The sequence below is a fragment of the Nocardioides ultimimeridianus genome (genome assembly GCF_054777895.1).
This window is the reverse complement of the sequence record NZ_BAAHAB010000021.1, coordinates 1-55116: the sequence shown is the minus strand read 5'-3', so window position 1 is coordinate 55116 and position 55116 is coordinate 1. Positions and strand designations below refer to the sequence as shown.

Sequence of the window (55116 nt, the reverse complement as noted above, 5' to 3'; positions counted from 1 at the left end):
GCACCCTGGGCATGGAGGAGTTCGTCAACAAGAAGCTGATCCGCGTCGTCAGCTGACGCGCTCCCGCTAGCCCGGGTCGGGCAGGTCCGCCTGCTGGACCAGCAGCGCGACCTGCACGCGGTTCGTCGCCTCCAGCTTCTCGAGGAGGCGCGACACGTAGGCCTTCACCGTGGCCGTGCTCATGTACGTCGCCGCGCCGATCTCGGTGTTGGTCATGCCCTGCCCGAGCGCCACGGCCACCTCGTGCTCCCGGGGCGTCAGCAGGGCGAGCCGGGCACGGGCGGAGTCGCGGGCGTTCCGCGACTCCGACCCGGCTCCGGCGAGGTCCATCAGCCGGCGCGTGACCGCTGGCGACAGGATCGGGTCCCCGGCAGCGACCCGTTCGACCGCGCGGACGATGTCCGCCGGCGGTGTGTCCTTGAGCAGGAACCCCGCCGCTCCGGCCCGCAGCGCCTCGAGCACCTCGTGATCGGCGTCGAAGGTGGTCAGCACGATCACCTCGGGTGAGCCCGGCACGGACCGGAGGGCGCGGGTCGCCGCGATGCCGTCCACCCGTCCCATCCGGATGTCCATCATCACGACGTCGGGGCGCAGCCGGGCCACGGCGGCCGGGACCTCGTCGCCGTCGCCGGCCTCCCCGAGGACCTCGATCCCGGGTGCGGCTCGCAGCATGAACCCGAGGCCCCGACGCACGAGCGGGTCGTCGTCGACGAGGAGGACGCCGATCGTCATGACGGCACCCAGTCGGGGGCGTCGTACGGGAGCCAGGCGCGGAGCGCGAAGCCCTCCTCGCCCGTCGGGCCGTGCTCGATGCGGCCTCCGAGGAGAGTGACCCGCTCCCGTAGCCCGAGCAGACCGGTGCCCGATCCGGGCGCGGCCGCCGCGCGCCGGCCCGTGGGCACCGGCAACGTGTTGTGCACCGAGACCTGCAGGCCCCCGCCGTCGTCGGCGACGTCGATCCGGACCCGCGCGTGCGGCGCGTGCTTGCGGACGTTGGTGAGCGCCTCCTGGACGATCCGGTACGCCGTCCGGCCGGTAGTCGCGGGGATGCGCTGGAGCCCCTCGGCCATGGACGGCAGCGAGCAGGTGATCTCCAGGCCCGCCGAGCGGGACTCCTCGACCAGCTCCGGGAGGTCGCTGAGCGAGGGGCTGGGCCGTCCGGCGTCAGGGTGCTCGCGCAGCAGGCTGATGACCTGGCGCAACTCCTCCAGCGCCTGGTGGGAGTTGTGGCGGATGATGCCGGCGATCTCGTCGACCTCGTCGGTGGAGGCGCCGCGGTGGTACTCCAAGGCGCCCGCGTGCACCGCCAGCAGCGAGAGGCGGTGCGCGAGCACGTCGTGCATCTCCCGCGCGATCCGGGTCCGCTCGGCGCGTTGCGCCGCCGCTGCCGAGGCCGCGGCCGCGCGGTCGGCGTCGGCGACCTGCTGCCGGAGCGACGCGAGCAGCTGTGCCCGCGTCCGCACGTACATGCCCCACCCTGTCGCGGCGAAGGTGGAGAGCACGCCGACGGCCAGCGCGCGCTCGGCGTGCGGCACCGGGTAGAGCGCCAGCGCCGGCACGATGCACGCCGCGGCGAGCAGGCTGACCGCGACCGACGTACGCCAGGGCCGGCGCTGGGCGACGGTGAAGACGCCGACCAGCCCGACACCGCCGGCGAGCGTCGACACGATGCCGATCACGATGGCGGCGACGGCGAACGTGACCGGCCGGCGTCGCCGCCAGAACCAGATGCTGGCGAAGCAGATCAGGCCCAGCGCGACATCCGCGACCCGGAGCGGCACGGACCTTTCCCCGGCGCCGAGGAGCACGTTCTGCTCGCTGGTCAGCCCGGCCGCCAGGGCGAACAGCGCCCATGCCGCGTCGACCGACGCGTCCCGGACCCATTGCCTGCTCACCCGGCCAATCTAGGTCCCCGCCCGCCGGGGGACGGGGGACCGGGCGCGATCCTCGACCAAAGTCGATGCCTGCCCTGCGGATCGTCGACCAAGGTCGGTACGCCGCATCCGTCCGGCCGCAGCGCCGGGCTCCCGGGCCCGGCGAGGCTCGTTCCATGGACACCACACAGGCCCTGGGCGCTCGGGCGGACAGCAGCGTCGACATCACCCTCAACAGCAGCAACGACCGTCGACTGACCGGTCTCTGCGGCATGCTCGTGGCCCTTCTCGCCATGGTCATGGTGCCGCTCTACTTCGTCTACTCGGGCCCTCCGCCGGCCGACAACGTGCTGAGCCGCAACCTGGTCACGGTCGTCACCTTCACGGTCTTCATCGTGTTCGCCGTCGGCCTGCGCCGCCTGCTCGGGAGGGGAGCGGGGCTGCCGGGCGACATCGCCCTCGCGGCCGCGCTCGTCTACGCGGCGATGACGCTCGTGGCCGCGTCACTCGAGACGGGGGTGGTGCTCGAGCACCCGGAGGGCTCGCTGGATCCGACCATCGACGGCCCTCTGGCCAACGGCATGGCGTTGCTGCACGGCCCGATCGCCCGCTGCCTGATCGCGCTGTTCCTGGTGGCCCTGGCAATCGGCGTACGACGGACCGGCGCGCTGCCGCGCTGGGTCAGCACCGGCTCCGCGGTGCTCGCCGCGGTGAACCTGGCGTTCCTGCCGTCGCTCTTCTTCGGGATGGACCCGGCGCACTTCTACGCGGCGAACGGGTGGGGCAGCACAGCGAGCATCGGAGCGGTGTTCATGCTGTGGATCGGGGCGGTCGGCGTGGCCGTCGTCCGCTCGAACGACCGACTGGGGGCAGGTCGATGAAGCGCCGTTGGGAGGGCACCGTGGTGAGGAAGAGCAGGGGCCTGCTCGACGGCTCGAACCTGTACCGCCGGCTCACGATCCGCCAGGCCGACGGCCGCCTCGTCAAGGTGCGGGTCAGCCGTGCGCGCTGGGACGCCGTACGGGTCGGCGACCACCTGACCGAGGAGGACTGAGCCGCAGTTGTCCACAGGTGCAGCCAAGAACCCTCGCCACGGCGGGGGTTCTTCGCTTAGGTTCAGGGGGCCATCCACTCATCTCGGGAGTCCTCGTGGCCGTGCAGCAGCAACCCGTCGTACCGGCGACCGCCGATGTGGTCGCCATGCTCGACGAGGCCCTGCGCGCGGCGGTACGACGGGACGGGCTGGACCCTCAGCATGAGGTCGGTGCCGTCCGGGCGCTCGCCCGGAGCCTGGTGCGGGCGCACGACGACCGCAGCCTCACCGGCGCGGTCGCGCCGGTGGCCGATCCGGAGGCGCTGGTCGCCGACCTCGTGGCACGGGTGGCGGGCTTCGGGCCGCTGCAGCCGTTCCTCGACGACCCGACCGTCGAGGAGCTGTGGATCAACTCCCCGGACCGGGTCTTCATCGCCCGCAACGGCCGCCACGAGCTGACCAACCTGATCCTCACCGAGGCGCAGGTGACCGAGCTGGTCGAGAGGATGCTCAAGACGACCGGCCGTCGGATCGACCTGAGCCGCCCGTTCGTCGACGCGATGCTGCCCGCGGGCCACCGGCTGCACGTGGTGCTCAAGGGCATCAGCCGGGGGTTCTCCGCGGTCAACATCCGCAAGTTCGTCGTACGCGCGTCCCGGCTCTCCGAGCTGGTGGAGCTGGGCAGCCTGACCCCGCAGGCCGCCCAGTTCCTGGAGGCCTCGGTCCGGGCCGGTCTGAACATCCTCGTCACCGGCGGCACCCAGGCCGGCAAGACGACGATGCTCAACTGCCTCGCGGCCGCAATCCCCGGCGGGGAGCGCGTGATCACCGCCGAGGAGGTCTTCGAGATCAAGTTCAACCACCCCGACTGGGTCGCGCTGCAGACCCGCCAGGAGGGCCTCGAGGGCACCGGCGAGATCCGGTTGCGCGAGCTGGTCAAGGAGGCGCTGCGGATGCGGCCCTCGCGCCTGATCGTCGGTGAGGTCCGCGCCGAGGAGTGCCTCGACCTGCTGCTCGCACTCAACTCGGGACTGCCGGGCATGTGCACCATTCACGCCAACAGCGCCCGCGAGGCGCTCACCAAGGCGTGCACGCTGCCGCTGCTCGCCGGCGAGAACATCAGCGCGCAGTTCGTCGTGCCGACGGTCGCCGGCTCGATCGACCTGGTCGTCCACCTCACCCTCGACCCGGCCGGCACCCGACGGGTCTCCGAGATCGTGGCCGTGCCCGGGCGCGCGGAGCACCACGTCATCGAGACCGAGCCGGTCTTCGAGCGCCGCGGCGGCGAGCTGGTCCGCGCGATCGGCATGCCGCCACGCCCGGAGCAGTTCGAGCGCGTCGGGATCGACGTACGACGCCTGCTCGGCGAGGCCAGGTAGGGCCGCGACGATGGGGGCACTGGTCGGACTGGGCTTCGGCCTCGGCGCGCTGCTGATCTGGTCGGCATTCGTCTGGCCGCCCTCCCCGCGCACGGCCCGGCCGGAGAGCCGCTGGACCCGGCTGCTGGCCGAGGCGGGCCTGGCCGAGGTCGCGCCGCGCTCGCTGCTCCTCACCTGCATCGCCTCCGCGGTCGCGGCGGCCTTCGTGGTGCTGGTGCTCACCCGGACCCCGCCGCTCGCGCTGGTGCTCGGCGCGCTCGCGGCCTACCTCCCGGTGGCCGTCCTGGGTGGGCGCGTACGCCGCCGTCGCAGGGAGTACGCCGAGGTCTGGCCCGAGGCGATCGACGACCTCGCGTCCGCCGTACGCGCGGGGATGTCGCTGCCGGATGCCGTCGCAGCGCTCGCCGATCGCGGCCCCACGCCGCTGCGTCCCGCCTTCGCGACGTTCGCGCTCGACTACCAGGTCTCCGGGCGCTTCGGCGACTGCCTGGACCGGCTCAAGGCGCGCCTCGCAGACCCCGTCGGCGACCGGGTGATCGAGGGCCTGCGCGTCGCGCGCGAGGTCGGCGGGGGCGAGCTCGGCCGGCTGCTGCGCAACCTGTCCGGCTACCTCCGCGACGACCTGCGCACCCGCTCCGAGCTCGAGGCCCGCCAATCCTGGGCCGTCAACGGAGCCCGCCTCGCGGTCGCCGCACCTTGGATCGTCCTGCTCGCGATGGCCACCCAGCCCGAGATCATCACCCGCTACCGCTCGGCCGCCGGCGCGCTCATCCTGGTCGTCGCGGCGATCCTCTGCGTCGTCGCCTACCGGCTGATGATGCGGCTCGGTCGGCTCCCCGTGGAGCGGAGGATCCTGTCGTGAGCCTCGCCGGTGGACTGCTCGGTGCGATGCTCGCCGGTGGCCTCCTGCTCGTCGCCGCGCACGTGCTGCACGCCCGCCGCCCGCGCCTCGAAGCCCGGGTGCTGCCCTACGTGCGCGACCTGCTCGCCGACCAACCGCGGGCGACGCAGGCGACGCCGCAGCACGCGTTCGCGGCCGTCTACGGGCCGTTCCTCCGGCACGCCGCCGACCTGGTCGAGCGGACGCTCGGCGGCTCGGAGTCGGTACGCCGCCGCCTGGCTCGCGCGCGCCTCGACCGCACCGTCCACGACTTCCGTGTGGAGCAGGTCCTGTGGGGTGTCGCCGGCTTCGGCCTGGTCGCGGCGGTGGCCCTGGCCCGCGCGTTGAGCGCCCCGACGGCCGCGCTGCCGCTGGTCCTGATGTGCTGCGGCGGCTTCGCGCTCGGCGTCCTGCTGCGCGACAACCGCCTGACCGCGCAGGTCAAGCAGCGCGAGGCGGCGATCGTGACGGAGTTCCCCACAGTCGCCGAGCTGCTCGCGCTGGCGGTCGCCGCCGGCGAGGGCCCGGTCGCGGCGCTGGACCGGGTCGTCGCGCGCAGTCGCGGCGAGCTGAGCCGCGACCTGGCCGATGTGCTGTCCGGCGTACGCACGGGGGAGCCGGTGGCCGATGCCTTCGACCGGCTGTCCGCGACGACCGGCGTACCCGTCGTCGCGCGCTTCGCCCGCGGCATCGCCGTCGCGCTCGAGCGCGGCACACCGCTCGCCGACGTCCTGCACGCGCAGGCCGCCGACGTCCGCGAGGCGGGGAGGCGCGACCTGATCGAGCGTGCCTCGCGCAAGGAGATCCTGATGATGCTGCCGGTGGTGTTCCTGGTGATGCCGCTGGTGGTGGTCGTCGCGTTCTGGCCGGGCTACGTGGGGCTCACGCTCACCGGGCACTGACCGGCCACTCGGGGAAGGGAATGAGGAGATGGATCCGATGACACTGTGGGTGCGGCTCACCGCCTGGCTGTACGCCGGCGGGGCACCGGCCCGCGAGAACGATGAGCGTGGCGACGTGCCCGGCTGGGTCCTGGTGAGCGTCATGACGATCACCGTCGGGATGGGCCTGTTCGCGGTCGCGCGGCCGATGCTCACCGACATGCTGCGCTCCGCCCTCAACTCGGTGAAGTGAGCTGACGGTGGGCCGCCGCAGCGAGCGGGGGAGTGCCGTCGTCGACTTCGTGCTCGTCGTGGTGCTGCTCGTCCCGCTGTTCCTCGGGCTGCTCCAGGTGGCCCTGGTCCTGCACGTGCGCAACTCGCTGGGCTCCGCGGCGGCCGAGGGCGCCCGCCTCGCGGCCACCGTCGGCAGCGGCCCCGAGGAGGGCCTAGCCCGCACCCGCGCGCAGATCGTCGAGTCGGTCGGCACCCGCTACGTCACCGGCGTCGAGCCGCGGCGCGTGCTCGTCGACGGGGCGCCCGCCATCGAGATCGTCGTGCACGCGCGGGTTCCCGCCCTGGGCCTCGGCGGGCCGGCGATCTCCTTCGACGTCGAGGGCCGGGCGGTGCAGGAGGACCCGCCGTGAGACCGCGCGCGGAGAGGGGCAGCGCGCTGGTCGAGGTCACCTGGATCGGTCTGCTGCTCATGCTGCCGCTGCTGTGGATCGTGCTCTCGGTCTTCCAGGTGCAGCGCGGTGCGTTCGCGACCAGCGCCGCGGTCCGTGCGGCCGCCCGTGCCTACGCCCTCGCCGACAACGACGTGGCCGGCGAGCAGCGCGCTCGTGCCGTGATCGACGACGCGCTGGCCGGCCAGGGCGTCGACTCGTCCTCGGTGCGCTTCTCGTGTACGCCGTACCCCCACGACTGCCACAGCGGTACGTCGGTCATCACGGTCCGCATCGACACCTCGGTCGACCTGCCGCTGCTGCCCAGCGTCCTCGGCGGGGGCGCCCCGCGGTTCGCGCTGCACGCCTCGGAGACCGTCCCGATCGGCCAGTTCCAGGAGGTGACCGGTGGCGGCGCGGACCGATGAGCGGGGCTCCTCGATCCCGCTGCTGATCACCTTCACCGCGGTGCTCCTGCTGCTCGTCGCTGCCGTCATCGACTCGGGCGCGGCGTACCTCGGCCACCAGCAGGTCGACGCGCTCGCCGACGGCGCCGCGCTGCGCGGCGCCGACGCCGCCGCCCAGGGCGACGACACCTACCAGCACGGCGTGGGCGATCGCCCGCTGTCGCTCACGGCCGGTCAGGCCCAGCAGGCGGTCCTCGCCTACCTGCGCGACGTCGGCGCCGCGGGCGACCACCCCGGCATCCACGCGACCGTCAGCATCGACGCTGGCCGGGTGGTCGTCGTCCTGACCGCCCCGGTCGCGCTCCCGCTGCACCTCCCGGGAGCCCCGATGCGCACCACCGTCCGCTCGGTGGGATCAGCCTCAGTCATCCCCGATTGAGCCTCCGATGCCCTACAGTCCGAGCGTGCGACGACTGCTCGGGCTCCTGGCTGCGGCCGGCATGCTGCTTGCCCACGCCACATCCCCCGCGACCGCCGACGCCCGCGCGAACCTCACCTACGCGCACGCGGCCTCCGGGGCGACCAACAACGTCCGGATCCAGCACGGCCTGGCCACGCTCGACCGCTCCGACTGCATCGCGCACCTCGCGTGGGCGCAGGCCCATCGGATGGCCAACCAGCATCGGGTCTTCCACCAGGACATGAGCGTGGCGCTGAGCACCTGCCAGCTCTCGAACGTCGCCGAGAACGTCGCCAGCGGCTTCCCGACGGGCTCCAGCGTGGTCTACGACGGCTGGATGAAGTCGGCCCCGCACCGCGCCAGCATCCTGAGCACCCACTACCGGCTGATGGTCGTGGGCGCTGTCCTCTCCGACGACGGCCACTGGTACGTCTCCCAAGTCTTCGGGCGGCGTGCCTGAGGGCTAGGCTCGCCGGGTGGCTGGACCCGATTACGACTCCGAGATCAAGCAGCTCAGCGCGACGATGCACACCATCGAGCAGGTGCTCGACCTGCCCAAGCTGCAGGCCGACATCGCCGATCTCGAGCAGCAGGTCGCGGCGCCGGACCTGTGGGACGACCAGGCCAACGCCACCCGCGTGACCGGCCGCCTGTCCGCGCTGCAGGGCCAGGTGGAGCGGATCGAGTCGCTGCGCGGCCGGATCGAGGACCTCGAGGTCCTCGCCGAGCTCGCCGCCGAGGAGTCCGACGCCGAGAGCCAGGCCGAGGCCGACGCCGAGCTCACCCGCATCAAGAAGGACGTCGAGGCGCTCGAGGTCCGGACCCTGCTCTCCGGTGAGTACGACGAGCGCGAGGCCATCGTCACCATCCGCTCCGGTGCGGGCGGCGTCGACGCGGCCGACTTCGCCGAGATGCTGATGCGGATGTACACCCGCTGGGCCGAGCGCAACAAGTACGCCGTCGAGGTCTTCGACGTCTCCTACGCGGAGGAGGCGGGCATCAAGTCCGCCGAGTTCGCGATCCACGCGCCCTACGGCTACGGCACGCTCTCGGTCGAGGCCGGCACCCACCGCCTGGTCCGGATCAGCCCGTTCGACAACCAGGGCCGCCGGCAGACCTCGTTCGCCGCGGTCGAGATCGTCCCCGTGCTCGAGCAGACCGACGAGATCGAGGTCGACGAGAACGACATCCGCACCGACGTCTTCCGCTCCGGCGGCCCGGGCGGCCAGTCGGTCAACACCACCGACTCCGCGGTCCGCCTGACGCACATCCCCACCGGCATCGTGGTGTCCTGCCAGAACGAGAAGTCGCAGCTGCAGAACAAGGCCGCCGCGATGATCGTCCTCAAGGCCAAGCTCCTCGCGAAGAAGAAGGCCGAGGAGGCCGCGCTCAAGAAGGACCTCAAGGGCGACGTCGCCGCGAGCTGGGGCGACCAGATGCGCAACTACGTGCTCAACCCGTACCAGATCGTCAAGGACCTGCGCACCGGCTACGAGACCGGCAACCCGCAGGCCGTCTTCGACGGCGACATCGACGGCTTCCTCGAGGCCGGCATCCGCTGGCGCCGGGGCACCGACCAGAGCTGACCCCTAGGCGGAACGCCGGGCGGCCCGGTCCATCGCCGCGGTCAGTGCCCGGTCGAGGAGCCGCGGCGCGTGCCGCTGCAGCCGTACGACGACCCGCGCGTCCGTCCCGACCAGGTAGCGCTGTCGCGGCCGTCGCGCCGTGAGCGCGTGCTCGATCGCCGAGGCCACGCGTGCGGGCGGGATCGCCGTGTCCGCGGCGTGCCGGCCCTGCGCGAGGGCGAAGTCGAGACCCGGGCCGTAGAGCCGCCGCAGGTCCGGGCCGAGGGCGTCGAGCTGCGCCGGATCGAGCCCCTTGTCCCAGATCGGGGTGGCGATGTTGCCCGGCTGGACGAGCGCGACCCGGATGCCGTGCGGTCGCAGCTCGCGCCGCCAGGAGTCGCCGATCGCCTCGACGGCGTGCTTGGAGGCGGCGTACGCGCCCAGGAAGGGGAGGGCGACGGCACCGCTGAGCGAGCTGATGAAGACGATGCGACCGCGGGCGGCGCGCAGCTGTGGCAGCACCGCCTGGGTGACCGCGACCTGCCCGAGCACGTTCGTCTCGAGCAGGTCGCGGACCCGGTCCACCGGCAGCAGCTCCCAGGGCCCCACCGCCTGGATGCCGGCGTTGTTGACCAGCCCGCCGAGCCCACGCCCGCCGGTGGCGTCCGCCACGACCGTCGCCGCGTCCTTGACCGAGGTCGGGTCGGTGACGTCGAGCAGCACCGGCCTCACCCCCGGAGACGCGGCGGCCAGCGACGCTGCGGCCTCGTCGGTGCGGACCCCGGCGACGACCTCCCAGCCGAGCGAGGCGAGGTGCAGCGCGGTCACCCGACCGATGCCGGTGGAGGCACCGGTCACCAGCACGACGCTCATCGCGCGCCCACCGGCTCCGGCGCGGACGCCTCGTCGAGCAGGACCTCGTCGGCCGGGTCGAGCCGGAGCGTGGTGAAGGCCAGCAGGTCCTCGAGCTGGTCGGTAGAGGTGACGCTCGCGAGCGGCGCGACCACGTTCGGGCGGCCGGCCAGCCACGCCAGTGCGACCGCCGCCGGCGTCACCGCACGGCGGCCGGCGACCACCCGCAGCGCGTCCACGACCCGCTGCCCGCGCGGGGTCCGGTACTCCTCGACGTACGGCGCCCGCAGCACGTCGAGCGCCGGCCCCGTCGTCGGGTACTTCCCGGTCAGGAAGCCCGCCGCCAGCCCGAACCACGGGAAGACGCCGAGCCCGCGCTCGGCCACCAGCGGCGCCAGCTCCGCCTCGTACGCCGATCGGTCCATCAGGTTGTAGCGCGGCTGGTAGGCGACGAAGCGGGCGCGGTCGGTCGCGGCGTCGAGCGCCTCGCGGAGCCGCGGTGCGGAGTAGTTGGATGCGGCGGCGTACCGGATCTTCCCCGCGTCGATCAGCGTCGTGAACGCCTCGACGGTCTCGTCGGTCGGGTCGCCGTGGTCCTCGTGGGCGTAGAACAGGTCGATGTGGTCGGTGCCGAGCCGGCGCAGCGCGTCCTCGCAGGCCGCGATGATGGTCGTCGCACGCAGGTCGGCGCGGCCCGGCAGCTGACCGACCTTGGTCGAGATGACGATCTTGTCGACGCAGTGGCGCGACGAGATCCAGTTGCCGATCAGGGTCTCGGACTCGCCACCCGCGCTACCTGTCCATCCCCCGCAGTAGCTGTCGGCGGTGTCGACCAGGTTGCCGCCGGCATCGAGGAACGCGTCGAGGATCCGGAAGCCGGAGGACTCATCGACGTTGAAGCCGAAGACGTTGCCACCCAGGCCCCAGGGGTGGACGCGCAGGTCGGTGCCCGGGATCGGGCGGAGCAGGTCGTTCATGACGGTCCCTTCGCTGGCGGTGTCGGTCCAGCGTCGTCGCCGGAATCGCTGCGGGCGGGAGGGTGGGCGCCCTACCTTTTCGAGGTGGACCTCCTCGAGCGCGGCACGGCGATCGACGACCTCCTCGCCCTCGGTTCGGCCGCCGGCGAAGGCCGCGGCGCGGCGGCATGCGTGGTCGCGCTCGCGGGGATGGGCAAGTCATCGGTCCTCGACGTCGCCCGGAACCGGCTCGCGCGGCAGGGCCTGCGGGTGCTCGCCGCTCGCGCGAGCGAGCTGGAGCAGCCCCTGCCGTACGCCGTCATCCGATCGCTCCTCGATTCCGCGCTGGCCGACCCGGCACAGCGCGCGGCGGTGCTCACCGATGCCGCCGCGCCGGTGGCGACCCTGCTCGACGGCGGTACGCCGACCGGAGGGCTGCAGCACGCGACGTACTGGACACTCGCCAACCTCGCCCGCGAGGCGCCGCTGGCGCTGCTCGTCGACGACGCCCACTGGTCCGACGACGCGTCCCTCGAGGCCCTGGCGTACGTCGCGCGCCGGCTCGCCGACCTCCCCGTGCTGATCGTCGTGGCGGCTCGTCCGCGCTCGCAGGCGCGGTGGCCCTCCGGGCTCGCCGGTCTGCACGCGGTCGCGAGCGAGGTCGCGCTGGCTCCGCTCTCCGCGGAGGGGGTCGGCGAGCTCGTCGCCGCCAGGGTCGGCTGGCCGGCCGAGGGGCTCGCCGCCGCCTGCCACCGGGCGACCGGCGGAGTGCCGTTCTACGTCGACCAGCTTCTCAGCGAGATCCTCCGCCGAGGACCGGATCTCCTCCACGCCCACCTCGCCGTCGCGGACGCCGCACCGGACGACCTCGTGCGCAGCGTGCTGGCGCGGCTCGCCGCCGTCGGTGAGCAGGCCACGACCGTCGCCCGCGCGGTGGCGGTGCTCGGTGACGGTACGCGACTCGATCACGTCGCGCGGCTGGCCGGCGTCGACCTCGACGTCGTCGCCGCGACGGCGGACGCGCTGGCGACCGCGGCCGTGCTCCGCGGCGACGGCACGGGCCTCGGCTTCGCCCACCCGATCCTGCGGTCGGCCGTGCTGGGCGACCTGGGCCGTCACGAGCGGTCGCGGTGGCACGATCGTGCGGCCCGGGTGCTTGCTGAGGCGGGGGCGACGCAGGCCCTGGTCGCGACCCAGCTCGTCCACACCGAGCCGACCGGCGACCCGTGGATCTGTGGGGTGCTGCTGGGAGCCGGACGCGACGCGATGGCTGCGGGGAGCCCGGGCGCTGCGATCGACCTGCTGCGTCGCGGCCTCGCGGAGCCACCTCCGCCGGAGCTCCTGGACGAGCACCTGTTCGCCCTCGGGATCGCCGAGGCCACGCTGGGCGACATCGCCGCGCTCGACCACCTGAACGCGAGCCTCGCGGGCGCCGACGACGCGCTGGTCCGCGCGGACCGGGCACTCGCCATGGCCGAGCTCGCCCGCAAGGCCGGGCTCGCCCCGATCGGCATCGCCGCACTGGACGCTGCCCTGATGCTCCTCCCGGCCGACTCGGCGAAGGCCACCCTCGCCGCGATGGAGCGCCACTGGATCGCGCGCACCACCGTCCCGACCGTCGCCGGGTCGCGGGCCGATCGTCCGGTGCTCGACCGCGGCTTCGCCCATCCCGATCCGGACGTACGCCGTCGAGCGGCCGTCTACCTCGCGCTGGAGGCCACGCTGGACGGCACCGCCGAGGACGTCGATCGGTATCTGACCGAGGCGCTCGCCCCACCCGGGCTGGTGGCTGCCGTCGACCTCGACGCGGGTGTGCTGCCCGCCGCGCTCTACACGTTGACGACGGTCGAGCGGCACGAGGATTTCGAGCGACTGAGCGGCGAGATGCTCGCCGAGGCGGGCCGGACCGGCAACGGGGTCGGCTACGCCCTCGCCACCGTCTACCGCGGGACCGAGCTGCTGCGGCTCGGCCGACTCGCCGACGCCGAGCTCGAGGTCGTGGCGGCGATGGACTGGGCCACCGAGGCCGGCTGGCCCAAGGGCTCACCGGAGCTGGTCGCCGTCCACGTGCAGTGCCTCCTCCTGCGCGGAGACCTCGACGCTGCCGAGCGGGCGCTGGAGGAGTCGCCGTTCCCGCTGGAGCCGGCCGAGACGGCGCCGATCGCCCTGCTGGTGGACGCGCGCGGACAGGCGGCGCTCGCACGGGGAGACCTCCACGCGGCACTGGCCGACTTCCGCAGTGCCGGTTCCTGTCTCGACGCGCTCGGGCTCGTGAACCCGGGCTACCTCGCCTGGCGCTCCCACGTCGCCGAGGTCCTCCGGCTCACGGGCGACGTGCCCGGCGCGCTCGCGGCCGCCGAGGAGGAGCTCGCGCTCGCGCGCCGGCTGTCCGGTCCGGCGGCCCGGTCCGGCGCGCTCCGCCAGCTCGCCGCAGCTCTCGACCGTCCCCGCGCGCTCGCCATCCTGGAGGAGGCGGCGGCCACGGTGGCGGGGAGCCCCGCCGTCCTCGAGCGCGCTCGGGTCGCGGCAGCGATCGGCGGCGTCCTCCGCCGCAGCGGTCAGGCGGCCGCCGCGGTCGAACGGCTCAAGGACGCCCTGGACCTCGCCACCCGGTGCGGCGCGACCGTCCTGGCGGACGAGGTGCACGCGGAGCTGCTCGCTGCCGGCGCACGGCCGCGTCGTGTCCACCTGACCGGTCCGGACTCCCTGACCGCCGCCGAGCGCAGGGTCGTCCGCCTCGCTGCCGGCGGCCTCACGAACACGGTCATCGCGCAGACGCTGTTCGTCTCCCGCAAGACCGTCGAGAAGCACCTCGCCAACGCCTACGCCAAGCTGGGGGTCTGCTCCCGCAAGGAGCTCGCCGGGATCGAGCTCGATCCGTCCTGAGGTCGGGTTGCCGAGTGCGGTCCGCCGCCCGGCACAGGATCAGGCGTGCGCGGCCTGTGCCACCGCCGCACACCAGCGGTCCGTGCGGTCGGCGAGGTCCGCGGTCCCGGAGCCCGCCAGGCTGCACGACAGCCAGGCGTCGCCGAACAGGCCGCGGAACGTCACCGTGGTCACCTTCGTCCCGCACCGCGTGGCGACCGACGGCTGCCCGAACTCCGGTGCGCCCTGCACCACCCGGCAGTCGCGGGTGTGCCGCGCCACCAGCAGCTTGGCCCTGGCGCCGCCGATCGGGGGAGCGAACACCCACGCCCGCGCCTCGGCCCCGCCCCCGCGGAACACGCATCCGTACTCGTGCAGCAGGTCGGTCCCGCCGCCCGGCACCGCGCGCCGGTCGCCGTCGCCGTAGCTGTCGGCGTACGTCGCCGCGCGTCCCAGCGCGGCGGTGACCGCGGCGGCGGGGAGCCGGTCGCAGAACGCGCCGCGCGCGATCGTCATCGTGGTGGTGTCGAGGTCGCCCAGCGCCTTCGAGGTGTACGCCGGCGGCGGAGCCACCACGTGGCCGCCGGTCATCGCGACGCCGACCCCGACCGGCAGGGCCGTGAAGACCACCGCGAGGAGCAGCGCACGGACAGCGGTCGACACGGCGGCCAGAGTACGCAGCGGCCGGTCGGGTCGTCTCCGCCCGGTCCTCTGAAACCGCAAATGCGGAGACAACTGGTCAAAGACGACGCAGATGCGGAAGGATGCAGCGCGTGAGCGTCTACCGCGTGTCCGAGGCCGCCGAGCTGCTCGGCGTCAGCGACGACACCGTGCGCCGCTGGATCGACGGCGGCAGGCTGACGTCGAGCACCGAGTCGGGCCGCACCGTCGTACCCGGGGAGGCGCTGGCGGAGCTGGCCGTCGAGCTGTCCGCGGCGCCCGATCCCCAGCGCGCCCGCGCCGTGAGCGCCCGCAACCGGCTCCTGGGCCTGGTCACGAAGGTCACCAAGGACCACGTGATGGCCCAGGTCGAGCTCATCTGCGGTCCGTACCGGATCGTCTCGCTGATGAGCACCGAGGCCGCCGAGGAGCTGGGTCTCGTGCCCGGCGTCACGGCGGTCGCATCCATCAAGTCAACCAACGTCGTCGTGGAGCGCCCGTGAACCAGAAGTTGACCGTCCTGGCCGCGATGAGCGCCGCCCTGCTGATCCCGCTGGCCGCCTGCGGCAGCAAGGACTCGGGCACGACCATCACCGTCTTCGCCGCCTCGTCGCTGACCAGCACGTTCACCGAGCTCGGCACGGAGTTCGAGGCGGCCCACCCGGGCGTGCACGTCACCTTCAACTTCGGTGGCTCCTCGGACCTGGTCTCCGCGATCCAGGGTGGCGCGGGCGCCGACGTCTTCGCGTCGGCCGACACGACGAACATGGACGCGCTGAGCCAGGACGGCACGGCCACCGACCCCAAGGACTTCGCCACCAACGTGCTGGAGATCGCGACCCCGCCGGGCAACCCGGCCCACATCACCGGCTTCGCCGACCTTGGCAAGGCCGGCGTCAAGGTGGTCGTCTGCGCCGACGGCGTTCCGTGCGGCACCGCGGCGGCGACCATGGAGCAGAAGACCGGCGTCACGATCCACCCGGTCAGCGAGGAGCAGTCGGTGACCGACGTGCTCGGCAAGGTCGAGTCCGGCGACGCCGACGCCGGCCTGGTCTACGTGACGGACGTGACCGCGGCCGGTGACAAGGTGACCGGCGTACCGTTCCCGCAGTCGAAGCAGGTCGTGAACACCTATCCGATCGCCGTTCTCAAGGACTCCTCGCAAGCCGCGACCGCCCAGGAGTTCGTCGACTTCGTGCTGGGCGCGCAGGGTCAGAAGGTGCTGAAGGATGCCGGCTTCGGCCAGCCGTGATCGGGGGCCGGCGTCCCTGGGCCTGCCACGCTGGCTCTGGCCGCCGGCCCTTCTCGGGGCGCTCTTCGTCCTGCTGCCGCTGTTCGCGGTCGCCGAGCGCGTCGACTGGGCCCACTTCGGCTCGCTGATCACCTCGGACAGCTCGCTGCAGGCGCTGTGGCTGAGCCTGCGGACAGCGACCGCCAGCACCCTGCTCTGCGTGATCCTCGGGGTGCCGATGGCGACGGTCCTGGCACGCACCAGCTTCCGCGGACAGGGGATCGTGCGCTCGCTGGTCCTGCTGCCGCTGGTGCTGCCGCCCGTGGTCAGCGGACTCGCCCTGCTCTACACCTTCGGGCGGCACGGCCTCCTCGGCCATCAGCTGGACCTGCTCGGCATCCAGGTCACCTTCACCACCACCGCCGTGGTGATGGCCCAGACCTTCGTCGCGCTGCCCTTCCTGGTGATCAGCCTGGAGGGCGCGCTGCGCACCGCCGGACGGAGGTACGACGTCGTGGCGTCCACCCTCGGCGCCCGGCCGACCACGGTCTTCCGCCGGGTGACGCTGCCGCTGGTGCTGCCCGGCCTGCTGTCCGGGACCGTGCTCGCGTTCGCGCGCTGCCTGGGGGAGTTCGGCGCGACCATCACCTTCGCGGGCAGCCTGCCCGGCACGACCGCGACGATGCCGATCGAGATCTACCTGCAGCGCGTGACCGACCCGGACGCCGCGCTCGCCCTGGCGCTGGTGCTCGTGGTCGTCGCGGTCGTGGTGATCGGCCTGGCCCGGCAGAACCGGAGCGCCCTGTGAGTGGGTTGGAGGCACGGGCGGTCGTCGCCTCCCGCGGTGTCGACCTCGCCCTCGACGTGGCGGCGGGGGAGACGGTCGCCGTCGTCGGGCCCAATGGTGCCGGCAAGTCCACCCTGCTCGCCGTGCTCGCCGGCCTGCTGCGCCCCGATGAGGGTCACGTGGTCCTCGGCGGCCGCACCCTCGACGGACTCCCGCCGCACGACCGCGGCGTCGCGCTCCTCGCGCAGGACCCCCTGCTCTTCCCGCACCTCACCGTCCTGGAGAACGTCGCCTTCGCCCCCCGCGCCCGAGGTGTACGCCGGTCCGCGGCCCACGCCGCCGCGCGGGCCCAGCTCGAGCGGCTCGGCATCGAGGAGCTGGCCGACCGCCGCCCGCACCAGGTCTCGGGCGGCCAGGCCCAGCGCGCCGCGATCGCCCGCGCCCTGGCGGCCGAGCCCGAGCTGCTGCTGCTGGACGAGCCGCTGGCCGCCCTCGACGTCGACGTGGCGCCCGCGCTGCGCCAGCTGCTCCGCGAGGTGCTCGCCGGACGCACGGTCGTGCTGGTCACCCACGACCTGCTCGACGCGCTGCTGCTGGCCGACCGGGTCGTGGTCGTCGACGGCGGACGGGTCGTGGAGGAGGGGCCGACGACCCAGGTCCTCGCGACGCCGCGCTCGGGCTTCGCCGCGCGCCTGGCCGGGCTCAACCTGGTCCGCGGCACCTGGGACGGAACCGCGGTCACCACCGCCGACGGCCTGCGGATCGTGGGGCTGGCCGAGCAGGCCGTCCCGGACGGCGTCGACGCGGTCGCGCTGTTCCGACCGTCGGCGGTGGCGATCCACGCCGGCCCACCGGGCGGTGACGAGGGAAGCCCGCGCAACCGGATCGAGGCGCGGGTGCGCGACCTCGAGCCGGCGGGCGACCGGGTCAGGGTCCGCACCGAGCCGCGGACGCCCGGTCCGGTGCTGACCGCCGACGTCACGCCGGCGGCGGTCGCCGAGCTCGGGCTGGCCCCGGGCGAGGTGGTCACGCTGACCGTGAAGGCCACCGAGGTGGCGGTCCATCGCACCTGAGTCGCACGTGACCCGCCCCACGACCGCGCATTCCCCGCCGCGGCAACGTGGCAGCAGGGCTCGGGTCGCGTAACGTCGTACAGCGTGATTCGCTTCGAGAAGGTCACCAAGAAATATCCGGGCCCCGGCCGGCCGGCGCTCGACGGGGTGACGATCGACATCGACAAGGGCGAGTTCGTCTACCTGGTCGGTGCCTCCGGGTCCGGCAAGTCGACCGCGCTGCGCCTGGTGCTGCGCGAGCTGCGCCCGACCGAGGGTCGCGTCTACGTCGCCGGCAAGGAGATCAACCGGATGGCCGGCTGGAAGGTGCCGCGGCTGCGCCGCCAGATCGGCGCGGTCTTCCAGGACTTCCGGCTGCTCCAGAACAAGACCGTCGCCGAGAACGTCGCGTTCGCGATGCAGGTGACCGGTCGCTCCCGCAGGACCATCGACCGCACCGTGCCCGAGACCCTCGAGCTGGTGGGCCTCGCCGGCACCGCCGACCGGATGCCCGACGAGCTCTCCGGTGGTGAGCAGCAGCGCGTCGCGATCGCCCGGGCCTACGTCAACAAGCCGATGATCCTGATCGCCGACGAGCCGACCGGGAACCTCGACCCGACCACCTCGGTCGGCATCATGAACCTGCTCGAGGACATCAACGCCGCCGGCACCACGGTGGTGATGGCGACCCACGACCACGGCATCGTCGACCAGTTCACCAAGCGCGTCGTCGAGCTCGACAACGGCCTGGTCGTCCGCGACGAGGCGTCCGGTAGCTACGGCTTCCAGCACTGAGCCCGGCACTGACGGAAGAGACTTCAGACACATGACGCTCCGCTATGTCTTCACCGAGCTGCGCTCGGGACTGCGCCGCAACCTGACCATGCACCTCGCGGTGATCCTGACGATCTTCGTCTCGCTCACGCTCGCCGGCTGCGGCATCCTGCTGCAGCGCGAGGCCCGGCTGACCAACGAGACCCTGGGCAAGGACCTGACGGTCAACATCTACCTGTGCACCGACAACGACAAGCTGCGGGCCGACCGGCCCAACTGCCAGGGCGGCGAGGTCAACCCGGCGCAGGAGCAGCAGATCCGGCAGGCGCTGGGCAAGTGCCCCGATGACGTGTCCGCGGTGGAGTTCATCAGCAAGCAGAAGGGCTACGACTACGCCCGGCAGACGATGGACCCCTCGGAGTTCACCGGCCCGGACCCGCTGATCACCGTCGCCAAGTGGCCCGCGGAGTTCCGCGCGACCCTGACCAGCGCCGTGGGCAGCGCGTGCCCGGTGAGCGCGGTCAACGGCCTGGACGGCGTGCAGCGCGTGGTCGACCAGAGCGAGACGCTGGGCCAGATCGAGCGGATCATCAAGGTGCTGCGCGTCGGCTCCTGGGTCGCTGCCGTCGTACTGCTCCTCGCGGCGCTGCTCGAGGTCGCCAACACGATCCGGCTGGCCGCGCTGGCGCGCCGGCGCGAGCTCGAGATCATGCGCCTCGTCGGCGCCTCGACGCTCTACATCACCCTCCCGTTCCTCCTCGAGGCCGTGGTGACCGCGCTCGTCGGCAGCGCCCTGGCCACCGGCGCACTGGCCGCGATCGAGAAGTGGGGGGTGCAGCAGGGCCTCGCCGACAACCTGCGCTTCCTGCCGTGGATCGGCTGGCGCGACTGGGTGCAGGTGATCATCGGGACCTGGCCGCCGGGCATCCTGTGGCTCGGCCTGGTGCTGACGATCGTCCCGACACTCCTGCTGACCCGCAAATACATCAAGGTCTGATCCGGCGCCGATACAGTCCGAGGTGTTCACTTCCCCGAACACCGATTGGTTCAGATCGTGCGCCTCTTCCCCGGCGCCCGGCGACAGACCGTCGTCGGCGCGCGCTCGCACCGCAGCGTCGCTCTCGCGACCACCCTGGTCCTGGCGGCCGCCGTCGCCGGACCCGTGGCGTACGCCGAGGGGCACCACGACGGGACCGGCCACCTGCACCACCAGCAGCACCAGGTGCACGGCCAGATCAAGCAGGTGGCGGGCGACCTCGACGACGTCAGCTCCCAGGTCCTGCGGATCACCACCCGGCTGCGGGTCGCGCAGGGGCGCCTGACGGTCGCCCGCACGACCCTGGCGCGGACCCGGCGGCAGCTCACGTCGGCGCGGGTGGTCGAGCAGCGGCTCCAGGGCCAGCTGCGCACCGCCCAGCAGCGCCTCGAGGGCGCCATCGCCGCGGTGACCGTCGCGCGCAACCAGGTCGTCGTCCAGCGGGCGATCACCGCCGGCTCGGTGATCGACTACGCCACCGAGCACAACCCCAGCCTCGCCGCGGTCGACTCCTACCTGAGCGCCGGGTCGCTCCAGGACCTCAACTCCGGTGCCACCGCCCAGGACATCGTGGTCGGCGACGAGCAGATCCAGCTCCAGGCGCTGCAGACCAAGCAGGCCGACCTCCAGCAGCGCCGGGTCCAGGTGCAGACCACCCGCAACCAGGTCCGCGCCCACCGCGCGTCGGCGCAGCGGACCGTGGTGCGGATCCGCGGGCTCGTGCGCAGCGCGGCCGCCACGCAGCAGCGTGTGAGGAAGCTGGTCGTCACCACCCGCAACGCCCGCGCCGCCGCTGTACGCGCCAAGCGTGCCGACCTCGCGAAGCTCCGCAAGCTGCACCGCGAGGAGGCCGCGATCAAGAGGAAGATCCTGGCGGCCACCTCCGGCGACGCGAACCACCACGTCGGCACCACGCACGGGATGTTCCTGTCGCCCGTGGCCAACACCTACATCACCTCGCCGTACGGCTGGCGGATGCACCCGATCTACCACTACTGGGGCCTCCACGACGGCGACGACCTGCACGCCCCCTGCGGCACGCCCGAGGTCGCGGTCGGCCGCGGCAAGGTGATCGAGCAGTACTACTCCGACGTGTGGGGCAACCGCCTCTACCTCGACCTGGGTCGCATCAACGGCCACGGGTACGTCGCCATCTACAACCACATCTCGGCCTACCGCTCCCACGTCGGCGAGCAGGTCTCCCGCGGCGAGACCCTCGCCCTGGCCGGTACGACGGGCTGGTCGACCGCCTGCCACCTGCACTTCACGCTGATGCGGGACGGCGCGACGGTCGACCCGGCGCCGTACATCGGGTTCTAGCCGCGGCGATAACCGCTGGACCGTCCTGAGAGGATGGTCCTCATGTCCAAGAAGTCCGGTCAGTCCGACATCGCCGAGGGGCGCAAGGTCGTCGCGTCCAACAAGAAGGCGCGCCACGACTACCTGATCGAGGACACCTACGAGGCCGGGATGGTGCTGACCGGCACCGAGGTGAAGTCGCTGCGCCTGGGTCGCGCGTCGCTGGTCGACGGCTTCGTCGACATCGACGGGGGCGAGGCGTGGCTGCACAACGTGCACATCCCCGAGTACGCCCAGGGCACCTGGACCAACCACGCCGCCAAGCGCAAGCGCAAGCTGCTGCTCAACCGCGTCGAGATCGACAAGATCGACCGCAAGGTGAGCGAGAAGGGCGCGACCGTCGTCCCGCTCTCGATCTACTTCGTCAAGGGCCGCGCGAAGGTCGAGATCGCCGTCGCCAAGGGCAAGAAGACCTGGGACAAGCGCCAGTCGATCGCCACCCGCGAGGCCGACCGCGAGAAGCAGACCGAGCTGGGGCGCCGGCTCAAGGGCATGCGTGACTGAGGCTGACGCGGTACGCCGCTTCTGGGGCGACCTCGGCCTCCCGGGCCTGCTCGACCTGCACGTCCACTTCCTGCCGCCACCGATCGAGCGCGCGGTCTGGCGCGAGTTCGACCAGGGCGGCGAGCTGATCGGCCGCTCGTGGCCGATCACCTACCGGCACAGCCAGGAGGAGCGGCTCGAGCTGCTCCGCGGCTTCGGCGTACGCCGCTTCCCGACGCTGCCCTACGCCCACAAGCCGGGTGCGGCGGAGTTCCTCAACGGCTGGTCGCGCGACTTCGCAGCCGAGGTGCCCGAGGCGCTGTGGACGGGCACGTTCTTCCCCGAGGAGGGCGTGACGGCGTACGTCGCCGACCTGCTCGACGCGGGGGTGCGGATGTTCAAGGTCCACTCGCAGGTGGGGTCCTTCCATGTCGACGACCCGCTGCTCGACGCGGCGTGGGGCCTGATCGCCGAGGCCGGCGTGCCGGTGGTCGCCCATGTCGGCTCCGGCCCGGTCGGCACCCCCTACACGGGGCCTGCCGCCACGGCCCGGCTCCTGCGCCGCCACCCGGGACTGCGCCTGGTCATCGCCCACCTCGGCATGCCCGAGGCCGCCGACTTCATCGCGCTCGCCGAGACGCACGACCACGTCCACCTCGACACCTCGATGGCCCTGGCGCCGTTCTTCGGAACGTTCCCCGCCGACCTGGTCCCGCGGCTCGGCGGCCTCCAGGACCGCATCGTCTACGGCTCGGACTTCCCGACGCTCCCGTTCCGGTACGCCGATCAGCTCGGCTGGCTCGCCGACCTCGGCCTCGGCGACGACTGGCTGCGCGACGTGTGCTGGCACAACGCCGCGGCCCTGTTGGGAATCCCGGCTGCGGCATGAGCGTTGTGCCCCGTAGACTGGAGCTTCCGGCTCCGGTCGGAGGTTGACAACTCAAGAGGGGCTGATCGGTTTCGACTTGGGACGTTAGTTCCAGGGGAAGCGGGTCGAGGAGCCAGCGTTATCTCGTAAACGATCGCTGGAAAACAATAACTGCCAACGCTAAGCGCAGTTCCTTCGCTCTCGCCGCCTGAGCGGTGATCGAAGCGTCAGTCAGGGCATCTGTCTCCGTCCCTGAATCTGGCGTCGCCTAGGAGACTTGCTGATCCACTGCTGTCAGGGCGGTGGCTCGGGACTCAAACCTGACTGAGTCTGTCGGTGATGTGTCTGTGCAAGCACCGGGACTGAGAAGACGACCATCCACAGACTGCACCCGGAGAAGACCTGGATCGACGCTCGAGGACCGGGGTTCGATTCCCCGCAGCTCCACCAGCCCTTTGAGATGACTAGGGTGCGTTCCCCCTGCACCAGGTGCAGGGGGAACGCACCCTAGTGTCGTCTTGGGAGGTCGGCGGCGGATGGCACATTCTGCCGGGGCACTCAGACCTCGTTATGCCTTGAGCCTGGGATTCCGCAGAAGGGCGGTAGCCTCCCGTCCGACGATGGGATCCTTCCGAAGGGCCTGTACGACCTTTCTCCCTCGCTGCCCACCGTGCGCCAAGAGCGGTCGGACGAAGTACACCCGCGAGTCCCCTCGCGTTTCGAGTGACACGAAGCCGATGAGGTCGTCGACCTGCATCGGGGTCGCGCACGCTGCCAGAGCCGCGGCAACACCTTCCTCCTCGCCCGCATCCCTCGGTCGGAGCCAGCACGCCTTCAGCCGATCCCAGTAGGCGACCGCAGGCTTCACCGCCAGAGCACGTCCGAGCCCCTCCATGACGCGCTCCGGATACCCTCCGCGTTCGAGGTGTTCGATCAGGACCGGCAAAGCCTCAGGATACGGCTCGGAGGTGCCGACGAGATCCCAAATCGACCTCACCCTGACACCGTGCGCCTGGAGTGCCGCCACGATCGGCGACTCAGCTTCGCGAAGCGATCGGCCGTCTTCTTCCCGCCGCGCATCGTCTTCGGCGCTTCTCCGCTGGAAGTCGGGATCCGATTGAAGTTGGGCCATGAGTTCGGTGGCGCTCATGGGTGCTCGCTTCTTCGATGTCACGGTATATACCTCAATCGAATTCGTCCGGCCCTGATCGCATCCTGAAGAGCGCCTGACAAGAGCGTTGGGTTCGGATCACCGCGGACGAACAGCTGGACCTGCAGGCCCTTTTGTTCAGCGTAGGCGACGTAGTCCCGCAGTTGTTGCGTGTATCCCTGGTAGCGGACGTTCTTGATCTCCGTGGCGACCTTGGCCGTCAGCCCATCGAAGATCCGGGTACGTCCATCGATCACCACGGTGGCTTTGCGGCCGATTGAGAATGCCCCTTGCACCGCCTTCTCGGCGGCCCAACCGCATCGCTGCGCGGCGGGGCCGCCACCCAAGCACTTCTCAGCCGCATGCTCGGCGACGTTCATGGCCGGCCGCCACAGCTTGACGATCGGAGCAACCACCGTCTCGGCTCTGGCCGCCACAATGATTGCCGCCGCGGTGCTTTGTGCGGCCACGGTGCCTGCTTTGGCCAACTTGACGATCTTGCCGAAGGCCAGTCCGGGAACGGCGGCGGCCAAGGCGAGCCCGGCGTTCGCGTAGTCGCCCTCGACGGCGTACCAAGTCGCGTTCGTCGCTGCAGCGCCGACTCCGATAAGTCCGAACGGCGGTGGCACGAAGGTTGCCAACGAGAGGATGTCGAGTATCTGATGGCCCCAGTGCTGCGCGACGTGTGCTACCCAGCGCCATGCGGTCTCGGCTGCGTGCTTGGTGGCGTGCCACACCTTCGACAGGATCGAACCGTCAGCCAGTTGCTGGACGGCTTGCGCCATGTCTTGCAGAACCACGGAGTCGGCCAAGGGGCCGTCCCCGTCGTAGGTGAACTGGCGGCGGACGTCGCCGCCCGTTGCGTCGATGGCGGAGGACAGCGCGGTGAGGGCGGCGGTCATGCCCACGCTGCCGTCCCCGGTGCCACCGGGAAACACGTGCTCGAAGAACAGGTAGTTGCTGAACTTGCCGATGGCGTGACTGGTGCCGGCCGCGTCCTGGACGGTCTCGGTACCGGGCTGGAAGTCGGTGAACGCCCAGGCGCTGGCGTCCGGGTTCGCGGTCAGGGCGGCGGTGAGGGCCAGGATGCCGTCGCTCAGGTGGGCCCCGCTCGGCGCAGGCGCGTACTTGGCGTCCGTCAGCGTGGGGCCGGGCCAGGCACCGTCCTTCGCGGAGTGGTCGAAGTCCCAGTAGGCCTGGGTGATCGTCTTGAGGAAGTCGGTCGACCAGTAGCCGCGCGAGAGCAGGAGCAGCAGGTTGTCCTTGTCGGCCTGGTCCTGGTCCGCCCGCTGCCGCGCTGCGTCATCCGCATCGGGCGCAACAGCCCCGTACAGGGCCTCCGGAGAGGTCGTGGCCGACGCGAAGTCGGTCGCCCAGGACGCCGGGAGTGCCCACCGTCCGGTGCCGTGCGTCGCCAGGGCCAGCACACCCGCGAGGTCGACGAGCGTGATCTCGTAGGCCTGAGGGTCGATGCCTTGCTTCAGCGGGGTGTCGCCCCCGGCGTCGACGACGGTCGACAGCGCGTCACCGAGCTGCCGTGGAGTCGCCTGCGATGCGAAGTAGTAGGCGAAGGCGGGTTCGCCCCGGCGAGCAGCGAGGTCGTCGTCGAGCCCGGCGAGATCGCCTGCTCGCAGCGCGTTGAGTGCTGCGGCTGCGTCCGACTTCGCGGCATTCGTGTGTCCCTGGCCGATGAGACCCGGGTGGGTCGCGACCACGGCCACGATTGCGAGGACGGCGACGACAGCGACTGCGGTCAGGCGCAGCCACAGCCTGCTGGCGCGCTCACGTCGGAAGATGAGCTCGTTGCGGAGCCTGCCCTCCAGGACCTTGTGGAGCTCCCACCCCTTGTCCTGCCACTCACGCTGTACGTCGTCCTGCCGGCTCGGTCTGGTCCGCACGAACTTGTGGCGGTACTTGATCGTCCGTTCACGTGGGGAGTGGGATCTCACGTCGTTCTTCCTCCGAGGGGGCACCGAGCGCGGTTGACGCTACTTCGGCGCAACGCGTGCCGGGGGCGAATCGCGATCTTCAGCCCGCACCTTCGCGGCACGCCCCGACACAATGCCGGGACGACGCCATCCCGCCCGAGCGGTCAGGGGCGCACAGTCAGCGTCTGCGCGGTCGTCCCCAGCACACCCGCCGCGTCGTGTACGACGCTGCTGGTGATCCCCAGCCCACCCGGCCCGAACGACACCGTGGTGTCCAGGCCGAGCCATCCGTCGGCAGAGGGCGCGGGGGAGCGCAGCAGGTGCGCGGTGAGGTCGAGGTTCGGGAAGCCGACCGAGCGCGGATCCACCCGCGGCGAGACGCCGTTGGTGATGTCGAGCAGCCCCGCGACGGCAGCGGTCCGGCTGACCGGCTCACCCTCCACGAGGGCGTGCGGCGTGCGGGCCCAGACGACCGAGCGTCCCGGCGCGAGCAGCGTCCGGCGTACCTCCAGGGAGGCGATGAACCCGCCCGGCCAGATCGAGGTCATGTCCCACGCGGGCGTGTCCTCCGGCCCCGGCACGGACGGCAGCTTGGTGCCGGCGACCGCACCCGTGTCCCGTCCCGCGATCAGCCAGGCGTGCAGCACCAGGAACGGCCGGCCGTCGTGGCACCCCTCGGCACGCACCAGCTCGATGGTGCGCCCCGGCCGCGTCACGGCGACCGACACGGTCACCTGCTCCAGAGGCACCGGTCCGAGGATGTCGTACGACGCCCGGCTGATCGCCGGCGCGTCCGGACGCCGCGCGTCGCGGTCGAGCTCGACGCAGTGCGCCAGCAGGCCCATCGCCGGAGCGATGTGCTGCTCGGCGGCGTTCCAGGCGCCGCCGACGTGCTCGGTCGGCGCGAAGCCGGACTCCCCGGTCCTCCTCCAGTAGGCCACCGTCAGATCCTGGCAGCGCACCGCGGGGGTGCCCACCCTCCGATGGGGTGCGCGGGTGCCGATAATAGGAGCTGTGGATACCTGGAATGCCGTGGCAGTGGCGCTCACGTTCGTCTGGCTCGGGATGGTGCTGGGCCTCTCGTTCCTCGAGGCCCCGCTGAAGTTCCGCGTCCCCGGAGTGACGCTCGCGGTCGGCCTGAGCATCGGCCGCGCCGTCTTCCGCGCGCTCAACCGGATCGAGCTGCTGCTCGCCGTCGCCATCGCCGGCTGCCTGCTGGCCGGCACCCCGCCGGTCGGCGCCGCCGTCGGACTCGGCCTCGCCGTCGTGGGCCTGCTGTTCCAGCTGGTCGTGGTCCGCCCGGTGCTGGCGCGGCGGTCCGACAAGGTCCTGGCCGGGGCCGAGGACGACCCGCGCTCCCACTCCCACCTCTGGTACGTCGTCACCGAGGTGCTCAAGGCCGTCGCGCTGGCCGCCGGCGGGGCCCTCCTGCTGAGCTGAGGAGCCGGTGATGGTGCGGCCCCACAGCCCGCACCATCACCGGTCGTGCGGTGCGGGCTGTCAGAGCGGCAGCCCGTGGGAGAACATGCCGTCCGGGTCGACCGCCCGCTTGGTCGCGGCCAGGCGCTCCCAGGTCGTCTCGTCGAAGGCCTGCCGGGCCAGCGCCACGCGCTCCTCGGCCTCGACGAAGTTCAGGTACGCCGCCAGCGGCGGCGTCTGCCCGGCGACTGCTGTCGTCATCGTCGCGAACAGCTCGCGGGCGGCGTGCTCGGCCTCCGGCACCGGGGTGATCGCCACCGCCTCGAGGCTGAACTCGGCACCCCGCGCCGCGTAGCTGACCGACGCGTTCGGCGTCGAGATCGCCCCGCCGGCGTGCCGCAGTTCGTACGTCGTCCGGTCGGCCTCGCGCAGCCAGCGCCCGGTCACGGCCGCCGGGACGCGGTCGAGCGGGTCGTTGGAGATGTGCGCCATCTCGGCGAACGGCAGGGGGCCGAACATGTCCATCGCCGGTGCGCGCCAGCGCCGCCACAGGTCGACAAGGGCCTCGGCCTCCGCGGGGTCGCCGCAGTGGCATCCGCGCACGATGGCGAACCGCTGCCCGCACAGGGGCGGCGGGATCATCTCCAGGGGTGGGAATGCGGTGATGTTGAAGGCGCTGGTCATGTCCTCGCCGACGGTCCGGGTCCAGTCGAGGAAGAAGTCGAAGACCTCGGCCGCGGCCTCGATCGGGTAGAGCAGGTTGCCGGCGCAGACCTGGCCCACGGGGAGGAGCTCGGTCTCCAGCTCCACCACGACGCCGAGGCTGCCCGTACCGCCACCGAGCAGGGCCCAGTACAGGTCCGGGTTCTGGTCGGGGGAGGCCTCGACGACCGTCGCGTCGGCCAGGACGACCGTCATCCGGCGTACCCGGTCCACGCCGAGCCCGTGGCGTCGCCCGAGCCAGCCGAAGCCGCCGCCCAGGGAGTAGCCGACGGCCCCGACGTGCGGCGCGGAGCCGAGCAGCGGAGCCAGCCCGTGCTCCTGCGCGGCCGCGAGCACGGGGCCCCACTGGGTCCCCCCGCCGACCGTCGCCGCACGGCGGTCCGGATCGATCGTGAAGTCGTCCATCCCGCTCACGTCGAGGAGCAGCGAGCTCGCGTCCGCGGCGACGGCCATGCCGTGGCCGGTGGCCTGGACGGTGACGCTCCAGCCCTTCTCCCGAGCGAGGCGGACGGCCTCGATCACGTCGGAGACCGAGCGGGCGGGGACCACCGCGGCGGGGCGGTGGTCGAAGCAGAGGTTCCACGCCGAGCGAGCGGCGTCGAAGCCCTCGTCGGACGGCAGCAGCAGGTTCGTCATGCTGCGAGCGTCGTCGCCGGCGGCGCACGGCGGAATGCCCTGACGCGGGTGTCCGACCCCTCAATTGGGGGATGGCAGGCGTACGCCGATGAGCCTAGATTCAGGCTCGTGACGGTGGCCGACCTCGCGACGGCCCGCGACCGCCTGCTCGCCGCGGCGGACGCGGATCTCGACCGCGTCCTGAACGCCTCGCTCGCGGCCCTGCACGACGTCTGCCGGTTCCGGTGGGCGGCGCTGATGGCGGTCGATCCGAACACCATCCTGCCCGTCTCGGGCATCGTCGAGGGCTTCGAGCCCCAGGCCTGCGGCCCGTTCTGGGACCTCGAGCTCGTGTCGCCCGGATACAACAAGTTCGCCGACCTCGCCCGCCGCACCGACCCGGTCGCCACGCTGTGGGACGCCACCGACGGTGACCTGCAGCGCTCGCCGGCGTACGTGGAGCTCTATCAGCTGATCGGCGCCGGCGACGAGCTGCGGGCGGTGTTCGTGCTGGGCGCCAGCTGCTGGGGCATCGTGAGCCTGCTGCGGGAGGCGGACGACGGCCCGTTCACCGAGGCGGAGATGTGCCAGGTGCGCCAGCTGTGCCGGTTCATCGCCCGTGGCCTCCGGCACGCGGTCACGCGCACGGACTCCTGCATCGCGGCGGGGTCGGCCATGGTCATCGTCGACCGGGACAACCTGATCGTCCACGCGACGGTGAGCGCCCGCTCCCTGCTCGAGGATCTGCGCGGGGTCCAGCACGTGCGGACCCTCGACTCGGGAACCTTCGCCGGCGTCGGCACGTCCTCGGAGGTGCCGGGCACCCTGCTCGGCCTGGTCACGCGTGCGCGGTCGAACCCGAGCGGCACCCACCTCAGCACCCGGATGCGAGCGCTGTCGGGCAGCTGGATGCGGATCACGGCCGCGCGCACCGACTCGGGCGACGGTCACGTGGCCCTCGTCGTCGAGCCGGCCCGCGTCACCGACCTGGTGCCGATGGTGCTCGAGGGCTACGCGCTGACCGAGCGCGAGGCCGACATCGTGGGCCACCTGGCCCGGGGCCTGTCCAGCAGGGACATCGCCGCGGAGCTGTGCCTGTCGGCGCACACCGTCCGCGACCACGTGAAGTCGATCCTGCACAAGTGCGGCGCCTCGAGCCGGGGCGAGCTCGTCGCGCAGCTGTTCGCCGAGCACATCCGGCCGAGCTTCGAGGGTGCGGTGCGCCGGGTCTGAGCCCGGTGCGTCACTCCTCAGGTGATCAGTGCGTCTGGCCCCAGATGAAGCCGAAGACGCCGGCACCCACGCCGAGGATGATGATCAGCCACAGCGACACCAGGGCCAGCGTGTGCATGAGGTGCTGGTAGTGGTTGTCGGAGAAACCACCGAACTGCTCGCCGTCGGCGTTGGACATCTGTGCTCCTTGGACGTCGTACGTACAGGGAGAACCGTACCGTGAGCGGGTGCCCGACTGCGTGTTCTGCTCCATCATCGCCGGAGACGTGCCCGCCGAGATCGTCCTCGACGAGCCCGACCTCATCGCCTTCCTCGACCAGCGCCCGGTGTTCAAGGGTCACGTCCTGCTGGTGCCCCGCGCCCACCACGCGACGCTGCCGGACCTGCCGGCCGCCCTGCGCGACCCGTTCCTCGCGGCGGGGCAGCGGCTCGCCCGCGCGGTGGTCGACGGCCTGGGCGCCCAGGGCAGCTTCGTCGCGATCAACAACGTGGTCAGCCAGTCGGTGCCGCACCTGCACCTGCACGTCGTACCGCGGACCAAGGGCGACGGCCTGCGCGGCTTCTTCTGGCCGCGCACCAAGTACGCCGGCGGGGAGGCCTCCGAGTACGCCGCCCGTCTGCGGTCCGCCCTGTCCGCGTAGGCTGCGCGGCGGACTTGTACCGAGCTGAGAGGTAGGCAGATGGGTCGTTTCGACGGGCGAGTAGCCGTCATCACCGGAGCAGCGCGCGGGATCGGCTTCGGCACCGCCACCAGGTTCGCCGCGGAGGGCGCCTCGATCGCCATCGTCGACCTGGACGAGAGCGCGGCCGCCGAGGCCGCCGCGAAGCTGGAGCTGGCCGACGGCGCGAAGGCCATCGGCGTGGGTGCCGACGTGTCCGACAAGGCGTCGGTCGACGCCGCGATCGAGCGCATCGTCGCCGAGCTCGGCGGGATCCACATCCTGGTGAACAACGCCGGCATCACCCGCGACAACCTGCTGTTCAAGATGACCGAGGTCGACTGGGACCTCGTCATGGGCGTGCACCTCAAGGGCGCGTTCCTGATGACCCAGGCCGCGCAGAAGCACTTCGTCGAGCAGAAGTACGGCAAGGTCGTGAACATCTCGAGCACCTCCGCGCTCGGCAACCGCGGCCAGGCCAACTACTCGGCCGCCAAGATGGGCATCCAGGGCTTCACCCGGACCCTCGGCATCGAGCTCGGCCCGTTCGGCATCAACGTCAACGCGGTCGCACCCGGCTTCATCGCGACCGAGATGACCGACGCCACGGCCGCCCGCCTGAAGATGGACGTCGACGAGTTCCGCCGGCTCAACGCCGACGCCAACCCGGTCAAGCGGGTCGGCGAGCCCGGCGACATCGCGGCCGCCGTGGCCTTCCTGGCCAGCGACGAGGCGTCGTACATCACCGGCCAGACGCTGTACGTCGACGGCGGAATCTCCCTCGGAGTCTGATTCACATCACGTTGAGTTGAGCCGACACGCCCGCGCAACCTGCGCGGGCGTTGTCGCGCGCCCGCCCACACTGAATTGCCAGCACCCTTCCCCACATCTCGATCGGAGCCCTTCGTGCACAACCGTCACCGTCTCGCCGTCCCCGCCGCCCTCGCGGCGCTGAGCCTCGCGCTCACCGCCTGCGGCTCGAAGACCGCGGACACCACGGCCCCCGACACGGCCGGTACGACGGCGGCGACCCCTGCCCCGGCCACCGACCCCCTGACCGGTCTTCCGATGAGCGACCCGGCGCAGACCCACCCGGTCTACATCGTCAAGGTCGACAACACCGAGGCCAGCGACCCGCAGATCGGCCTGGGCAGCGCGGACCTGGTCACCGAGGAGCTCGTCGAGGGCGGCCTGTGCCGGCTCGCGACCTTCTTCTACGACAAGCTGCCCGAGAAGGTCGGCCCGGTGCGCTCGATGCGGCTCACCGACATCGGCATCGCCAAGCCGGTCGGCGCCACGATCATCACCTCGGGTGCCGCGCCCCTGACGCTGCGCGGTCTGCACAAGGCCGGAATCACCTTCCTGGACATGAACAACCCGAACGTCGTACGGGTCAGCGACGGCCAGCACGACAGCCTGCACAGCGTGATGGCGAACGTCGCCAAGATCGCCTCCGAGGCCAAGCAGGACGCGGCCCGCCCGAACGACTACCTGCCCTTCGGCGACCAGGCCCTGCCCTCGGGCAAGAAGGCGACCTCGATCGTGTCGCGCGTGGGCGGCTCGTGCACCGACCGCTGGTCCTACGAGGGCGGCCACTACGTCCTGACCAACGGCTTCATGGCCAAGGGCGACGAGTTCAACCCCGACACGGTCATCACCGCGACGGTGAAGACGTCGACCGCCCACTACCGCGACCCGGCGGGCAACCCGGTCCCGATCTCGCACTTCGAGGGCTCCGGCGACGCGATGATCTTCCACGGCGGCGAGATGGTGAAGGCCACCTGGGAGAAGGCCGACACCGGCTCCGCGGTGACCTTCAAGGACGCGCAGGGCAACGTGCTGCAGATCCCGGCCGGCCACACCTGGCTGGAGCTGGTCCCCGGCAAGGGCACCTTCTCCTCCGGCTCGGTGACCTTCACCAAGTAGCGGAGTACGACGACAGGACCGCGGAGGGCTCAGCCCTCCGCGGTCTCGTCGTTCCCGGGGTCGGCGAGGGCGTCCTCGCTGGTCGGCAGCGCGATGCCGGCGTCGGCCAGCATCCGCAGGCCGGTGAGCAGGAAGCCCAGGGCCGTCTCGACGCGCGCCGCCGCGGATGCGGAGTCGTCGGCGGTCGCCACGGACTCCCCGGCCGAGGACATGGCGCCGAAGAAGATCCGCGCGAAGGTCTGCAGCATGTCGTCGTCGAGCTCCCACGAGCCGGCGTCCAGGGTCGCGCGCACGATGTCGACGACGTTGGCGAAGGTGGAGCGCTCCTCCTGCTCGCGGAAGCGCTCGTAGCCTAGGACGGCGGGGCCCTCCTGGATCACGATCCGCCGGTAGCGCGGCTCGCGGACGACCTCGAGGAACGCCGTCACCCCGGCGCCGGCCTTCTTCCACGGGTCGCGGGAGCGGCGCAGCGCGCGCTGGATGTGCTTGGCGGCGTCGATCTCCACCCGCTCGAAGACCGCCTCGAAGAGCGCCTGCTTGCCGGAGAAGTGGTGGTAGAGCGCACCCTTGGTCACTCGCGCGGCGGCGACGACGGCGTCCAGGCTGGTGCCGGCGTACCCCTTGTCGGTGAAGAGCGCCTCGGCCACATCGATGAGGGCCCGCTTGGTGGAGGCGGAGTACGACGCCCGCCGGGTCGCGCCGGCGACGACGTCGGTCACGTTGGGGACGAGCTTGGACACCGATGCCTTCGAGACCGCCTTCGCCACCGGCTCAGCATAGGCCGCACGATGTGACGCCCATCGCGTGCTCGGGATCACCACGCCGGAGCCTTCGGCATACCCCGGGTATGGCCCATACTCGAAGTACGTACCGACGGTATGTCAGATGCCGGCAGTATCGGCCCACCAAGGGTCCGACCGCGCCTGACCACCCCGTGACGAAGAAGGAGTGCTGACCATGACCTGGAAGGCGTTTCACAACCGGGGCGAGGTTCTTCGCACCGTGATCGCCACTGCCGCGGCCCGACGGGACGGAATCCTCCCGATGGACGTGCCTGGTGTCGCCGAGAAGTTCACCGGCGAGCTCGACCTCCTGTCCGCTCTGCAGCTGAAGTGGCACACCCGCCTCGCCGGCCACGTGGAGCGACAGCTGATGACCCAGCCGCTGGACATCCAGACGGCCGTCATGCTCGGCTGGAAGGCGACCGCGGACGAGCTCCCCGGCGTCCGGCTGATCCTGGACCACTACACCGCCCACCCGGTGGACGAGACGATGGCCACGGCCGTCGGCAAGGCCGCCGCCAAGGAGCACCAGTACCTCGCCGTGATGGCGGGCCGTGCCAACCACATCGACGAGAGCGCCGAGCCGATCGGCGCCGCCATCGAGGCCGCTGCGCGCGACCTCCACAACGGCGTCACCGCGGTGATCCTGCCGCAGGAGGAGGTCGAGGAGCGGGGCAGCCTGTTCGAGCGGCTCCGCGCGGTCATCGCCGCCTGACCCACCACCAGCTCGACGCACTCGGCCCCGGGGCTGGGAGATGATGGACCGGTGACCACCGGAACGGATCCCGCCCCGGGGCTGCTGCTCGTGGCGAGCCCCGAGCTCCTCGATCCCCACTTCGCCGACACCGTGGTGCTGCTGCTCGACGTCAACGACGACGGTGCCCTCGGGGTCGTCCTCAACCGCCCCAGCCAGGTGCCCGTCGAGCAGGTCCTCGAGGCCTGGGGCGACGTGGTCGAGCCGCCCGAGGTCGTCTTCCAGGGCGGTCCGGTGGGCAACGACGGCGCCCTCGCGGTCGCGCTCGCCGTCGGCGGCGGCGAGGACGGCGCCGGGTTCCGCCCGGTCGACGGCCGGATCGGCCTGCTGGACCTGGACACCCCGACCGAGCTCGTGACCGGCACCATCGACCGGCTCCGCATCTTCGTGGGGTACGCCGGATGGGGTGCCGGCCAGCTCCAGGGCGAGATCGCACGCGGCGACTGGTACGTCGTGCCGGCGTCGTACGACGACGTCTTCGGCCCCGACCCGACCGCCCTCAACCGCCGGGTGCTGCGCCGCCAGCCGGGCGATCTCGCCCTGCACGCCACGCGCCCTGCCGATCCCGACATGAACTGACGGACCACCTAGACTGACCCGGTGACCACGATCGGATTCGGCTCCACGGACACCGACACCCTGATCAGGGAGCGGACGGTCCCCACCGATGACGGTGATCACGACCGGTTCTCCCACTACGTGGAGAAGGACAAGCTGACCGAGGCGATGGTCATGGGGACGCCGGTGGTGGCCCTGTGCGGCAAGGTGTGGGTGCCGAGTCGCGCGCCGGAGAAGTTCCCGGTCTGCCCGGAGTGCAAGGACATCTGGGAGGGCATCCCCCACGACGGGGACGACGACGGCACGGGTGACGGCAAGGGCGGTTCCGGCGAGTGACGGGCGGGCAGAGCCCCGCCCCTCGCGCAGCCGCCAACCTCGGACCGGCCTGGCCCGAGCGTGCCGCCTGGGGGACGGCCGGATCGTTGCGCGCCTGGCAGCAGGCGGCGCTGGAGGACTACCTGGCCCGCACGCCGCGTGACTTCCTCGCGGTCGCGACGCCGGGCGCCGGCAAGACCACGTTCGCGCTGACGGTCGCGGCCGAGCTGCTCGGCCGCCGCGTGATCGACCGGCTCATCATCGTGGCGCCGACCGAGCACCTGAAGGTGCAGTGGGCGGCCGCCGCGGCGAAGGCCGGCATCCCGATCGATCCGACGTACTCCGCCGGCAGCGGCAAGATCTCCACCGACTACGTCGGCATCGCGGTCACGTACGCCGGCGTGGGGGTCAACCCGCTCGCGCTGCGCGTGCGCACCGAGCGGTTCAAGACGCTGGTCATCCTCGACGAGATCCACCACGCGGGCGACTCGATGAGCTGGGGCGAGGGCGTGCGCGAGGCGTTCGAGCCGGCGGCGAAGCGCCTGGCCCTCACCGGTACGCCGTTCCGCTCCGACATCAACCCGATCCCGTTCGTGACCTACGCGCCCGGTGAGGACGGCGTGCCGACCTCGGTCGCCGACTACACCTACGGCTACGCCGAGGCGCTGCGCGACCACGTGGTGCGACCGGTGCTGTTCCTGGCCTACTCCGGGCAGATGGCGTGGCGCACCAGCGCCGGCGACGAGGTCGCCGCGTCGCTGGGGGAGCCGCTGACCAAGGACATGACCTCGCAGGCGCTGCGCACGGCGCTGGACCCGACCGGCTCCTGGATGCCGTCGGTCCTCGCCGCCGCCGACAAGCGCCTCTCGGAGGTACGCCGCCACGTCCCCGACGCCGGTGGCCTGGTCATCGCCTCCGACCAGGACTCGGCGCGCGCCTACGCGAAGATCATCAAGCAGATCTCGGGGGAGTCGCCGACGGTCGTGCTGTCCGACGAGAAGGCGGCCTCGAAGAAGATCAGCGAGTTCAGCGACGGCGACGCGCGCTGGATGGTCGCGGTCCGGATGGTGTCCGAGGGCGTCGACGTACCCCGTCTCGCGGTGGGTGTCTGGGCGACCACGACCTCGACCCCGCTGTTCTTCGCCCAGGCCGTCGGCCGCTTCGTGCGGGCCCGGACGCGCGGTGAGATCGCGAGCGTCTTCCTGCCGTCGGTGCCGAACCTGCTGTCCTTCGCCGGCGAGCTCGAGCGGCAGCGCGACCACGTCCTGGGTCGCAAGAAGAGCGACGACCCGACCGACATCTTCGGCGCCGAGGAGGACCTGATGGCGCGGGCGCAGGCCGGCGAGGGAGCCTCGGCCGACCTGGAGGCGCTGCCGTTCGAGGCGCTCGGGTCCGAGGCCCGCTTCGACCACGCCCTGTACGACGGCGCGCAGTTCGGCCACGAGGGGGAGGTCCACGTCGGCAGCGACGAGGAGATGGACTTCCTCGGCATCCCGGGCCTGCTCGAGCCCGACCAGATGAAGCAGCTGCTGCGGCAGCGGCAGGACGACCGGCGCAGGACGCGGGCCGCCCAGCCCGACGCCCGGCCGGCCGACTCCGTCGCCGAGGTCACGACGCACGAGCACCTCGCGGTGATGCGCCGCGAGCTCAACGGCCTGGTCGCGTCCTGGAACCACCGCACCGGCCAGCCTCACGCGATCACCCACGCCGCGCTGCGCAAGGAGTGCGGCGGCCCGGCCGCGGCCATCGCCAATGCCGAGCAGCTGCAGAAGCGCATCGACCGGATCCGGGAGTGGTCGGTCCGCAAGACCTCCTGACCCCGAGTTCCGACCTCTGGCGTGCCGAGTTCAGGCTTGTGGTCGACCGAAACCCGGGTTTCGGTCGACCACAAGCCTGAACTCGCGGTCAGGGGGTGAAGGGGTGCGCCCCCGGCCCCTGTCGGCTGGTGACCTGACGTCCCTCGACGGCATGCCCGGCCGCGCACCGGATCTCGACATGCACCGGCTCCTCGCAGCCGTCGTGCACGAAGGCGATCGGAGGACCGGCCGGATCGGCGAGGTGCCGGTCGCCCCACTGCGCGACCGCGAGCAGGATCGGCTGCAGCTCGCGGCCTCGCGGCGTGAGCCGGTACTCGTGCCGCGTCCGCGCCCCCGCCTCCTGATAGGGCCGCCGCTCCAGGATCCCGTGCGCCACGAGCGAGGCGAGCCGGTTGGTGAGCACCTGGCGCGGGACGCCCGCGTGCCGGCGGATGTCCTCGAAGCGGCGTACGCCGAGGAACACCTCGCGCAGCACCACGACCGTCCACCGCTCGCCGAGGATCGCCATGGCCCTGCCCAGCGTGCAGTTGTCGACCGACCAGTCCAGGGCCGGGGGAGCGCTCGCGGTCATCCGCCCAGCATAGGCGATCTAAGTCTCATTGACAGACTCAGCCTGCGGCTGCTGGGATGGGGCCATGACTGAGTCTGCGACCAGGACCCAGCTCGACCCGGCCACGCTGGACGGGTTCGAGCAGCTGCAGGCGATCCTCGACGGCCGGCTGCCGGCGGCGCCGATCGCGAGCACCCTCGGCTTCGCCGGGTTCGAGGTCCCCGAGCGCGGAACCGCGATCTTCGAGCTCGACCCCGAGCTGCGCCACTACAACCCCATCGGCAGCGTGCACGGCGGCGTGTTCGCCACGCTGCTGGACTCGGCCTGCGGCTGCGCCGTCCACTCCACGCTGGCCGTGGGGGAGGGCTACACCTCGCTCGACCTCACCGTGAAGTTCCTCAAGGCCGTCACCGTCGACTCGGGGCGGCTGCGGGCGGTCGGCAGCGTGATCCAGCGCGGCCGCCGTACCGCTCTCGCCGAGGCGAGGCTGTACGACGGCCACGGCCGGCTCGTGGCCTACGCCTCGAGCTCCTGCATGATCTTCAGCTGACCGCGGACTTCCTCAGGAGGGCGGTCAGTCCAGGTCGCCCACCAGCACACCCTCGGCCTCCTCGACCGAGTGCGGGGCGGGGGCTCCGTGCAGCGCGGCGGAGATGACGCCCGAGCCGGCGACCAGCACGACCACGCCGACGGCGACGGAGATGCCGCCGAACCAGAACGGAGCGGCCGCACCCTGGTGCTCGGCCAGCTTGAGGGCGACGTACGGGCCCACGGCGCCGCCGGTGAACCGCACGAAGCTGTACGCCGCCGACGCGACCGGCCGCTCGACCGGCGCCGCGCCCATGACGGCCTCGGTGACCAGGGTGTTCACGACGCCCAGGAAGGCGCCGGCCACGATGATGCCGAGCTTGACCACGATCGCGTGCTCGGCGCCGGCCGCCATCGCCAGCAGGTCGAGGGCGAAGAGCGTCATGGCGCCGATCAGCGCGGGCATGGTGCCGAAGCGGCGCTGCAGGGCCGGCGCGGCCGCGACGGACGCGGCGGCGAGCAGGATGCCCCAGCCGAAGAAGATCCAGCCGATCTGCATGATGCCGGCGCCCGGCAGGGCGAACGGCCCGGCGGCGAGCAGCGAGAAGAAGCCGAGGTTGTAGCAGATCGCGACGGCCGCGAGGATCGCCAGCGCGGGGTGCCGCAGCGCGCGGAACGGGTCCGCCAGCGTCGTACGACGACCGGTCGGCGGCGTCGCGGGCAGGAAGATCGCGGTGGCGACCACCGCGACCACCATCAGGGTCGAGACGCCGAAGAAGGGCGCGCGCCACGACTGCTGGCCGAGCAGGCCGCCGACGAGGGGTCCGGCCGCGATGCCCAGGCCCAGCGCGGCCTCGAACAGGATGATCGCCTGCGCCAGCGAGCCCTTCGCGGCGCTGACGATGGTCGAGAGCGCGGTCGCGATGAACAGCGCGTTGCCGAGTCCCCATCCGGCGCGGAAGGCGACCACGGCGCTCACGGAGCCGGACGCGCCGGCGAGGGCCGCGGACACGATGATGAGGACCAGGCCGGCCAGCAGCGTGCGCTTGGGCCCGATGCGGGTCGAGACGACGCCGGTGACCAGCATCGCGACGCCCATCACGGCCATGTAGCTGGTGAACAGCAGTGAGACCTGGCTGGGCGTGGCCTGAAGCTGGGCCGCGATCTCCTTGAGGATCGGGTCGACCAGCCCGATGCCCATGAAGGCGATCACGCAGGCGAACGCCACGGCCCAGACGGCACGCGGCTGACGCAGGATCGAGGTCTCGGTGGTCACGGCTTGCTCTCCTTGTGGTCGGTCTTGTTGTCGGTCTTGTCCAGGGGCTCGGTGAGTACGTCGCGCAGCACGGCGACCGCGGTCGCGAGATCGGCTGCGCTGCGCTCGGGGTGGGCGGCGATCCGGGACGCGACCAGCGCGGCGTTGGCCGCGCGGACCCGCCCGAGCTCGGCGCGGCCCGCCGGGGTGAGCCCGATCAGCGTGCTGCGCGCGTCGGTCGGGTGCGGCTCCCTGCTCAGCCAGCCCTGCTCGATGAGCTGCCGCACGATGCCGGTCATCGTCGGCTGCGAGCAGTTGTCGAGCTGGGCGAGCGTGGTCACGCTGAGCGGCCCGCGCTCGTCGATGCTCGACATGGCGCGGATGCCGGCCGGCTGGGGGTTGCCCTGCCGGATCAGGCGGACCAGGCGGGCGGCGTACATCGCCAGGTCGCCGCTGAGGGCGGTCATCTCGGTTGTTGGTTCCATCGCTCAACCAATATACATAGGAAACCTATGGACCGCAAGGCGGGGTGACGTGCCACCCCTCCCCGCTGTGGAACGATGGAGCCGTGAGCACCGCGAGCCCCACCCACGCCGATCCGACGGTGGCTCCGGACCTCACGCCCGACGAGATCACGCTCTCCGACACGCCCTGGGTGACGATCGTGTGGAACGACCCGGTCAACCTGATGTCGTACGTGACCTTCGTCTTCACCAAGTACTTCGGCTACTCCAAGAAGAAGGCCGAGAAGCTCATGCTCGAGGTGCACGAGGACGGCAGGTCCGTGGTCAGCACCGGCAGCCGCGAGGAGATGGAGCGCGACGTGCAGGCGATGCACGAGTACGGCCTGTGGGCGACGCTGCAGAAGGCCGACGCGTGAGCGGCTTCCACCGGCACCGCCGCAGCAAGCTCGTCTTCGCCACGTTCTCGGTGTTCGAGGCCGACCTCCTGCGCTCACTGGCCGCCCAGCTGGTCGAGCTGCTGCACAACGAGCGGGCGGTGACCCCGACCGGCGACGACCCGCTCGAGGCCCTGCTCGACTTCTCCGGTCCGACCACCGCGCCGGAGGACCCGGTGCTGCAGCGGCTCTTCCCGACGGCGTACCGCCACGACGAGGAGGCGGCCGGGGAGTTCCGCCGGTTCACCGAGGGAGGCCTGCGCGACACCAAGGCCAAGGCCGCGGAGTCGGTCATCGACGTGCTCGAGGAGGCCGGCCTGCCGGCCGATCCCACCGCCGAGGAGCACGGCGACCTGGTCATCGACGTCGAGCTCGACGAGCCGACCGCGCTGGCCTGGATGCGCTCCTTCACCGACCTGCGGCTCGCGCTCGGCACCCGCCTCGAGGTCGAGGAGGGCGACCAGGAGTATTGGGACTCCCTGCCCGACGCGGACCCGCGCGCCCAGGCCCACCATCTCTACGAGTGGCTGGGCTACCTCCAGGAGACCCTGGTGGACGCGGTCGGGTAGTCCGAGGAGACTCGGTTAGGCTCGGATGCAGTGACTGACCGCGACCGCACGGGGGATCCATGACCGCGCTCGACGACCGACCGACCCCGACCGGCGGGAGCCCGGACCAGGCGGCCCGGGTGACCCTCGGCGGTGACACGCAGGGCTTCTGGGAGCGCGTTGCGCTCGGCCTGTTCATCGCCGTCCCGTTCGTCGCCTTCGTCGCGGCGATCCCGGTCGCCTGGGGCGGCTGGCTGGGCTGGAGCGACGTCGTGATCACCGTCGCCATGTACGGGCTGACCCTGCACGGCATCACCGTCGGCTACCACCGGCTCTTCACCCACAAGTCCTTCAAGCCGAACCGGGCGGTGAAGATCACCCTCGCCATCCTCGGCTCGATGGCGATCGAGGGCCCGGTGATCCGCTGGGTGGCCGACCACCGCAAGCACCACCAGTTCTCCGACCGTGATGGTGACCCGCACTCGCCGTGGCGCTTCGGCAAGAGCCTCGGCGCGCTGACCAAGGGCATGATCTGGGCGCACGTGGGCTGGCTCTTCGACGAGGAGCAGACCCCGATCGAGCGCTACGCGCCCGACCTGGCCAAGGACCGCGACCTGGTGCGGATCTCCCGGATGTTCTGGCTCTGGACGCTCACCTCGCTGCTGCTGCCCCCGCTGCTCGGCTTCCTGCTGACCTGGTCCTGGCAGGGCGCCCTGACCGCGTTCTTCTGGGCCTCGGTCGTCCGGATCGGTCTGATCCACCACGTCACCTGGTCGATCAACTCGATCTGCCACACCGTGGGCGAGCGGCCGTTCGCCTCGCGCGACTTCTCCGGCAACGTGTGGTGGCTGGCCATCCCGTCCGGCGGCGAGTCGTGGCACAACCTGCACCACGCCGACCCGACCAGCGCCCGGCACGGCGTGAAGCGGTTCCAGTTCGACACCTCCGCCCGGGTCATCTGGGTCCTGGAGAAGCTCGGCTGGGTCAAGGACGTGCGCTGGCCCACTCCCGAGCGTCTCGCCGCGAAGGCCGCCAACCCGACCGGCTGACCGGCGCCCTTAGGCTGGTGCCGTGTTGAAGATCGGTCAGGCGGCGTACGACGCCATCGTCGCGCACGCCAAGCGCGACCATCCGGTGGAGGCGTGCGGCATGGTCGCGGGCCCCGAGGGCAGCGACCGGCCGGAGCGGTTCATCGAGATGGTGAACGCCGCCGGCAGCCCGACCTTCTACGAGTACGACTCGACCGACCTGCTCGAGCTCTACAAGGACCTCGCCAAGCGCGACGAGGAGCCGGTGGTGATCTACCACTCGCACACCGCGACCGAGGCCTATCCGAGCGTCACCGACATCAACCTCGCGGGCGAGCCGAACGCCCACTACGTGCTGGTCAGCACCCGCGAGCACGGGAATAACGACGGCCCTGTCGAGTTCAGGTCCTACAGAATCGTCGACGGCGAGGTGACCGAGGAACCGGTCGAGCTCGTCGCCACCGACGGCAGCAGCACCACCATTGCATCACCGAACGAGGAGAACCTCTGACATGGCCATCGAGGTCAAGATCCCGACCATCCTGCGCACCTACACCGGCGGTGAGAAGGCGGTCTCCGCCGACGGCACCACGCTGAGCGCGCTGATCGACGCCCTCGAGGCCGACCACCCGGGCATCAAGGACCGGCTCATCGACGTCAAGGAGAGCGGCCCGGACCTGCGCCGGTTCGTCAACATCTACGTCAACGACGAGGACGTCCGCTTCCTCGGCAGCCTCGACGCCAAGCTCAACGACGGTGACGAGATCACCATCCTGCCGGCCGTCGCCGGCGGCGCTCACTGATCCGATGGCACGGTTCGACAACCTGCTGGCATCGGTCGGCGGTACGCCGCTGGTCGGGCTGCCGCGGTTGTCGCCGGGCGTCCTGCCCAACGGCGCGGAAGTGCGCCTGTGGGCCAAGCTCGAGGACCGCAACCCGACCGGCTCGATCAAGGACCGCCCGGCCCTGAAGATGATCGAGGAGGCCGAGAAGGAGGGACTCCTCCGTCCCGGCTGCACGATCCTCGAGCCGACCTCGGGCAACACCGGCATCTCGATCGCGATGGCCGCCAAGCTCAAGGGCTACCGCACGGTCTTCGTGATGCCGGAGAACACCTCCGAGGAGCGCCGCCAGATCCTGCGGATGTGGGGCGCCGAGATCATCTCCAGCCCCGCCGCGGGCGGCTCCAACGAGGCCGTGCGCGTCGCGAAGAAGATCTCCGCCGAGCATCCCGACTGGGTCATGCTCTATCAGTACGGCAACGACGCCAACGCCCTCGCGCACGAGGAGGGCACCGGGCCCGAGCTCCTCGCCGACCTGCCCAGCATCACCCACTTCGTCGCGGGCCTCGGCACCACTGGCACCCTGATGGGCGTCTCGCGCTACTTCCGGACCGCCAAGCCCGACGTCACCATCGTCGCGGCCGAGCCCCGCTACGGCGAGCTGGTCTACGGCCTGCGCAACCTCGACGAGGGCTTCGTCCCCGAGCTGTACGACGCCTCCCTGATCGACACCCGCTTCTCGGTCGGTCCTCGTGACGCCGTACGCCGGGTGCGCGAGCTGCTCGAGCTCGAGGGCATCTTCGCCGGCATCTCCACCGGCGCCATCCTGCACGCGGCGCTCGGCCAGGCGGCCAAGGCCGCGAAGGCCGGTCAGACCGCGGACATCGCGTTCGTGGTGGCCGACGCCGGCTGGAAGTACCTCTCGACCGGTGCCTACGAGGGCACCATCGACGACGCCGAGGAGCGGCTCGAGGGCCAACTCTGGGCCTGAGGCCCCGCAGTCCGGGCCTTTGGTCCTGGCCCTCTGGCCCGTCCGGACCATCGGTCCCGCGGCGATCGGCCGGATCCGGGCGGATCCTGCGCCACCGGCTCGCCCCGCCCCCTACGGTCGTGCGCGAGGGGGTGGTGCCGGGTGCTCGACTCCGTCCGTGACCGGGCCTTCTACGGCCTTGCGGTGGTCCTGACGGCGACCGCGTGCGAGGTCGCGCTCTGGGACCTCCGCATCATCACGGGCCCCTTCTGGTCGCTCGCCCTCGGTTGGGTCTTCCTCGTCGGAGCCTGCGCCGCGAGCCTCCTGGTCGGGTGGGCGATGCGCGGCGCCCGGGCGCGGGCCGACCGTCGCACGCGCCATCGCGACGACCTCCCGCCGCAAGGCGCTCTCGCCGAGGCACCCGCCCGGTCCGCCGAGGAGATACGCGCGGCTGAGGAGCTGGACGAGCTGCGTCTGGCCTTCGACTTCGGGGACCTCGTCGTCGAGTACCAGCCGATCGTCGAGCTCGCGAGCGGCATACCGGTGGCCGTGGAGGCACTGATGCGCTGGCGTCACCCGGAACGCGGGCTGGTGATGGCCTCGGAGTTCCTCGGGATCCTCGAGACGAGCGACCTGATCGACTCCCTCGGGGCGTTCTCGCTGCGCGAGGCGTGCCGCGACGGGAGCGAGCTGTGGCGGCAGGGTCACCGCCTGGGCATGCACGTCAACCTCAGCGAGCGCCAGCTGGCACAGCCGCGGTTGGTCGAGGACATCGCCGTCGTGCTGCAGCGCTCCGGCTTCCCCGCCCCTGCCCTGACCCTCGAGGTCAGCGAGTCGCGGATCCTGTCCGACCCCTCGCTGGTCTCGCGCCTGTCCGAGCTGCGCGCCCTCGGCGTGAACCTGGCGATCGACGACTTCGGCACCGGCCACGGCGGCCTGTCCAGCCTGGTCGACATCGGCGTCGACCTGGTCAAGCTGGACCGCACCTTCGTCGCCGCGGGCGGACCCCTGCCAGCAGGTCGCTCGGTCTGCGAGGGCGTCGTCTCGCTGGCACTCTCGGTCGGGGTCGGCTCGATCGCCGAGGGTGTGGAGACGGCCGCCGAGGCCGAGCAGATGGCGCGGTTCGGATGCTGGTGGGCGCAGGGCAACCACTTCAGCCCGGCGCTGCCCTTCCGCGAGCTCGGGCCCTGGCTGCTCGGCCGAGCGACCGCGCTCCCGGCGTGAGTTGAGTCGCCAGTTGCGGCACGCGGGCGTGACCTGGCTCTAGGCTGTCACCGTGCTGGGCCATGGAAACGTCGACGTCGACGCGCCGATCGGCATCTTCGACTCCGGATTCGGTGGCCTCACCGTCGCACGGTCGGTCATCGACCAGCTTCCGCACGAGTCGATCACCTACCTGGGCGACACCGCCCGGCAGCCCTACGGGCCGAAGGCGATCGCCGAGGTGCGCGAGTACGCCCTGGAGTGCCTCGACCACCTCGTCGACCAGGGCGTGAAGGCACTGGTCATCGCCTGCAACTCCGCGAGCGCCGCCATGCTCCGCGACGCGCGCGAGCGGTACGACGTCCCCGTCGTCGAGGTGATCCTCCCCGCCGCCCGACGCGCGGTCTCCGCGACCCGCAACGGCAAGGTCGGTGTCATCTGCACCCGCGCCACGGCCGAGTCGATGGCGTACGACGACGCGCTCGCCGCAGCGCCCCACCTCCAGCTGACCACGCGTGCCTGTCCCCGCTTCGTCGACTACGTCGAGGCCGGCATCACCGGCGGCGAGGAGCTGCTCGAGGTCGCGCACGAGTACCTCGATCCGCTGAGCGAGCTCGGCATCGACACCCTGATCCTCGGCTGCACCCATTACCCGCTGCTGACCGGCGTCATCTCCTACGTGATGGGCGACGGCGTCACCCTGGTGAGCAGCGCCGAGGAGTCCGCGAAGGCCCTCTACCGGACCCTCGCCGACAAGGGCTTGATGCGTGGCGAGGGCGAGGCGTCGTACACCTTCGCCACGACCGGCTCGCCGGACGAGTTCGCGACCATCGGTCGCCGGTTCCTCGGCGCCGAGCTGGCGGCGGCCGGACAATTCGCGGGAGGGCTGGCATGACACCGATCGACGACATCCCCATCGACGGCGTCCGCCTCACGGTCGTCGGGTGCGCGGGGTCCTACCCCGGGCCCGAGTCGCCGGCCAGCTGCTACCTGGTGCAGACCCGCACCGCCGAGGAGCCCGACCGGGTCTGGAGCGTGGTGCTGGACATGGGCAACGGCGCTCTCGGACTGCTGCAGCGCTACGTCGATCCGCTCAAGGTCGACGCCGTGCTGATCAGCCATCTGCACGCCGACCACTGTGTCGACATGACCAGCTACTACGTGCTGCGCAAGTACCACCCCAGCGGCACCCAGCCGCGGATCCCGGTCTACGGGCCGAAGGGCACCGCGAAGCGGCTGGCGAAGGCCTACGACCTGCCGCGCAAGCCCGGGATGCGCGAGGAGTTCATCTTCCGCCTCTACAAGGAGCCGTTCTCGATCGGCCCGTTCGCCATCGAGCCGTACGAGGTCGACCACCCGGTCCCGGCGTACGGCATGCGGATCACGGCGCACGGCAAGGTGCTGGCCTACAGCGGCGACACCGGGCCGATCCCGGCGCTGCTGGAGATCGCGGCCGACGCCGACCTGTTCCTGTGCGAGGCGTCCTTCCGCCACGACGACGACAACCCGCCGAGCCTGCACCTGACCGGCACCGAGGCGGGCGAGTACGCCGGACGGGCCGGCGCCAAGCGGCTGGTGGTCACCCACATCCCGCCGTGGCACGACGGGGACGCCATCTTCGCCGAGTCGGTCGCGGCGTACCCCGAGGCGCTGCGGGCGGAGACCGGCGCCGTCTACACCCTCTGAGGTCCGCCCGGTCCTCAGGGCGTGGGGTCGAGCGTGAGCCAGGCATCCGGGCCGGGCGTGTGCTCCCACCGGTAGCAGCCGGTGGTGATGGTGAGGGTCGTGGCGGTGACCATCCCGAAGGTGTAGCTGCCGCCGTCGGGGGCGAGCCCGGTGATCTCCAGGTTGCCCGGCCGGTCGACCGTGCGGCGTACGACGTCGAAGCCGTAGCGGCGGCCGACCTCCTCGACCAGTGACGCGGCCTGGTGCCAGCTGTCGGGGGAGTAGGTGCTGGGGAAGGTGTAGGTGCGCAGGCCGACGGTCTGCGAGGCGCCGTCGTTGCAGCCCGCGATGGAGACGCCGTCCTCGTTGCTCGCCGCGCGCCACGCCTTCGGCTCGAGCCGCTCGTCGAGCGCATGCATCATGTCGCTGCGCATCCGCACCATGCGGGCGAGCGCCTTCTCCATCGAGCCGTGCCCGTAGCCGACGGTCATCGAGGTCTCCTCCGTTGGTTTCGGGGTGGCGCCGCCACAGGCGGCGAAGGCAGTACCCATCAGCATGAGCGCACCGACGAGGGCGAGGCGTTTCAGGAACACGGTCATCAGTATCCCGGGGGCCGTCCGAAGCTCTCGAGGCCGTGGACGAGGTCGGCTCCCCAGGCCTCGAACCCGTCCTTGATGTCGCCGCCGGTGGCCTCGCCGGCAGCGAGGAGGTCGCCCGGGTTGGGGGCGGTGAGGAGATCCCCGCCATCGAGGTCCTGACCCGTGATCAGCTCGCCGTGGATGCCGGTGAGCACGGCCGCCATGTTGTGCTGCGCGGTCGAGCCGTTGTCGAGGTACGACGTGTGGCCGGTCGTGCCGAGGTAGCTCGCACCGTCGTGGCTCGCGGCGTGGGACTGCAGGTGCGTGACGCCGTCCATGAACGACGGGTCGCCGCCGAAGATGCCGCCGTCGGCGACGAGGTCGTTGTCGTTCTCGATGACGTACAGGTTCGGCACGTGGAGGTCTCCGCGGTTCCCGGTGCCCGGTCCCGGCGAGCCGAACAGGACCGCGTCGTCCACGCCCGTCGCAGCATGCTGAAGGGCGTAGCCGGTCGTGGTCGAGCCGTAGGAGTGGCCGAGAGCGGTGAGGTGCACGCCGTCGGACCGGGACGCGTCGAGGCCCTGGTAGAAGGACGCGAGCGAGTCGCCCCCGCGGATCGCGAGGTCCGGTGCCACCACGCTGTCCGCCTGGCCCCCGAACGCTCCGAGATCGAGCAGGGACAGGTCGAGCTGGGGAGCGTCGTAGCCCAGGTACACCACCGTTGCGACGGACCCGTGGCCTCCGTTGCGGGTGATCATGGCGTTCGCCTGGTGGGCGAGGTTGGACATGTCGTTGTCGTAGCCGTTGAGGCTGTCGGGCACGTTGGAGGTGAGCCCGGGGGTGAAGACGCCGACGTGCTGTGCGGTGTCGACGTTGCCGATCGCCACGATGGCGTGGGAGCGCTCACCCGAGAACAGGTCCAGGCCGAGGAGCTGACGGTTGCCCTTGGCGAGGTCGTCGCGGATCGCGGCGATGCTGCGGAGCTGCTCGTCGGTGAAGCCGGAGTCCTTGCCGTAGGGGATCGTGCTGCGGATCTGGGCGACGTACTGGTCGAGCAGGGTGCGGTTGGCGAGGTCGCGGCCCCAGCCCTGGACCCCGTCGAGGTTGCCCACCAGCGAGGGCGTGTGGGCCGCTGCCGCCAGCTGGCCGAGGACGCCCAGCCCGCGCCACCAGTCGGCGACGTCGGTGGGCTTGCCGTCGGTCGGGATCCGGGGCGGCACGAACAGCGAGAGGTAGTCGGCGATCTCGGGGTGGGCCTTCAGCCACGACTGGACCGATCCCGCGGGCAGCGTCGCGGGGTCCGGCACGGCGCCGCTGGCCACCAGGGCGAGCAGGGCCTTGCGCCGCTCGGCGTCGGTCAGGTGCAGCCACGGCCACCGCTCGGCCGTCGGCAGGGGGATCGCGCCGAGGTCGACGAGCAGGCGCAGGTTGGCGTGGGTGGGCCCCTGCCCGAACTTCGTGGCGACATCGGCGACCCCGCCATCGAGCAGCCGGCGTGCGTGCCGGTACTCGCCCTGCAGGTCGCCCCTCACGGCCGTGCCGACCGCAGCGGCGTCGAAGGTGGGGGCCGGCGCTGTGTAGAGCTGCTGCCAGGCGTTGCCTCCGGCGGGCTGGGCCGGTGGGCTCACGTACCCGGCCGCCAGCACGGGCGCGGTCAGCAGGTCGTCCGCGGTCGGCGTGGCCACGCCCGCCACCACCCGGCAGGCGTGCATGGTGCGCCGGTAGCGGTCGTTGAGGGAGGCGACGACACCGTCGAAGGTGTGCACGTGGGTGGCCAGCAGGTTGACCAGACCGACCGCATAGGTGCCGTTGATGCCGAGCCGCCGCGCATGGCCGGCCACGACGGCCGGTCCCTTCGCCACCTCGGAGCGGATCTGCCCCTCGACCAGCGACGCGGTGACGGTGCCGTCATGGTCGAGGTCCTCGGCCAACAGGGCGATCGTCGCGCTGTCGCGGGAGGGATCGTCGACGAGCCGCCGGATGCTCGACGCGGTGACATTGGACCCGCCGCCGTACAGGTCGGCGTAGTAGTCGAACGGTCCATCGGGCCTGCTCACGGCGTCGCCTCCCTCGGCGTCACGTTGATGTTCCTCAGCAGGAGGGACGCGCTGTCGTGATTGGCAGCGACCTGGATGTGCAGGTCGGCCGCCGCCTCGTTGTCGCTGGACCGGGCGGTCGTGGCCACCCCGGAGACACCGTGGCCGCCGGCGGTGACGTTCTTGCCGAGGTGCCGGGCGGGGTGGGCGATGTGCTCCTCGAGGAAGGCGGCCATCGCCGTACCGACCTCGGGGTTGCCGCCGATATGACCGTGCAGCGCCGAGAGGCCGCTGGCGAGCCGCGTCGCCGTCGTGCCGGCATGGTCGCCGCGTCCGCTGATGGTGCGACCCACCGAGTCGAGGTGGTCGACGTCGAGCCCGATGACGTCACGGCTGTCGGTGCCCATCGCTTCTCCAGGGTGTGGTCGTGCGTGTCCCTATCGTCTTTCCGCTCCGGGGCGGATCAAACCTGATCGGCGGACGTCAGGGCCTCGGGTCGCGTGACCGCAGCACAGACGCCGACCGGCCGGGGCCCGCCATCACCACCGGTCCTCTCGGGGTGACGGCCGGCTCCCGGCCGGTCGGCATCGCTGAGTGTGCTCAGTCCGTGGTGTTGAGGGACCGGGTCGCGGCCTTGCGGACGTTCGAGATGAACTCGTCGGTGTTCTCGCTGGTCCGGTTCATCAGCTTGTTGACGTTGCCGTCGATCTCGGTGCTGTGCCGGTTGGAGGCGGCCCGGGTGCGGTCGATGTCGTCGGAGCCGACGCCGCCCTCGGTCTGCCGGCCGAAGTTGGCGGACTGGCGGTCGGCCTGCTCGTGGGCGCCACGGAAGCCGCTCATGTTGTTGCGGGTGTCGTCGACGTGGTTCTGGATCGAGCCGCGGTCGACGCGGAGCTGGTCAGTCATCTGGATCTCCTCGAGTCGTGGGTGCGCGCGGTCAGGCCGGCGGGTTGATCTTGTGGGCGAGGTCGGTGGCGGAGGTCTCCATCAGGCGGGCCTCGCCGGCCTGGGAGTCAGCGGCGGTGTCCTCGTGACCGGCGGTACGGCGGACGTACTCGGCGCCACCGGCGGCGTTGGCCATGTGCATGGTGCCGGCCGCGGAGAGGCCGTTGGCGGTGGCGGTGGAGCCATTGCCGGTCTGGTTGGCCAGCGCGCCCTTGTTCTGGGACAGGAGGTCGGCGGTGTGGCCGTGCTGCTTCTTGGCGAGGCCCTGGACCTGCTCGGCCTGGTCGCCGATGTTGCGATTGGTGTGGAGGGCGCCCTGGTAGCCCTCGGTGAGAGAAACGCGGTCAGCAGCCATGGTGGCCTCCCGAGTAGTTGGTGTGGTGCGTGCCACCAGCATCTATCCGGTCCGGGCCGTTCCAAAACCTCGGCCGGCCGAAAAGTCCGTGATCAGTCGTCGACGCGCGCCGTCTGCACCAGCGACGCGGAGCCGTCCCGGTTGACGTACATGGCGCGGCCGCGCGGCAGCCTGCGCGACGGGTGGCCGCCGATCAGTCGCCCCTCGAGCCGGTCGCCGCTGAACATGAAGCCCGGCGTGCTCAGATCGATGAGGCGCTGGATGAGCGGCTCGTAGACGGCTCGCGACATGCCGCCGGTGCGGCGCGCCAGGATCAGGTGCAGGCCCAGGTCGCGTCCCTGGGGCAGCAGGTCGATCAGCGGCGCCAGCGGGTCACCCTGGGACGTGGCGACGAGGTCGTGGTCGTCCACGATGACGTAGACGTCGAGGCCCTTCCACCACGACCGGTTGCGCAGCTGCTCGGAGGTGACGTCCGGGCCGGGCACGCGCGCCCGGATGGCGCCGGCGATCTCCTGCGCCGCCTGGGCCGCCTGGTCGGCACCCGTGGAGTAGGTCAGCAGGTACTCGTCGGGCACCACGTCGAGCAGCGAGCGCCGGTAGTCGACGACCGCGATGCCGACCTCCTCGGGCGGCCGGCTGGCCACGAGGTCGGCGATGAGCAGCTTGAGCAGATTGGACTTGCCGGTCTCCCCGTCGCCGTACACCTGCAGGTGGGGGTCGGCGCCGCTGAGGTTGATCTCGGCCGGCCCCAGGTTGAGCTCGGACAGGCCGACCAGCAGGCCGGTGTCGCCGCGCTGCATGGGCGGCAGGTCGGCCATGGTGACCAGCTGGGGGAGCACCTCGACCCGGGCGACCCGCTGGTCGCCCCACTTGGCCACGATCGCCTGGAGCAGCCGCTTCTGCGCGTCCTCGGGAGCCTCGTCGCCGGCGTCGTACGCCGGGAGCGCGGACTGGAACACCAGCGTGCTCTGCCGCGAGCCGGTCAGGCCGCGGCCGGGCGCGTCCTTGGGGATCTGCTCCATCGCCTGACGGCCGAACTCGGAGTCGAAGGGGTCGCTGAGCCGGAGCTCCACCCGGCCGGTCATCGAGGCCTGCATCCGCATCCGCACCTGCATCGCCTGGGTCACGGTGACGACGACGTGGACCGCGAAGTTCGTGCCGCGCGCGGCGATGTCGGCGATCGCGTAGTCCAGGTCGTCCCACTCCTCGCGGAACGTGCCCCAGCCGTCGACCACGAGGAACACGTCGCCGAGCGTGTCGTCGGGGAGCTGCCCGGCGGCCCGAGCGCGCCGGAAGGCTGCGGCCGACTCCAGTCCGCGCTCGCGGAACAGGACCTCGCGCTGGTTCAGGATCCCGCGCACGTCGTTGACCGTGCGGGTGATCCGCTCGGGATCGACCCGGCTCGCGACCGAGGCGACGTGCGGCAGGCCGCCCAGGGCCGAGAGCGAGCCGCCGCCGTAGTCGATGCAGTAGAACGCGACGTCGCCGGGCGCGTGCTGGGAGGCGAGGGAGAGGATCGTGCTGCGCACCAGCGTGGACTTCCCGGACTGCGGCGACCCGGTGATGACCAGGTTGGCGTCGGCGCCCGCGAAGTCGAAGGTGAACGGGCGCTGGTCCTGGTGGGTCGGGTCGTCGACCAGACCGACGACCGCCGCGCAGGAGCCGACCTCGGCGCGGGCGCTCAGATCGACCAGGCCGCCCAGCGGCAGCTCGCGCGGCAGCGGCTCCAGCCAGACGGGGCGGACCCGCGCCCAGCCGGACTCCGCCATCTGCCGGCACAGCACGTCCAGGACGGTCTCGGTGCCGTCTGGCGCGGTCCCGTCGACGACGGCCTGGTCGGCCGCCTGCTGGGAGATCCAGGCGCCCAGGCCGTTCACGGCGACGTACGGGACGACGGGGACGGTGGTCTTGACCTGGCCCGACGGCGGCACGTACGGCGAGGACACCAGCGCCGCCTTGAACCGCTCGAAGACCGTGGTGTCGACCTTGAGGAAGCCCGAGCCCGGCTCGGGCGGCAGGTGGTAGGCGTCCGGTACGCCGATGGCGTCGCGGCTCTCGCCCTCGGAGAACGTGCGCAGGCTGATCCGGTAGGACAGGTGCGACTCCAGGCCGCGGATCTTGCCCACCTCGAGCTTCTGCGAGGCGAGCAACAGGTGCACGCCGATGGAGCGGCCGATCCGGCCGATGGCGACGAACAGCTCGGCGAAGTCCGGCTTCGCCGTCAGCAGCTCGGAGAACTCGTCGACGATGACCAGCAGGTGGGGGAGCGGCGGGAGGTCCTCGCCCGCGTCGATGCGGTCCTGGTAGACGGTGACGTTGGGCAGGTTGCCGGCGGCCTTGAGGACCTCCTGGCGGCGCTGCATCTCGCCGTACAGCGCGTCCCGCATCCGGTCGACCAGGGTGAGGTCGTCCTGCAGGTTCGTGATCATCCCGGCGATGTGCGGGATGTCCTCCATGGCGGCGAAGGTCGCACCGCCCTTGAAGTCGACCAGCATCAGCGCCAGCCGGTCCGGTCCGTGGCCGATCACCAGCGAGCTCACCAGGGTGCGCAGCATCTCGGACTTGCCGGAGCCGGTGGCGCCCACGACCAGGCCGTGCGGCCCCATGCCGCTGTGCGCGGACTCCTTGAGGTCGAGGATCACGGGCCGGCCGCCGGTCCCGACGCCGATCGGGACCCGCAGCAGCTCGCGGAGCGGCCGTGGCTGCCAGGTGTGGGCGAGGTCGAGGCGCGCAGGGTCCTCGACGCCGAGGATCTCGGGGAGGCCGACGGTCTCGGCGAACTCGCCGTCGTCGGTGGTCGTCGCGGTCAGCCGCAGCGGCGCGAGGGTCCGCGCCAGCGCGGCGGCCGCGCCCGGCTCGGGGACGTCGACGGTGAACGGCAGGGGTCGTCCGGTCGCCATCGCGACGCCGGTCGGCGCGATCTCGATGCGGGAGTCGACGCGCTCGGGCTCGTCCGCGGCGCCGTCGAGGAGCGAGACGACGTGGACGCCGAGCTCGGCGAGGCTGATGTCGGGCGCGGGCGGGCGCAGCTGCTGACCGGGGGCCAGGCCGTCGCCGTCGATCACCACGACCAGCCGGTTCGGGGGCACGTACGCCGATCCGCGGGCCCGCTGGTGGCGGTCGAGCCGTGCCTCCAGCTCCGGCGCGAGCAGGTGCTCGATCGAGGCCAGGTCGGTGCCGATCCGGCGCGCCGTGAGGTCACCGTCCGTGGCCGTCTCGTCGAGGACGTGCGGCAGCCACTTGGCCCAGTCCCAGGCGGGCGCGGCGCGGTCGGAGCGGATGATCGCGAGCGAGACGTCGTGCGGGCTGTGCAGCGCGGCGATCTGGAGGACCAGGTGGGTCGCCAGGTCGCGTCGTACGGTTGCCGGACCGAGGACGCTCAGCTGGCCGACGCGCGCGAGCGGCAGCACCACCGGCTGGTCGTGCAGCACGGCGTACCGGTGCTGCAGCTCCTGCGCCGACTGCAGGCAGACCGGGTCGAAGCTGTTGAGGGGGCCGGTGTCGGCGTCCAGGGTCAGTCCCGCGTCCAGCGGTACGTCGCCGGTCCCGACCCGGATCGCGAGGAAGTCGCCGTGGGAGGGGCGCCGCTCCCAGCGGCGGGTGTTGTTGCGGACGACGTCGAGGAGCTGGTCGGCCCGCGGGTGGCACCACGCCTGCTGGGCGCGCTGCTGCGCGATCTGCTCGCGCACGCGGTGGCGCAGGCTCTCGATGTAGTCCAGGTAGCGCTCGCGGCCCTCCCGCTCCTGGTTCTTCTGGCCGCTGCGCTGGCTGATCATCATCACGATGCCGATCGACACCGCGCCGAGCAGGGCCAGGAACGAGGCGACCGCGACGATCGGGTTGTTGCGCTGGGTGATGGCGACGGTGACCGAGCCCGCACCGCCCATGATCGGCATCATCAGCATGCTCGCCCCGGCGGCCGCGGGTGCCGACTGTCCGCGTCCCGGCGGGGCGGCGATGACGATCGGCTCCGGCTGCGTCGCGGGCGGCGCGGTGCGCGCCGGTCGGCGGACCAGGGTGGTGGTCAAGCGAACCCCCGAGGGTTGGAGCGGGCTGGTGCTGGGAAGGGCAACCATACGACTGCGGATATGCTCCGCGTTCGTACGCCGGAGCCATCTGCTCGGAAGCCCGCGTCGTCGTGAGGAAATGCTGAATGCACACCGCCTACAGCCGGATCACCGTGGTGACGGCCGAGCGGTCGGTCGACCTGGCCCTCCCCGCCGCCCTCCCGGTCTCCGACGTGCTCCCGCAGCTGCTGCGGTACGTCGCTCCCTCGGGGTCGGCGGACAACCCCACGACCTGGGTCCTCTCGCGGCTGGGCGGCACGGCGATCCCGATGGCCCAGACGCTGGCTGAGGCCTCCGTGCTGGACGGCGACGTGCTGGAGCTGGGACCCGAGGGCCAGACGGTCCGACCGATCATGGTCGACGACGTCCGCGACGCCGTCGAGGACAGCGTCGACAACGCGGGTGGCTCGTGGACCACCCGCACGACGGTCTCGTTCACCGTCCTGGCGGGGAGCATCACGCTGCTGCTGCTCGCCCTGCTCAGCGTGGTCGGGGCGGTGACGACCCGCGCTGCATGGCCGGGCGACCTCGCGAGCACGCAGACCTCGGCCGTGCTCGCCGTCCTGCTCGTCGGGGCCACCTGGTGGGCCTCGGTCCGGGCGCGCCCGGTCGACACCGCGATCGCCGCGGCCGCCGCGATGACCTGGGGTGCGGCACTCGGCCTGGCGCTCTGCCGGCACGCCGGCGTACCCGCTCCGGCGACGGTCGCCGCCTGCGCTGCCCTCGCCGCCCTCGTTGCCGCGGCGACACGAGCCCTCACCCCGCTGACCACGGCGCACGTGGCCTTCGCGGTCGTGGTGCTCCTCGCGGCGCTGCTCGGGACCACCGCGCAGATCGACGGCACGGCAGCCCGGGTGGCGCTGCGCCTGCTCCCGGTCCTCGCCGTCGTCGCAGTGGGCGCGATCCCGCGGGTCTCGCTGTCGGTCGGGGGCCTGGCCAGCGCCGACTACCGGGTGCGCAACGTCGGCGTGCTCGACCTGGACGCGCTGCAGCGCCGCTACCGCACGAGCAACGCCATCCTGGTCGGCTCGCTGGCCGGCATCGCGGTCGTGGTCGCCTGGTACGGCACCGCGCTCGTCCTCGCTCCCGACACCTGGGACCGCAGCCTCGCAGCCAGCCTCGCGGTCGCGATCGCCCTGCGCTCCCGCGCCTTCTCCCGTACGCCGCACATGCTCGCCCTGCGCCTGTGCGCCCTGTGGCTCGCGGTGCTGTCGGTGAGCAGGCTCGCCGTCGACCAGGCGTCCCTGCTGCCGTGGCTCGGCTGCCTGCTCGGCGCCGCCCTCGCCGTCGGCCTCGGTCTCACCGCGCTGGAGCTGTCCGAGATCCCGCGTGCGCGGGTCAAGCGCCTGCTGAACGCGCTGGAGTTCCTGACCCTGGTCGTGATGCTCGTGCTGCTGTTCGGTGCGCTGACCGTCTACGCCGACTTCAAGGGGATCTTCGGATGACCGACGACGAGAACGCTCCCGACCCGGCGCTCGCACGCCGCCGTGAGGCCGAGGGTGCGGCCGGCGACCTGGCCCGGATGGGCATCGACCCGCGTAGCCTCGGTCTCGGCGCCAGCCCGGCCCCGTCGCCCACCGCGTCGCCCGCCGACCGGTCCGGCGCCTCCGAGGGCCTGGGCGGCGAGGTCGTGCAGTTCCGTCGCCGTGACCTCCTGCCCGACGACCGGACCATGGTGCGGATCCGCCCGGTCGACCCGCCCCCGCCCCCGCCCGTCGCGGCTCCCGCGGCGGCGCCGACCCCCCTGCACCCGCCGGTCGCGCCC

At 71.9% G+C, this 55116-nt stretch carries 62 protein-coding genes, 1 other RNA gene and 1 pseudogene (1 of these 64 only partly in view); 44 read left to right on the top strand and 20 right to left on the bottom strand.

All coding sequences use genetic code 11. The annotated features are described in order from the left end of the window. Window positions 1-56 carry the end of an NAD-dependent succinate-semialdehyde dehydrogenase gene (locus ACYU8V_RS18295; RefSeq protein WP_460849354.1) on the top strand. Its footprint begins 1288 nt before the window's first position, so the window shows 56 of its 1344 coding nt (coding positions 1289-1344); its start codon lies off the left edge, out of view; it ends in the stop codon at window positions 54-56. A 10-nt stretch (window positions 57-66) separates the two neighbouring features. Here ACYU8V_RS18295 and ACYU8V_RS18290 read toward each other — a convergent pair whose 3' ends face one another. Beyond that, window positions 67-732: a response regulator gene (locus ACYU8V_RS18290; protein WP_460849353.1), complete on the bottom strand. Its 666-nt coding sequence runs from the start codon at window positions 730-732 to the stop codon at window positions 67-69. Continuing rightward, on the bottom strand, window positions 729-1895 hold the full coding sequence (locus ACYU8V_RS18285) for a sensor histidine kinase (RefSeq protein WP_460849351.1): 1167 nt from the start codon (window positions 1893-1895) through the stop codon (window positions 729-731). The genes ACYU8V_RS18290 and ACYU8V_RS18285 overlap by 4 nt, the downstream gene beginning before the upstream one ends. A gap of 155 nt (window positions 1896-2050) precedes the next feature. Here ACYU8V_RS18285 and ACYU8V_RS18280 point away from each other — a divergent pair, with 155 nt between their 5' ends. The 11 genes from ACYU8V_RS18280 (at window position 2051) to prfB (ending at window position 9162) form a co-directional block, all read left to right on the top strand. Continuing rightward, entirely contained in the window at window positions 2051-2755 is a 705-nt protein-coding gene (locus tag ACYU8V_RS18280) for a hypothetical protein (protein ID WP_460849350.1), read from the top strand. Beyond that, window positions 2752-2928, top strand: coding sequence for a DUF7489 domain-containing protein (locus ACYU8V_RS18275; RefSeq protein ID WP_460849349.1), 177 nt, complete (start codon window positions 2752-2754; stop codon window positions 2926-2928). Before ACYU8V_RS18280 ends, ACYU8V_RS18275 begins: the two co-directional genes overlap by 4 nt. Before the next feature lie 95 nt (window positions 2929-3023). Further along, entirely contained in the window at window positions 3024-4286 is a 1263-nt protein-coding gene (locus ACYU8V_RS18270; protein ID WP_460849348.1) for a CpaF family protein, read from the top strand. Between the two features lie 10 nt (window positions 4287-4296). Further along, a complete protein-coding gene (locus ACYU8V_RS18265) occupies window positions 4297-5148 on the top strand; it encodes a type II secretion system F family protein (RefSeq protein WP_460849346.1) in 852 nt (283 codons plus the stop codon). Further along, entirely contained in the window at window positions 5145-6068 is a 924-nt protein-coding gene (locus ACYU8V_RS18260; RefSeq protein ID WP_460849345.1) for a type II secretion system F family protein, read from the top strand. Before ACYU8V_RS18265 ends, ACYU8V_RS18260 begins: the two co-directional genes overlap by 4 nt. Before the next feature lie 28 nt (window positions 6069-6096). Continuing rightward, window positions 6097-6300, top strand: coding sequence for a hypothetical protein (locus tag ACYU8V_RS18255; protein WP_460849344.1), 204 nt, complete (start codon window positions 6097-6099; stop codon window positions 6298-6300). A gap of 7 nt (window positions 6301-6307) precedes the next feature. Continuing rightward, entirely contained in the window at window positions 6308-6691 is a 384-nt protein-coding gene (locus tag ACYU8V_RS18250) for a TadE/TadG family type IV pilus assembly protein (protein ID WP_460849343.1), read from the top strand. Then, window positions 6688-7137 (top strand): hypothetical protein, encoded by a 450-nt coding sequence (locus ACYU8V_RS18245; protein WP_460849341.1) that lies wholly within the window; start codon window positions 6688-6690, stop codon window positions 7135-7137. The genes ACYU8V_RS18250 and ACYU8V_RS18245 overlap by 4 nt, the downstream gene beginning before the upstream one ends. Beyond that, window positions 7118-7555, top strand: a complete 438-nt coding sequence (locus tag ACYU8V_RS18240; RefSeq protein WP_460849340.1) for a pilus assembly protein TadG-related protein — start codon at window positions 7118-7120, stop codon at window positions 7553-7555. Before ACYU8V_RS18245 ends, ACYU8V_RS18240 begins: the two co-directional genes overlap by 20 nt. Window positions 7556-7580: 25 nt before the next feature. After that, window positions 7581-8036: a CAP domain-containing protein gene (locus ACYU8V_RS18235; protein WP_460849339.1), complete on the top strand. Its 456-nt coding sequence runs from the start codon at window positions 7581-7583 to the stop codon at window positions 8034-8036. Window positions 8037-8052: 16 nt separating this feature from the next. Continuing rightward, on the top strand, window positions 8053-9162 hold the full coding sequence (gene prfB, locus ACYU8V_RS18230) for a peptide chain release factor 2 (RefSeq protein ID WP_460849338.1): 1110 nt from the start codon (window positions 8053-8055) through the stop codon (window positions 9160-9162). Window positions 9163-9165: 3 nt separating this feature from the next. Here the strand turns inward: prfB and ACYU8V_RS18225 are convergent, their stop codons facing one another. Both ACYU8V_RS18225 and ACYU8V_RS18220 read right to left on the bottom strand, forming a co-directional pair. Continuing rightward, window positions 9166-10014 (bottom strand): SDR family oxidoreductase, encoded by an 849-nt coding sequence (locus tag ACYU8V_RS18225; protein ID WP_460849336.1) that lies wholly within the window; start codon window positions 10012-10014, stop codon window positions 9166-9168. After that, entirely contained in the window at window positions 10011-10970 is a 960-nt protein-coding gene (locus ACYU8V_RS18220; RefSeq protein WP_460849335.1) for an aldo/keto reductase, read from the bottom strand. Before ACYU8V_RS18220 ends, ACYU8V_RS18225 begins: the two co-directional genes overlap by 4 nt. Before the next feature lie 84 nt (window positions 10971-11054). Here ACYU8V_RS18220 and ACYU8V_RS18215 point away from each other — a divergent pair, with 84 nt between their 5' ends. After that, window positions 11055-13835, top strand: a complete 2781-nt coding sequence (locus ACYU8V_RS18215) for a helix-turn-helix transcriptional regulator (protein ID WP_460849334.1) — start codon at window positions 11055-11057, stop codon at window positions 13833-13835. 39 nt (window positions 13836-13874) lie between these two features. On the opposite strand, the gene ACYU8V_RS18210 is transcribed toward ACYU8V_RS18215, so the two are convergent. Further along, the gene (locus tag ACYU8V_RS18210) at window positions 13875-14477 is read right to left on the bottom strand and encodes a hypothetical protein (protein ID WP_460849332.1); all 603 of its coding nucleotides are present in this window, start codon (window positions 14475-14477) and stop codon (window positions 13875-13877) included. A 101-nt stretch (window positions 14478-14578) separates the two neighbouring features. On the opposite strand from ACYU8V_RS18210, the gene ACYU8V_RS18205 reads away from it, so the two are divergent. The 10 genes from ACYU8V_RS18205 (at window position 14579) to ssrA (ending at window position 22514) form a co-directional block, all read left to right on the top strand. Further along, window positions 14579-14977 (top strand): TOBE domain-containing protein, encoded by a 399-nt coding sequence (locus ACYU8V_RS18205; RefSeq protein WP_460849331.1) that lies wholly within the window; start codon window positions 14579-14581, stop codon window positions 14975-14977. Further along, window positions 14974-15726, top strand: a complete 753-nt coding sequence (modA, locus tag ACYU8V_RS18200; RefSeq protein ID WP_460849330.1) for a molybdate ABC transporter substrate-binding protein — start codon at window positions 14974-14976, stop codon at window positions 15724-15726. Before ACYU8V_RS18205 ends, modA begins: the two co-directional genes overlap by 4 nt. Next, complete coding sequence (locus ACYU8V_RS18195) at window positions 15704-16513, top strand: ABC transporter permease (protein ID WP_460849329.1); 810 nt, start codon at window positions 15704-15706, stop codon at window positions 16511-16513. The genes modA and ACYU8V_RS18195 overlap by 23 nt, the downstream gene beginning before the upstream one ends. Continuing rightward, the gene (locus ACYU8V_RS18190; RefSeq protein WP_460849328.1) at window positions 16510-17565 is read left to right on the top strand and encodes an ATP-binding cassette domain-containing protein; all 1056 of its coding nucleotides are present in this window, start codon (window positions 16510-16512) and stop codon (window positions 17563-17565) included. Before ACYU8V_RS18195 ends, ACYU8V_RS18190 begins: the two co-directional genes overlap by 4 nt. A gap of 84 nt (window positions 17566-17649) precedes the next feature. Further along, a complete protein-coding gene (ftsE, locus tag ACYU8V_RS18185; protein ID WP_460849327.1) occupies window positions 17650-18339 on the top strand; it encodes a cell division ATP-binding protein FtsE in 690 nt (229 codons plus the stop codon). 31 nt (window positions 18340-18370) lie between these two features. After that, a complete protein-coding gene (gene ftsX / locus ACYU8V_RS18180; protein ID WP_460849326.1) occupies window positions 18371-19315 on the top strand; it encodes a permease-like cell division protein FtsX in 945 nt (314 codons plus the stop codon). Between the two features lie 57 nt (window positions 19316-19372). Further along, entirely contained in the window at window positions 19373-20674 is a 1302-nt protein-coding gene (locus ACYU8V_RS18175) for a M23 family metallopeptidase (protein WP_460849325.1), read from the top strand. Window positions 20675-20716: 42 nt separating this feature from the next. Further along, window positions 20717-21217, top strand: a complete 501-nt coding sequence (smpB, locus tag ACYU8V_RS18170; protein ID WP_460849322.1) for an SsrA-binding protein SmpB — start codon at window positions 20717-20719, stop codon at window positions 21215-21217. After that, complete coding sequence (locus ACYU8V_RS18165) at window positions 21210-22085, top strand: amidohydrolase family protein (RefSeq protein ID WP_460849321.1); 876 nt, start codon at window positions 21210-21212, stop codon at window positions 22083-22085. The genes smpB and ACYU8V_RS18165 overlap by 8 nt, the downstream gene beginning before the upstream one ends. A gap of 57 nt (window positions 22086-22142) precedes the next feature. Further along, window positions 22143-22514, top strand: a transfer-messenger RNA (tmRNA) gene (gene ssrA / locus ACYU8V_RS18160). Between the two features lie 118 nt (window positions 22515-22632). Here ssrA and ACYU8V_RS18155 read toward each other — a convergent pair. From ACYU8V_RS18155 to ACYU8V_RS18145, 3 genes are all read right to left on the bottom strand, one after another. Then, the gene (locus tag ACYU8V_RS18155; protein ID WP_460849319.1) at window positions 22633-23214 is read right to left on the bottom strand and encodes a hypothetical protein; all 582 of its coding nucleotides are present in this window, start codon (window positions 23212-23214) and stop codon (window positions 22633-22635) included. 20 nt (window positions 23215-23234) lie between these two features. Next, complete coding sequence (locus ACYU8V_RS18150) at window positions 23235-25163, bottom strand: putative toxin (protein WP_460849317.1); 1929 nt, start codon at window positions 25161-25163, stop codon at window positions 23235-23237. A 143-nt stretch (window positions 25164-25306) separates the two neighbouring features. Beyond that, on the bottom strand, window positions 25307-26083 hold the full coding sequence (locus ACYU8V_RS18145) for a thioesterase family protein (RefSeq protein WP_460849316.1): 777 nt from the start codon (window positions 26081-26083) through the stop codon (window positions 25307-25309). A gap of 73 nt (window positions 26084-26156) precedes the next feature. Here ACYU8V_RS18145 and ACYU8V_RS18140 point away from each other — a divergent pair, with 73 nt between their 5' ends. Continuing rightward, the gene (locus ACYU8V_RS18140) at window positions 26157-26582 is read left to right on the top strand and encodes a hypothetical protein (RefSeq protein WP_460849314.1); all 426 of its coding nucleotides are present in this window, start codon (window positions 26157-26159) and stop codon (window positions 26580-26582) included. Between the two features lie 60 nt (window positions 26583-26642). Here ACYU8V_RS18140 and ACYU8V_RS18135 read toward each other — a convergent pair whose 3' ends face one another. Then, the gene (locus tag ACYU8V_RS18135; protein WP_460849313.1) at window positions 26643-27920 is read right to left on the bottom strand and encodes an FAD-binding oxidoreductase; all 1278 of its coding nucleotides are present in this window, start codon (window positions 27918-27920) and stop codon (window positions 26643-26645) included. 108 nt (window positions 27921-28028) lie between these two features. Between ACYU8V_RS18135 and ACYU8V_RS18130 the strand changes: the two genes are divergently transcribed. Then, window positions 28029-29132, top strand: a complete 1104-nt coding sequence (locus tag ACYU8V_RS18130) for a helix-turn-helix transcriptional regulator (RefSeq protein ID WP_460849312.1) — start codon at window positions 28029-28031, stop codon at window positions 29130-29132. Window positions 29133-29157: 25 nt separating this feature from the next. On the opposite strand, the gene ACYU8V_RS18125 is transcribed toward ACYU8V_RS18130, so the two are convergent. Beyond that, a complete protein-coding gene (locus ACYU8V_RS18125) occupies window positions 29158-29310 on the bottom strand; it encodes a hypothetical protein (protein ID WP_460849311.1) in 153 nt (50 codons plus the stop codon). A gap of 49 nt (window positions 29311-29359) precedes the next feature. Here ACYU8V_RS18125 and ACYU8V_RS18120 point away from each other — a divergent pair, with 49 nt between their 5' ends. The 3 genes from ACYU8V_RS18120 (at window position 29360) to ACYU8V_RS18110 (ending at window position 31717) form a co-directional block, all read left to right on the top strand. After that, window positions 29360-29773: an HIT family protein gene (locus tag ACYU8V_RS18120; RefSeq protein WP_460849310.1), complete on the top strand. Its 414-nt coding sequence runs from the start codon at window positions 29360-29362 to the stop codon at window positions 29771-29773. Window positions 29774-29812: 39 nt separating this feature from the next. Further along, window positions 29813-30583 carry an SDR family NAD(P)-dependent oxidoreductase gene (locus ACYU8V_RS18115; protein ID WP_460849309.1) on the top strand — a complete coding sequence of 257 codons (771 nt, stop codon included), beginning with the start codon at window positions 29813-29815 and terminating at the stop codon, window positions 30581-30583. A 114-nt stretch (window positions 30584-30697) separates the two neighbouring features. Continuing rightward, window positions 30698-31717 (top strand): DUF3048 domain-containing protein, encoded by a 1020-nt coding sequence (locus ACYU8V_RS18110; protein ID WP_460849308.1) that lies wholly within the window; start codon window positions 30698-30700, stop codon window positions 31715-31717. A 29-nt stretch (window positions 31718-31746) separates the two neighbouring features. On the opposite strand, the gene ACYU8V_RS18105 is transcribed toward ACYU8V_RS18110, so the two are convergent. Continuing rightward, window positions 31747-32484 (bottom strand): TetR/AcrR family transcriptional regulator, encoded by a 738-nt coding sequence (locus ACYU8V_RS18105; RefSeq protein ID WP_460849307.1) that lies wholly within the window; start codon window positions 32482-32484, stop codon window positions 31747-31749. Window positions 32485-32761: 277 nt separating this feature from the next. On the opposite strand from ACYU8V_RS18105, the gene ACYU8V_RS18100 reads away from it, so the two are divergent. The 4 genes from ACYU8V_RS18100 to ACYU8V_RS18085 are packed head-to-tail and all read left to right on the top strand — an operon-like array spanning window position 32762 to window position 35943. Further along, window positions 32762-33214: a hypothetical protein gene (locus ACYU8V_RS18100; protein ID WP_460849306.1), complete on the top strand. Its 453-nt coding sequence runs from the start codon at window positions 32762-32764 to the stop codon at window positions 33212-33214. Between the two features lie 51 nt (window positions 33215-33265). Beyond that, a complete protein-coding gene (locus tag ACYU8V_RS18095) occupies window positions 33266-33832 on the top strand; it encodes a YqgE/AlgH family protein (RefSeq protein WP_460849305.1) in 567 nt (188 codons plus the stop codon). A gap of 30 nt (window positions 33833-33862) precedes the next feature. Next, window positions 33863-34147, top strand: a complete 285-nt coding sequence (locus tag ACYU8V_RS18090; protein WP_460849819.1) for a DUF3039 domain-containing protein — start codon at window positions 33863-33865, stop codon at window positions 34145-34147. Next, complete coding sequence (locus ACYU8V_RS18085; RefSeq protein WP_460849304.1) at window positions 34144-35943, top strand: DEAD/DEAH box helicase; 1800 nt, start codon at window positions 34144-34146, stop codon at window positions 35941-35943. Before ACYU8V_RS18090 ends, ACYU8V_RS18085 begins: the two co-directional genes overlap by 4 nt. Window positions 35944-36031: 88 nt before the next feature. Here the strand turns inward: ACYU8V_RS18085 and ACYU8V_RS18080 are convergent, their stop codons facing one another. Beyond that, window positions 36032-36514, bottom strand: a complete 483-nt coding sequence (locus ACYU8V_RS18080; RefSeq protein WP_460849303.1) for a winged helix-turn-helix transcriptional regulator — start codon at window positions 36512-36514, stop codon at window positions 36032-36034. A 64-nt stretch (window positions 36515-36578) separates the two neighbouring features. On the opposite strand from ACYU8V_RS18080, the gene ACYU8V_RS18075 reads away from it, so the two are divergent. Then, window positions 36579-37043, top strand: a complete 465-nt coding sequence (locus ACYU8V_RS18075; protein WP_460849302.1) for a PaaI family thioesterase — start codon at window positions 36579-36581, stop codon at window positions 37041-37043. A 24-nt stretch (window positions 37044-37067) separates the two neighbouring features. Here ACYU8V_RS18075 and ACYU8V_RS18070 read toward each other — a convergent pair whose 3' ends face one another. Continuing rightward, on the bottom strand, window positions 37068-38297 hold the full coding sequence (locus ACYU8V_RS18070) for an MFS transporter (RefSeq protein WP_460849300.1): 1230 nt from the start codon (window positions 38295-38297) through the stop codon (window positions 37068-37070). After that, complete coding sequence (locus tag ACYU8V_RS18065) at window positions 38294-38761, bottom strand: MarR family winged helix-turn-helix transcriptional regulator (protein ID WP_460849299.1); 468 nt, start codon at window positions 38759-38761, stop codon at window positions 38294-38296. The genes ACYU8V_RS18070 and ACYU8V_RS18065 overlap by 4 nt, the downstream gene beginning before the upstream one ends. A 119-nt stretch (window positions 38762-38880) precedes the next feature. On the opposite strand from ACYU8V_RS18065, the gene clpS reads away from it, so the two are divergent. The 9 genes from clpS (at window position 38881) to ACYU8V_RS18020 (ending at window position 45391) form a co-directional block, all read left to right on the top strand. Next, a complete protein-coding gene (gene clpS, locus ACYU8V_RS18060) occupies window positions 38881-39156 on the top strand; it encodes an ATP-dependent Clp protease adapter ClpS (RefSeq protein ID WP_460849817.1) in 276 nt (91 codons plus the stop codon). Further along, window positions 39153-39743 carry a DUF2017 domain-containing protein gene (locus tag ACYU8V_RS18055; protein WP_460849297.1) on the top strand — a complete coding sequence of 197 codons (591 nt, stop codon included), beginning with the start codon at window positions 39153-39155 and terminating at the stop codon, window positions 39741-39743. The genes clpS and ACYU8V_RS18055 overlap by 4 nt, the downstream gene beginning before the upstream one ends. 59 nt (window positions 39744-39802) lie before the next feature. Then, a complete protein-coding gene (locus tag ACYU8V_RS18050) occupies window positions 39803-40771 on the top strand; it encodes an acyl-CoA desaturase (protein ID WP_460849296.1) in 969 nt (322 codons plus the stop codon). A 22-nt stretch (window positions 40772-40793) separates the two neighbouring features. Continuing rightward, on the top strand, window positions 40794-41261 hold the full coding sequence (locus ACYU8V_RS18045; RefSeq protein ID WP_460849294.1) for a M67 family metallopeptidase: 468 nt from the start codon (window positions 40794-40796) through the stop codon (window positions 41259-41261). A 1-nt stretch (window position 41262) separates the two neighbouring features. Continuing rightward, a complete protein-coding gene (locus tag ACYU8V_RS18040; RefSeq protein WP_460849293.1) occupies window positions 41263-41553 on the top strand; it encodes a MoaD/ThiS family protein in 291 nt (96 codons plus the stop codon). Between the two features lie 4 nt (window positions 41554-41557). After that, window positions 41558-42523 carry a PLP-dependent cysteine synthase family protein gene (locus tag ACYU8V_RS18035; protein WP_460849292.1) on the top strand — a complete coding sequence of 322 codons (966 nt, stop codon included), beginning with the start codon at window positions 41558-41560 and terminating at the stop codon, window positions 42521-42523. Between the two features lie 141 nt (window positions 42524-42664). Continuing rightward, window positions 42665-43726 carry an EAL domain-containing protein gene (locus tag ACYU8V_RS18030; RefSeq protein WP_460849291.1) on the top strand — a complete coding sequence of 354 codons (1062 nt, stop codon included), beginning with the start codon at window positions 42665-42667 and terminating at the stop codon, window positions 43724-43726. Between the two features lie 52 nt (window positions 43727-43778). Beyond that, window positions 43779-44600, top strand: a complete 822-nt coding sequence (murI, locus tag ACYU8V_RS18025; RefSeq protein ID WP_460849290.1) for a glutamate racemase — start codon at window positions 43779-43781, stop codon at window positions 44598-44600. Continuing rightward, complete coding sequence (locus ACYU8V_RS18020) at window positions 44597-45391, top strand: MBL fold metallo-hydrolase (protein WP_460849289.1); 795 nt, start codon at window positions 44597-44599, stop codon at window positions 45389-45391. Before murI ends, ACYU8V_RS18020 begins: the two co-directional genes overlap by 4 nt. A 14-nt stretch (window positions 45392-45405) precedes the next feature. On the opposite strand, the gene ACYU8V_RS18015 is transcribed toward ACYU8V_RS18020, so the two are convergent. The 6 genes from ACYU8V_RS18015 to eccCa all read right to left on the bottom strand — a co-directional run bounded on the left by ACYU8V_RS18015 (window position 45406) and on the right by eccCa (window position 53312). Then, window positions 45406-45861, bottom strand: coding sequence for an LppA family lipoprotein (locus ACYU8V_RS18015; RefSeq protein ID WP_460849288.1), 456 nt, complete (start codon window positions 45859-45861; stop codon window positions 45406-45408). 107 nt (window positions 45862-45968) lie between these two features. Next, window positions 45969-48005 carry an alpha/beta hydrolase gene (locus ACYU8V_RS18010; RefSeq protein ID WP_460849287.1) on the bottom strand — a complete coding sequence of 679 codons (2037 nt, stop codon included), beginning with the start codon at window positions 48003-48005 and terminating at the stop codon, window positions 45969-45971. Further along, window positions 48002-48391, bottom strand: a complete 390-nt coding sequence (locus ACYU8V_RS18005) for a hypothetical protein (RefSeq protein ID WP_460849286.1) — start codon at window positions 48389-48391, stop codon at window positions 48002-48004. Before ACYU8V_RS18005 ends, ACYU8V_RS18010 begins: the two co-directional genes overlap by 4 nt. A gap of 193 nt (window positions 48392-48584) precedes the next feature. Next, a complete protein-coding gene (locus ACYU8V_RS18000) occupies window positions 48585-48890 on the bottom strand; it encodes a hypothetical protein (RefSeq protein ID WP_460849284.1) in 306 nt (101 codons plus the stop codon). A 31-nt stretch (window positions 48891-48921) separates the two neighbouring features. Beyond that, entirely contained in the window at window positions 48922-49284 is a 363-nt protein-coding gene (locus ACYU8V_RS17995; RefSeq protein WP_460849283.1) for a hypothetical protein, read from the bottom strand. Window positions 49285-49376: 92 nt separating this feature from the next. Further along, window positions 49377-53312, bottom strand: a complete 3936-nt coding sequence (gene eccCa / locus ACYU8V_RS17990) for a type VII secretion protein EccCa (RefSeq protein ID WP_460849282.1) — start codon at window positions 53310-53312, stop codon at window positions 49377-49379. Between the two features lie 125 nt (window positions 53313-53437). Between eccCa and eccD the strand changes: the two genes are divergently transcribed. Both eccD and ACYU8V_RS17980 read left to right on the top strand, forming a co-directional pair. Further along, window positions 53438-54796 (top strand): type VII secretion integral membrane protein EccD, encoded by a 1359-nt coding sequence (gene eccD / locus ACYU8V_RS17985; RefSeq protein WP_460849281.1) that lies wholly within the window; start codon window positions 53438-53440, stop codon window positions 54794-54796. Beyond that, window positions 54793-55116 (top strand): annotated as a pseudogene (locus ACYU8V_RS17980) (hypothetical protein); the annotation flags it as partial. The gene eccD and the pseudogene ACYU8V_RS17980, both read left to right, overlap by 4 nt.

Excerpts from the sequence above, each read along its gene's own strand:
- ACYU8V_RS18290 (WP_460849353.1), bottom strand. The coding sequence starts at position 732 with ATGACGATCGGCGTCCTCCTCGTCGACGACGACCCGCTCGTGCGTCGG.
- ACYU8V_RS18280 (WP_460849350.1), top strand. The coding sequence starts at position 2,051 with ATGGACACCACACAGGCCCTGGGCGCTCGGGCGGACAGCAGCGTCGAC.
- ACYU8V_RS18275 (WP_460849349.1), top strand. The coding sequence starts at position 2,752 with ATGAAGCGCCGTTGGGAGGGCACCGTGGTGAGGAAGAGCAGGGGCCTG.
- ACYU8V_RS18265 (WP_460849346.1), top strand. The coding sequence starts at position 4,297 with ATGGGGGCACTGGTCGGACTGGGCTTCGGCCTCGGCGCGCTGCTGATC.
- ACYU8V_RS18255 (WP_460849344.1), top strand. The coding sequence starts at position 6,097 with ATGGATCCGATGACACTGTGGGTGCGGCTCACCGCCTGGCTGTACGCC.
- ACYU8V_RS18225 (WP_460849336.1), bottom strand. The coding sequence starts at position 10,014 with ATGAGCGTCGTGCTGGTGACCGGTGCCTCCACCGGCATCGGTCGGGTG.
- ACYU8V_RS18220 (WP_460849335.1), bottom strand. The coding sequence starts at position 10,970 with ATGAACGACCTGCTCCGCCCGATCCCGGGCACCGACCTGCGCGTCCAC.
- ACYU8V_RS18205 (WP_460849331.1), top strand. The coding sequence starts at position 14,579 with ATGCAGCGCGTGAGCGTCTACCGCGTGTCCGAGGCCGCCGAGCTGCTC.
- ACYU8V_RS18195 (WP_460849329.1), top strand. The coding sequence starts at position 15,704 with ATGCCGGCTTCGGCCAGCCGTGATCGGGGGCCGGCGTCCCTGGGCCTG.
- ftsX (WP_460849326.1), top strand. The coding sequence starts at position 18,371 with ATGACGCTCCGCTATGTCTTCACCGAGCTGCGCTCGGGACTGCGCCGC.
- smpB (WP_460849322.1), top strand. The coding sequence starts at position 20,717 with ATGTCCAAGAAGTCCGGTCAGTCCGACATCGCCGAGGGGCGCAAGGTC.
- ACYU8V_RS18155 (WP_460849319.1), bottom strand. The coding sequence starts at position 23,214 with ATGAGCGCCACCGAACTCATGGCCCAACTTCAATCGGATCCCGACTTC.
- ACYU8V_RS18135 (WP_460849313.1), bottom strand. The coding sequence starts at position 27,920 with ATGACGAACCTGCTGCTGCCGTCCGACGAGGGCTTCGACGCCGCTCGC.
- ACYU8V_RS18125 (WP_460849311.1), bottom strand. The coding sequence starts at position 29,310 with ATGTCCAACGCCGACGGCGAGCAGTTCGGTGGTTTCTCCGACAACCAC.
- ACYU8V_RS18115 (WP_460849309.1), top strand. The coding sequence starts at position 29,813 with ATGGGTCGTTTCGACGGGCGAGTAGCCGTCATCACCGGAGCAGCGCGC.
- ACYU8V_RS18100 (WP_460849306.1), top strand. The coding sequence starts at position 32,762 with ATGGACGTGCCTGGTGTCGCCGAGAAGTTCACCGGCGAGCTCGACCTC.
- ACYU8V_RS18080 (WP_460849303.1), bottom strand. The coding sequence starts at position 36,514 with ATGACCGCGAGCGCTCCCCCGGCCCTGGACTGGTCGGTCGACAACTGC.
- ACYU8V_RS18075 (WP_460849302.1), top strand. The coding sequence starts at position 36,579 with ATGACTGAGTCTGCGACCAGGACCCAGCTCGACCCGGCCACGCTGGAC.
- ACYU8V_RS18065 (WP_460849299.1), bottom strand. The coding sequence starts at position 38,761 with ATGGAACCAACAACCGAGATGACCGCCCTCAGCGGCGACCTGGCGATG.
- ACYU8V_RS18050 (WP_460849296.1), top strand. The coding sequence starts at position 39,803 with ATGACCGCGCTCGACGACCGACCGACCCCGACCGGCGGGAGCCCGGAC.
- ACYU8V_RS18040 (WP_460849293.1), top strand. The coding sequence starts at position 41,263 with ATGGCCATCGAGGTCAAGATCCCGACCATCCTGCGCACCTACACCGGC.
- ACYU8V_RS18035 (WP_460849292.1), top strand. The coding sequence starts at position 41,558 with ATGGCACGGTTCGACAACCTGCTGGCATCGGTCGGCGGTACGCCGCTG.
- ACYU8V_RS18020 (WP_460849289.1), top strand. The coding sequence starts at position 44,597 with ATGACACCGATCGACGACATCCCCATCGACGGCGTCCGCCTCACGGTC.
- ACYU8V_RS18015 (WP_460849288.1), bottom strand. The coding sequence starts at position 45,861 with ATGACCGTCGGCTACGGGCACGGCTCGATGGAGAAGGCGCTCGCCCGC.
- ACYU8V_RS18005 (WP_460849286.1), bottom strand. The coding sequence starts at position 48,391 with ATGGGCACCGACAGCCGTGACGTCATCGGGCTCGACGTCGACCACCTC.
- ACYU8V_RS18000 (WP_460849284.1), bottom strand. The coding sequence starts at position 48,890 with ATGACTGACCAGCTCCGCGTCGACCGCGGCTCGATCCAGAACCACGTC.
- ACYU8V_RS17995 (WP_460849283.1), bottom strand. The coding sequence starts at position 49,284 with ATGGCTGCTGACCGCGTTTCTCTCACCGAGGGCTACCAGGGCGCCCTC.
- eccD (WP_460849281.1), top strand. The coding sequence starts at position 53,438 with ATGCACACCGCCTACAGCCGGATCACCGTGGTGACGGCCGAGCGGTCG.